This window comes from Actinoplanes sp. NPDC049668 (assembly GCF_044465445.1).
GTDB lineage: Bacteria > Actinomycetota > Actinomycetes > Mycobacteriales > Micromonosporaceae > Actinoplanes.
The window spans coordinates 55,820-111,951 of the sequence record NZ_JBITLR010000011.1 but is presented as its reverse complement, the minus strand read 5'-3'; the positions used below and the strand labels follow the sequence as shown (position 1 = coordinate 111,951).

The window sequence follows — 56,132 nt, the reverse complement described above, 5'->3', positions numbered from 1 at the left end:
GGAGCCGTGCCGGTCGTTGAACTCGGCGAGGAGCTCGAGGGCCTGGCGGTAGTGGGCTTCGGCCTCTTCGAACTGTCCCTGGTCCTGCTTGGCGACGCCGAGCTGGTGGTAGCCGGTCGCGGCGCTGCGCCGGTCGTTGAACTCCGTGAGGAGCTCGAGGGCCTGGCGGTTGCGGGCTTCGGCCTCTTCGAATCGCCGCTGCAGACGCGCGGCGATGCCGAGCTGGCCGTAGAGGTTGGCGAGGCTGCGCCGATCGTCGAACTCCAGGTGGATGTCGATGGCTTGCAGGTAGTGCGCCTCGGCCTGTTCGAACCGGCGCGAATCCTGAGCGGCCCTGCCCGCCAGGTTGTGTAGTTGCGCGAGTTCCCGCCGCAGATCGTCGCGGCCGGATCCACGGTCGGCGGCGATGGCGGTGTCGAGAAGCCGCCGGCGGCTCTCCTGTTGATTCGTCTGGTCCAGGTACTCCTCCAGCGCGCTCATGATCTGGGTGATGGGCTGCATGGTGCGCAATCCGTGATCAAGAGCCGTCGTCAGGTTCGCGTACTCGGTGCGTGCCGCCAGGTGCCCGACCGCGCGTTCTTGCGGGTCGGTCGACGTGAGCATCAACCGGATCTGGCGTCCGAGAGACACGTACAGCAGGTAGTGCGCCTGCTGCGCGAGCTCCTGCAGCGCGGGGTGCTGGTGGATGCGGTTGCGCAGGAAGTACGGCAGCACCGGCAGGATCTGCACCCAGTCGCTCAGCTGGGCCTGCGGCGCGGCCAGTCCGACCCGGACGACTTCGGCGACCGCCGCGCGAAGATCGATCGCACCGAGCCGGCCGACCGCCTCGTGGCCGGCGAGGTACTGCCGGCATTCGTCGAGGGCGAAGGTGGGGATGCTGGCGGTGAACGGGGCCAGCAGCAGCAGGGAGTTCTGGGTGGCCGGGTCGAGCTTGCCGTGGCTGTACTCGATGGCCCGGCCGACCGACCCGATCGGCTCGACGTCGCCGTCGCCCTGCCGGAGCTCGGCGAGGATCTCCGCCGGGGTGTGGGTGCGCAGGGCGGGCAGGACCACCGTCAGCGGCAGCGGATATCCGCCGAGCAGCGTCGTCAGCTCGTCCAGGGCCTTGCGCTGGTCCGCGTCGGTGAAATGGCGGGTGCCGCCGTGCCGGGTGAGGATCGCCTCGATCAACGTGGACGCGGCCTGGTCGTCCAGGCCCGGCAGCGGGTACAGGTTGTCGGCGAAGGTGCGCGGGCCGATCCACTCCTCGTCCTCGCGCGAGCCGAACAGCACCAGGGTCCGCCCGCCCCGCAGCCGGGCCAGGAACGTGGCGAGGCGTTCGCGTTCCGGCTCGGGCAGGGCGTGCGGGATCGCCGCCGGGGTCGCGGTGATCGACTCGGTGTTGTCCAGGATCAGCAGGTAGCGGCGGGCCCGCAGCAGCTGCGCCAGCCGTTCCGGCTGGGCGGCGGCGGGCAGCATCTCCAGCTTCGCCTGCTCCACCCGGTCCAGCAGGGCCGCGGCGATGTCGTGGATCATCTGGTCGAGGGTCCAGGCCCGGTCCTCGTAGCTGAACCGGAACACCATCTCCACCAGGCCGGTGCGCTGCCACCACCAGCCCAGGTGCTCGAGCAGCGTCGACTTCCCGGCGCCGGCCATGCCCTTGACCAGCAGCATGTTGCGGTCCTCGCGGACCAGCAGCCGCCGCTCGATCGCCTGGATGTCCAGGTCGCGGCCGACGAACCCGTACTCGGTGCCGGGCTCGTCGCCGACCAGCGCCTCGCGCTCGAAGTAGCGGGCCTGCTGCTCCAGCGACATCTCCGTGAGCTGCAGCCGGACCTCGCGCTGGGCGAACACCACCGGCAGGACCCAGTCCTCGAGGTTCAGGCTCTGGTCGAAGTACGCCCGGCGGGCCTTGTCGTCGAACAGGCTCCGCCGCGCGGTCTGCATCGCCGTGACCGGGTCGTCGCCGCGGGCCAGGCCGGTGTACAGCAGCGGCATCGCCTTCTCCGCGGCCGAGACCGTCACCGAGTACGCCATGCCGACCGTCACCGGCACGCCGGCGGCGACGAGCCGCTGCGCGAGGCTGGCCTCGCTGGCCGGTTCCTTCGCCGACTGGCAGGCGTTCAGCACCGCGACCGGCACCCGGTGCTCCGCCAGCAGGTCGGCCACCTGCTGCGCCGACACCGGTTCCGACTTGCCGTCGGCCGCTGTCTCGAAGAACAGGAACGCCCGCTCGCCCTCGAACGCGGCCGGGTGCCCGGAGCCGAACAGGTACCGCTCGGCGGCGCGGCCGGCCTCCAGCTCGGCGAACCCGGCGACCGCGCCGTGCGCGTCGAAGTGGATCACCTGGTAGTAGCCGGAGCCGTGCCGCTTCGTCGCGGCCCGCAGCTGTCGCTCCACCGCCTGCCAGGTGCCCGGGCGCACGAGGTCGACCACCACCGGCCGGTCCGCGGTGCGCAGCCCGTCGAGCAGCGGCCGGGAGATGGTGCGGTAGCCGACGTCGGCCCGGCCGGCCGGGCGGGCGGTGACGACCAGGATGTTCAGCGTGGAGCGCTCGGGCGGCAGCTCGAAACCGGGCGGGGCCAGGTCGACGCGGCGGGTCACCGGCAGCCGCAGCACCGCGGGTACCGGCAGCTGCGGGTCGAACAGGGCCTCCCAGTGCAGCCGGTGGAACGCCGCCGTGCCGCGCACCTCCAGGCGGCAGCCGTCGAAGCCGCGCTGTGCCAGCGCCCGGTAGCCGCCGGCGGCGGCGCCGCCGAAGACCTGTTCGAACAGCCGCTGCCCGTACGCCCGCAGCCGGCGCACCGCGTCGTCGTCCCAGTCCTGGTCCAGGAACGGGAACCGCAGATGCTCCTCGAAGTACCAGGCCAGCCGGTCCTCGTCGCCGTCGACCGCGGGGTCGGCGACGACCACCTCATGCTCGGCCGAGTCGGGAAAGGACACCCGCACGAGGTACGAGCCGTCCGCCCGGCGTGATCGCTCCGAGACGCCGATGACCGCGGTCACCCGATGCTCCGCCGGACCCGGACGACCACCACCCGATCGTCGCCCGACACGGTCTCGGTCAGCTCCAGCTCCGTCACGTCCACCGCCGGGCGCTGCTGGGCGACCAGCCGGCGGATCAGGTCGTACAGCACGCTGCTGGCCAGGTTCACCGCGAGCGGGACCCAGATCAGCTCCGCCAGGCCGGGCAGGAAGCTGCCGGGCGCGGGGGCCCGCACCGAGGCGGCGCCCAGCGCGGCGGCCTCCTCGTCGCCGTCCCAAGCCTTCGCCAGCGCCGCGGGCTCCACACCCACCGCCGGATCCACCGCCACCAACAGCCGGGTCATCCCCACCCCCAGATCACTTGAGCGCAACGTGGTCCCACGATGACACAGCGATCAATGTGGCGACATGGGACGAACACGTGAGGGTGATCGGGACGGGCGGCTACCGGGTCTGCGCCGCCCGGCCGATGATGCGTGCAACGTTTTCCGGCGCGAAGAACTCGGCGGGCGAGGTGGCGCCGGAGTTGACCCGTGCGAACGCGTCCATCGCCGACTGATCGCCCCGCATGGCCGTGACCAGCTGGATCATCTGGGCGTCCGGCGGCTCCAGCGCGGCGATCTGCGCCGTCATCTCGTACATCGGCAGCGCCCGGTCGTCGCGGACCCGCTGGTACGCCGCCATCGCCTCGTCGTACGGGCGCCCGCCGCCGAGCGCCTCGTCGAGCGCGCCGGCGCACGACTCGGCGTCGAGGAAGGCGTCGGTGATGCCCTGCGCGGTGATGAAGTCGCGGTTGTAGCCGGCGTCGCCGACCAGCGCCCAGCCCGGACCGTACGGCGTGCGGAAGTAGTTCGGCACCGACGCGCCGGCGAACCGCGACTCGCGGGTGGCGCCGCGCAGCCGCTCGGCGAACTCGGGCGCATGCGCGAAGGTCCGGTTCAGGGCGCCCTCGATGTCGTCGCGGTGCTCGGCCAGCTCCGCGTAGGGCCAGCCGCCGATGACCATCGTGAGGCCGTCGTTGGTCGGGCAGGCCGCCCAGCCGCGACCCGGCCGGCTGTAGATCTCGAAGGTGCCGTCCAGCGGAAGGTCGCTCCAGTACGCGTAGTACCCGCAGGTCAGCGGCGGTCGCTCGTGGTACCGGCCCGGCCGGACGGCCTTGGCGACCACCGAGTTGCGCCCGTCGGCGCCGACGACGACCCGCGCCCGCTCCACCACCGGCGCCCCGCCGGGGTCCCGGCCGTGCACTTCGCTCAGCTCGCCGGTGCCGGCCCGGACCTCATCGACGGTGAACGCCTCGCGGACCTCCGCGCCCGCCTCGGCGGCCCCGTCGACCAGGATCTTGTCGAGCACCGTACGCCTGGGCGCGTACGCGAAAGGGGAGTCCGGGGTGCCGGGCGCACCGCCGAGGGTGAGCGGCCCGAAGTCGAAGGTGTAGCGCCCGATCGGCGGGCAGCCGGTCGCCGTGACCCGGTCGAGCAGGCCCCACCGCTTGAGCGCGGCGGCGCCCGGCGGATGGATCAGGTGGGTCGACACCGTGTCGCTGGGGAACGTCGCCCGGTCCAGCAGCAACACCCGGTGTCCCCGGCGCGCCAGCAGCATCGCCAGCGGCGACCCGGCGCAGCGCGCACCGACCACGATGACGTCGTAAGCGTGACCCATCCCTAGGTCCTATCACGACTGAGCGACGTAGCTCAGCTCTGCCACTGTCGAGTACCGGTCGACGGCGTTGATGGTCCGCACCCCGAACCTGTGCGTGCCGGCCGGGGGAGCCGGCACGATGATCCAGCCGTCGCCGGTCTGGCCGACGGTGGCCCCGTCCAGGGAGACCTCGTAGCCGGCGACCGGGGGAATGGAGATCTGCGACGACGCGGGCGGGCCGGTCCACGAGAGCCGCAGCAGGCCGGCGGCCGGCGTGTCCACCCGCAGCCCGCTCGGCGCGGCCGGGATCTCGTCGCCGCGCCAGATCTGCCCGAGCGAGCGGTACGAGTACGGCGAGTGGTTGCCCGCCGCGTCGACCGCGCGGACGGCGAAGACGTAGATCCGGGGCGGCAGGGCCGGCCCGTTCGAGTAGACGTACCGGGTGCCGGCGACCGTGGCGAGCAGCCGGCCGCTCTCGTGCACCTCGTAGGCGACCGCGCCGCTGTCGTCGGCCGACGGCGCCCAGGTGAGCGTGAGCCCGGCGCTGATGTCGAAGGCGAGCGGCCCGGTGCGGGCCGGCGGGGTGTGGTCCGCGGGCACCCCGGCGCAGTCGACGCCGTTGAGCTTGCAACCCGTCGGCGTGCCCTGCCCCTCCGCGACCCAGCCGAACGTCTCCGACGCTCCCGGCGCGATGGTGCCGTTCCAGCTCTCGTTGCGGACCGTGTAGTGGTCGCCGGCGCGGGTGAACACGCCGCTGTACGAGCTGGTCACCCGGGTGCCGGCGGCGAGGTCGAACTCGACCCGCCAGCCGTCGATCGCGGCCGCGGTGTCGTTGCGGACGGTGATGTTGCCGACGTATCCGGAGGGCCACTGCGAGACGCGGGTGAAGACGGCGACCGGCGCGGTCGCGGCGGCGGCGGGTGCCGCGGGTACGAGGGCGGCGGCGCTGAGGGCGAGCGCCACGGCGATCCGGGCCGAGAACTTCATATCGACAACCGTATATCGAACGCCGGGCGCCCGGTGCCCCCTAGTACCCGTATCGGTTCTTCAGGTGGCGCCACCAGTCGCGCAGCATCCACTTGTCGAACTCGGTGATCTGCGTGGCGCTGCCCGCCTTCATCAGGAAGCCACCGACGTCCGGGCTCCAGTCGTAGAAGTCGTCCAGGCCGAACGTGTGGCCGACCTCGTGCAGGAAGATGTGGATGTTCTCCTGGCCGACCGCGCCGAGGAAGTACTCGCTGCCGACCCGCTGTCCCCAGTCGCCGCCCGCGCCGCCGCCGAACCCCGCGGTCAGCCACAGTGACTGGTCGTAGTGCCGCGCCGCGCCGCCCGGGCAGTTCGGGTAGGTGCCGGACTGGTTGAAGAAGCGGCCGCACGGCGCGGCGCACTGCGGCGCGTTCTCGCGGATGTCGTTGACGTAGATGTCGACCGAGTTGTCCGTCCACTCGAGCTGTGCGCGGTCACGCACCGCCCACCCGACGATGTTGACCGGGACCTCCTGGTACGGCCAGCCGTTGTGCCCGGCCATCACGTCCATCCACTTCTTCACCTGGCGCTTGAGGGCGGCGTGGATGGCGTCGCGCTGTGCGGTGCTCACCCGGGCCGACGAGTCCCACCGTACGCAGTAGTTCAGGTAACCACGGTTGGCCATGACCTGGTCCCAGCCGTAGTTACGGAAGCCGTACAGGTTGGAGTAGGTGCTCTCCTGGTGCTGCCACACCTGGTTGAGGCCGGTGACGAGGTTGGCCGGCGGGTTCCAGCCGCTCGCGGGCGGCGCGGTCGTCGGCGCGGTGGTCGGTGGCGTGGTCGGCGGGGCGGTGGTCGGCGCGGTGGTCGGCACTGGCGCGCCCGTGCAGGTGGTGCCGTTGAGGGCGAAGGACGCCGGCGGGGTGTGCGTGCCGGTGACGCTCGCCTGGAAGCCGAAGCTCGTCGCCGCCCCGGTCGCAAGCGACCCGTTGTACGCCGCGTTGACGGCGGTGACCTGGGTGCCCGACTGGGTGACCGTCGCGTTCCAGCCCTGCGCGACCCGCTCGTCGCGGCCGAACGCGAAGGTGAGCCGCCACGACGTGACCGGGTCGCCGAGGTTGGTGATCGCGACGTTGGTGGTGAAGCCGCCGCCCCACTGGCTGGCGACGGTGTAGTCGACCCGGCACCCGGCCGCCGCGGCGTCCGCCACCGCGACCGTCGCGCCGACCGCCGTTGCGCTCGTCAGCAGGACGGCCAGCAGGCGCCCGCCCGCACTTCGCCTCATCGATCACTCCCTCCATCATGCTCCCGAGTGAACGTTCACAACGTCACAAGGTGTGCAGACTTTGTTCGAATTGGCGCCATTATAGGCACGGATCGACAAGCATGGATAAAAGCCGGCGCCGGCACCCACGAGGGGGCCGGCGCCGGAGGGGGCGGTTCGGGACTACCGGACCGGGACGTCCAGGTAGGACCCGGCCGCGATGGTGACGGAGCCACCGGCGGCGTTCTCGTCGTAGTAGAGCGGGTCGACGGTGTCGACGACCAGGGTGAGCGAGTGCCCGGCCGGCAGGTCGTACGCGGTCGCCGACAGGTCCAGGTCGATGGTCCGGTTGCCGGTGCTCGTACCGAGCCAGGTGGCGGGCGCGTGGGTGATCAGCTTGGCGGTGCCGATCAGGTTGAGGTCGTAGAGGTACGCGACGACGGTGCCCTTGGCCGCCGTGCCGGTCAGCTCCAGGTGCAGCTTCGGTATGCCCCGGATCCGCTGCGGGGAGCTTGGCCGCTCCGACGCCCACACCCCGGCCCGGTTCCGGTTCACGGTGGGCAGCCAGATGGACGGCTGCTCGCCGGTCAGGGCGGCGATGCCGTTGGTGAGCAGGACGACGCCGCCGTCGGCGTTGGTGTTGAGGTCCGTCGGGATGGTCTTGTGCCAGCCCGTCTCCCGCGCGCCGCCGAGCAGGCCGGTGTCGTCCCAGTCGCGGATGTGGCCGAGCTCGTACCGGCTGGTCGACGGCGCGAGGGCGGCCCAGTCCGCGTACCGCTCGGTGCCGGCGTTGTAGGGCTTCACCTGGACGGCGGGCTCGGCGGCGATGCCGGTATCGATCCCGGCCAGGTGCTGGTCGAACCAGCGGTAGACGCTGTTCCACACGTCGTTGTCCAATCCGAGGATGCCGGTGAGCTCGGCGATCGCGTGGTCGCCCGGGCGCAGCTCGAGGCGCTTCGGTCCGGTGTACCGCCCGTAGAAGTCGACCAGCTGGTTCGGCGGGAAGATGGAGTCGCCCCAGCCGTTCGCGATCATCACCGCGGGCCGGTTGGCGTTGAGGGCGTCGAGATAGGTCTCCGCGGAGCGGACCTGCGACCAGGCGAGGATCTGGTCGGCGTTGCGGTTGGCGGCGAAGTCGTCGAGCTTGCCGGTCAGCTCCGGGCCCGGGTTGCCGAGCAGGTCGGCGGCGATCTTGAGCAGCGCGGCCGACTGCCGGTGCCGGGTCGAGTCCGCGTAGAGCGAGTAGGGCAGGTCGGTCCAGCCGCTCAGCACCGCGACCGTGCGGATCCGCCGGTCGAAGGCCGCGCCGAGCAGGCTGAGCCCGCCGCCGTACGAGATGCCCGCGGTGCCGAAGCGCGCCGGATCGGCCGGAGTGTTGGCGATCGCCCAGTCGATCACCTTGGACAGGTCGCTCATGTCCTTCGGCCCGGCCGTGTCGATCTCCCCGCCGGAGCTCCACCAGCCCCGCGGCGTGTACGAGACGACGACGTAGCCCCGCCCGGCGAGGACTTTCGCCTGGGCGAGGTATTCGAGGTCGTTGAGGCCCCAGCTGGCCGGGAAGACGATGGCCGGGTATCGGCCCGCGGCGGACGGCGCCACGTAGTTGGCCTTGAGGGTCACCCCGGCGCCGGGTATGTCGACGAACCGGACGGGTGTCGTCGCCACGGCCGCCGCGGCCCGGGTCACGGGCGCCGGTGCGGCGGTCGCGGGGGTCGCGGGGACGGACAGGGCGACGGCGGCGAGCACCGACAGCAGGGCGGCGAGCGGAGTCGAGCGGCCTGGCACCATGCGCACTCCTCGGGTGACGGTGCGCTGTTTCCGCCGGGTAACGGCTGCTGCAGCGCTGGTGGTGGCGGCAGCGTAGGAACCGGTACCGAGAAATTGAAGACGGTGACATTCTCGTTACCGGCCGGTAACGTAGGGGGTCCGCCCGGAGGGAGCGTGGCCTTTGATGTACGGAGTCCAGACGTCGCGTCGCCGGGACGCGCAACGCAACCGGGCCGCGATCATCGCGGCCGCGAGCGAGGTTCTGAGCGGTCCCGAGCCGCCGGCGCTGATGCCCGAGGTCGCCCGCCGCGCGGGCGTCGGCCAGGCCACCCTGTACCGGCACTTCCCGGACCGGCACGCGCTGACGGTCGCCGTCATCGGCCATCACCTGCAGGGGCTGGAGGTGGCCGCCGCGGCCAGCGTCGAGCGGCCGGCTCTGTTCCGGGCCCTGCTGCGCGAGCTGCTGCGCACGCTGATCACGATGCGCCCGCTGGTGCTGCTGGCGCAGCGCCTCGAACCCGGCGCCCGCAACCGGTACGTCCGGCGGGCCATCGCGGCCCTCTCGCCGCCGCTGCGCAGCGCGCAGGAGAGCGGGTACGTCCGCCACGACCTCGTGCCCGACGACCTGATCCTGCTGGTCACCATGGTGCGTGGCGCGACGGAGTCCACCGGCGACGCGGTGAGCGGCGTCGTCGCCGGCGAACGGTCGATCGACCTGGTGCTGGACGGCGTCTTCCTCTGACCGGCGGTTCCCGCGGCGGGCGGCCCCGGCGCCCGGCGGGTACGGTTGGCGCGACGTCCGTGCCGGACCGGGCGGGCGCGGGGCCCGAGGAGGCGCAAGTGGTCGTGCCCGGCCACGGGTCCTTCGATCATCGGGGTCTGCTCTACCGCGACCCCGGCGAGTACCTGTCCGGCGCCACCGCCTTCGTGCACTCCGCCCTCGAGGCCGGCGACCCCGTGCTGGTCGCCGTGCCCGATCCGGGCCTGGACCTGCTGCGCGGCGCACTCGCCGAGGCCGCGGGAGAGGTCAGCTTCGCCGACATGTCGGTGGTCGGCCGCAACCCCGGCCGGATCATCCCCGGCGTCCTGCTCGCGTTCGCGGCCGCCCATCCCGGACGGCGTGCCTGGATCGTCGGCGAACCGATCTGGCCCGGCCGCACCGAGCTCGAGTACCCGGCCTGCGCCGCGCACGAGGCGCTGGTCAACGCCGTGTTCGCCGGCCGGGACGCCGCCATCCTGTGCCCGTACGACGTCACCGGGCTTCCCGCGACCGCCGTGCGGGACGCCTGGCGCACCCACCCGGTCATGCTCGACGGCGGCGCCCGCCGGCCGAGCGGGGCGTACGCCGATCCGCTCGCGACCGCCGCCGGCTTCAACCTGCCGCTACCGCCGGTGCCGCCCGGCGCCGCGTCCATGGAGTACGACGGCGGGCTGCTCCTCGCGGCGGTGCGCCGGTTCGTGCTCGGTCACGCCGCCGGCGTGCTCGGCGCCGACCGCGCGCACGACCTGGTGCTGGCCGCCAACGAGCTGACGGCCAACACGGTCGAGCACGCCGGCGGCGGCGGCCGGATCGCGGTGTGGACCGAGCCGGGCCGGCTGGTCTGCCAGATCGACGACGGCGGGCGCCTGCTCGATCCGCTCGCGGGCCGCATCGTGCCGCTGCCGCGGACCGAGGGCGGCCGGGGCCTGGTCCTGGCCAACGAGCTCTGCGACCTCGTGCGGGTGCACACGACGCCGGCGGGTACCAGCATCCGCCTGCACATGGCGAGCTGACCGCCGCGCCCGGTCAGACCGGCGGCAGCCGCCGCACCGCAAGCAGGGCGACGTCGTCCGTCGGCTGCTCCGTGCCGATGCTCGCCATGATGGTGGAGCAGACCGTCTCGGCGTCGTCGGTCCGGACCGCGGCGGTCAGGCGCTCGATACCCACGTCGATGACCTCTCCGCGGTGCTCGACCAGCCCGTCGGTGTAGCAGACCAGGACGGCGCCGGGCGGAAAATCGATGACCGTGGTCGAGCGGCTCGCCGCCGGCGGGCCGATGCCCAGCGGCGGACCGACGGCCAGCTTCGGTATGTACGCCGGGCGGCCGGGCGCGGCGAGCACCGGCGGCAGGTGCCCGGCCGTCGAAAGATGGATCTCGGTGCGGTCCGGGGAGATCATGCCGTAGAGCGCCGTGGTGAGGTTGCCGGTCTCGAAGTGGTGGACCTTGCGGTCCAGCAGCGTCAGCGCGGCGGCCGGGTCGTCGCAGACCAGCGCGTACGCCCGCAGCGCGCTGCGCACCCGGCCCATCACGACGGCCGAGCCCAGGCCGTGGCCGGACACGTCGCCGATGACCACGCCCAGCCAGCCCGACGGCAGGCCGAAGACGTCGTACCAGTCGCCGCCGATGCCGAAGTCGTGCCCGGGCACGTAGCGGGCCGCCATGTCGACGCCCGGCACGCCCGGCAGCTGCGCCGGCAGCAGGCTGCGCTGCAGGGCCAGCGCGGCCGCCTGGTCGAGCTTGCTCGAGCGCATCTGCCCGGCGATGCTCGCGCGGTCGGCGACCAGCCGCAGCAGGTGCACGTCGTCGGGGGTGAAATCCCGGTGGGTGAGGCTGCCGATGTGCAGGACGCCGACGAGTTCGTCGCCGGCGAACATGGGCACGCCCAGCAGTGACCGGATGCCCTTGTCCAGCAGCACCGGGTTGACCACGTCGTCCGGGGTGACGTCGCTGATGGCCAGCGGCTGCCGGGTCTGCGCGATCCGGCCGGCGAAGCCGCGGCCGACCGAGACCCGGAAGCCGCGCCGGACCTCCTCCTCGAGGCCCTTGGCCGCGGTCGCGACGAGCTGCCGGGCGTGCACGTCCATCAGCAGGATCGCCGCGGTGTCGACGTCGAGCAGGTCCCGCACCCGGTCGAGGAGCTCGTCCAGCAGGTCGGCGACGGCGAGCCTGGACAGGGCCATGTCGGTGACGGCCTCGAGCTGGCGCAGCCGCTCGTCGGCCCTGATCCCTTCGGCCTCCGGCACGTCAGCAGCCTAGTACCTGGACCATCGGCCGGCGGGCCGGGTCAGGAACCCTCCGAGGAGTGCCCGGGGAAGAGGTGTGCCGCCGGGTCGATGGCGACGGCGGCGTTGTTGACCGCGGTGGCCGCCTCGCCGAAGCCGGTCGCGATCAGCCGGACCTTGCCGGGGTAGTCGGCGATGTCGCCGGCGGCGAACACCCGCGGGAGGTTGGTGGCCATCGTGCTGGTCACCACGATGTGCCGCCGGTCGAGCCGCAGGCCCCAGCCGGCGAGCGGGCCGAGGTCGGCGGTGAAGCCGAGCGCGGCGACCACGGTGTCCGCCGGGGCCCGGTGCGTCGAACCCTGGTTGTCGGCGATGTCGGCGGCGGTCACCCGTCCGTCGCCGTGCAGGGCGGTGACCTGGGCGTTCACCAGGATGCGCACGGGCAGCGCCCGGACCCGCTCGACGGTCGCCTCGTGCGCCCGGAATCGGTCGCGGCGGTGCACGAGGGTGACCGACTTCGCCAGCGGGTGCAGCGCGAGCGCCCAGTCGAAGGCCGAGTCGCCGCCGCCGACGATGACCACGTGGTGGCCGGCGAGCGCGTCCAGCCGCGGCACGAAGTAGACCACGCCGGCGCCCTGGTATCCGTCCGCTGCCGGCAGCGGCCGTGGGGTGAATCCGCCCAGCCCACCGGTGATGATGACGGCGCCGGCGGCGACCCGCGAGCCGTCCGCAAGGCCCAGCACCGGCGCGCCGTCGGGATGGGACAGCGTCTCCGCGCGCACTCCGAGCAGGTAGTGCGGCGCGAACGGCTCGGCCTGCGCGACGAGGTTGGCGACCAGGTCGCGTCCCTTGATCGTCGGGAAGCCCGCGACGTCGAGGATCTCCTTCTCCGGGTACAGGGCGGTGATCTGCCCGCCCGGCTCGGGCAGCGTGTCGATGACGGCGACGCGCAGGCCCCGGAAGCCGGCGTAGTAGGCCGCGAACAGCCCAGACGGCCCGGCGCCGATGATGGCGACGTCCACCTCGAGCATGCCGCCATCGCCGCCTTCCCTCGGTAGGCCGATCGTACCCCCGGCGCGCGCCGCGTCAGGCGTGCCAGCCGTCCTCGGCCCGCCGCCATTCGGTCTCCGACCGGGTCTCGAAACGGCCGTCGCGCCAGTGCCGCACGCGCACGCACAGCCGCTCGCCGGACAGCTCGAGAACCGTGTACGACTGGCTCTCGCCGGCCCGGACCCGACGGGAGCAGGCCGTGCCGCTCATCACGCCGATCATGTGCCGCCCGAGGCCCGGCCGGGTCAGGGACAGGTCGGCCTGCGCCGACACGTGGTCGTGCCCGCAGATCACCACGTCGACCCCGGCCCGGGCCGCCGCCCGCAGGGCCCGGTCCGCGCCGTGCAACAGCGTCAGCCCCGGGCGCTGCGCGGACCGGAACACCGGGTGGTGCACCATCAGCACCCGCAGCCGGGCCGCCGCGGTGAACGCGCCGCCGATCCGGGCCACCTGCCCGGCGTCCACCCGCCCGTTCTTCCACAGGTACGGCCGCGCGGTGCTCAGCCCCAGCACCTGCAGGCCGTCGGCGTGCAGCATCGGCTGCGGCTGGGCGTCGACGAACCGCCGGTAGCCGGCGAGCGGGCGTACCGCCCGGGTCAGCACCCGGTCCAGCGGCAGGTCGTGGTTGCCCGGCACGCTGGTCCACGGCCGGCCGATCGACTCCAGCAGCGCCCGCGCCGCGCGGAACTGCCCGGTGCGCGCCCGCATCGTCAGGTCACCGCTCACCAGCACCCGGTCGATGTCCTGCGCGGCCAGGTCCGCGCGCAGGCCGGCCACGACGCCGGGGTCCTCGGCGCCGAAGTGCAGATCGGTGACATGGACCAGCCGCATGCGAGCGAGCCTAATACCATCCGCTGCGGGCTATCGGATCTTTCCGGCCGGGTGCCGCCGATGCCGTAGCCTGAGCGTCTGTCGCAGGGCCCGGCGACCGGAGGGCGGCGTGATGCGGGTGTTGATGGTCGCGCCACCGGGCGCGGGCAAGGGTACGCAGGGCGCGGTGATCGCAGCGCACTTCGACGTCGCGCACATCGCCACCGGCGACCTGCTCCGGGACCATGTGGCCCGGCGGACCGAGCTCGGCCTCGCGGTCCGCGAGCACCTGGACAACGGCGACCTGGTGCCCGACGAGATCGTCCTGGACATGGTCCGCGACGCGATGGTCACGGCCAAGCACAGCGGCGGCGGGTACGTCCTGGACGGCATGCCCCGCAACATCACGCAGGCCCGCGAGCTGTACAAGACGGCGCAGACCCTCGGCATGACGGCGAGCGTCGCGCTGCACCTCAAGGCCGACGACGACGAACTCCTGCGGCGGCTGCTCGCCCGCGCGGCCCTGGAGCACCGCGCCGACGACACCGAGCCGGTGATCCGCCGGCGGCTCGCGCTGTACCACGAGACGACCCATCCGATCGTCACCTGGTACGCAGAGCGCGGCATCCTGGTCTCCGTCGACGCCATGCAGCCCGTCGAGATCGTCGCTCGGCAGATCCTCACCGCGCTGGAGGCGATGCGCCCGCTGATCGAGCACGTACCGGAGCACGCCCGGCGCCCGGTCGACCTCACCGGGCTCGGCGCCGCGTTCGGCGTCGGCGGCTGACCCGCGTCAGTCCACACCCAACGCCGCGGGGAATCGCGACGCCGCCGGGGCCGCCGCGAACTTGGTGAGCGCGTCGATCACGCTCGTCAGGTGCGCGCGCATGACCCGCTCGGCCGCCTCGGGGTCCCGCCCGCAGACCGCCTCGACGATGGCCAGGTGCTCCGGAAGCGACACCGACGGGCGCCCGGGCACCAGCGAGAGCCGGAACTGGTGGCGCACCAGCTGCCCGTTGAGCTGGTCGATGATCTTCGTGGCGGAGGCGTGCTGCGCGATGGCCCGGACCCGGGCGTGCAGCTGCGCGTTGAGCTCGGAGTAGCGCAGCATGTCCGCGCTCTCCACCGCCGCGGTCATCCGGCCGCCCAGCTCGCGCAGCTCGGCGATCTCGGCGTCGGTGATCCGCTCCGCGGCGCGGGCCGCCACCAGCCCCTCGACGGCGCGCCGGATCTCGGTTATCTCGATCGCCTCGTCGAGGGAGATCTCGCGTACCCGGGCGCCGCGGTTCGGCTGGAGCTCGACCAGGCCCTCGTTCGCCAGCCGGGTGAGCGCGTTGCGCAGCACGAACCTGCTGGTGGCGTACCGCTCGACCAGCTCGGTCTCGATGAGCCGCTGGCGTGGCGCGTACTCGCCGCGCAGGATGGCCGCCCGGAGCTCGTTCAGCACGTCCATCGGGTCGGTACTCCTCCTCGGTGTCGCCGTGTAGTTCGGTCGGTCATCGCAGGTTACGCGGTGTCCGGCCGGTGACCCTGCTTCGCCAGTTGTATCAGCCCGTACACGTGACTCCGCAGCTCGGCGAAGCGCGGCGCCGAGCGGGTCGCCAGCTGATCGCGGTCGTCGGGCAGGTCGATGCGGACGTCCTCCAGGACCACCGTAGGCCGGTTGGACAGGACCAGGACCCGCTCGCCGAGGTAGACCGCCTCGTCGATGTCGTGCGTGACGAACAGGACGGTGACGCCGAGCCGGCGCCAGAGCCGGCGCACCAGGTCCTCGAGGTCGGCTCGGGTCTGCGCGTCGACGGCGGCGAACGGCTCGTCCATCAGCAGCACGCTCGGCTCGTACGCGACCGCGCGGGCGATGGCGACGCGCTGCTGCATCCCGCCGGACAGCTGCCAGGGATGGGCGTCGGCGCTGTCGCGCAGGCCGACCGAGTCGAGGGCGGCGTCGACCTTGGCGGTGCGCTCGGCGCGGGACAGCCCCTTCTCCCTGAGGGGCAGCTCGACGTTGCGGCGGACGGTGAGCCACGGGAACAGGCTGCGGCCGTACTCCTGGAAGACCACCGCCATGCCGGCCGGCGGGCCGGTCACCGGGGCGCCGTCGAGGCTGATCCGGCCGCCGGTGGTCTCGAGCAGCCCCGCCACGCAGCGCAGCAGGGTGGTCTTGCCGGCGCCCGACGGGCCGACGATGCAGACCAGCTCGCCCTTGTCGAGCCGGAAGGTCAGGTCGCGCACGGCTTCGACCGGCTCGCCGTGGCCCGCGTAGGTCTTGGCGAGCCCGGCCACGTCGAGGGCGGCGGTTGGGGTCACGTTGTCACACTCCTCGTTCTGCCTGGCGCAGCCCGCGGTACCAGGCCAGGTATCGGTGTTCGACCAGGCGGAACAGCCCGGACAGGGTCACGCCGAGCAGCCCGAGCAGGACGATGCCGGTCCACATCTGCGGGATGGCGAAGCCGCGCTGGAACTGCACGATCGCCGCGCCCAGCCCTCGGTTCGCCCCGAAGAGCTCGCTGACGACCATGAGGATGACGCCGATGGACAGCGCCTGGCGGGCGCCGGTGGCGATCAGCGGGCTGGATCCGCGCAGCACCACGTGCCGCAGGGTCGCCGACCGGCCCAGCCGGTAGGAGCGGGCCGTGTCGCGCAGCACCTCGTCGAGGGAGCGGACACCCTCCACGGTGTTCAGCAGGATCGGCCACACGCAGCCCAGGGCGATCGCGATCACCTTGGCGGTCCAGCCGGTGTAGCCGGCGAACAGGGCGATGACCGGGATCAGGACCGGCGGGGGCACGGCCCGCAGGAACTCCAGCGCCGGCTCGGCCAGGGACCGCAGGGTGCGCGACGAGCCGATCGCCGTGCCCGCGGCGACGCCGGCGACCAGGGCCGTCAGGTAGCCGGCGGCGAGCCGGGCGAGGCTGGGCAGCACGTCGTTCCGGATCGGATCGGCGGTCCAGGTCCGCGGGAACGCCGCCACGATGTCGGACAGCGGCGGCCAGAAGAAGCTGGTGCTGTTCGCGGACAGGAGCCACCACAGCACGATCAGCACGGCCGGCAGTCCGAGGGCGACCAGCGCCCGGCGTATCACAGGTCCCTCCTCACCGAGGTGTGCCAGCGCAGGGCGCGCCGCTCGACGGACCGGGCGGACGCGTTGACGGCGACGCCGACGAGCCCGACGACGATCACGAGCGCGTAGGTCTGCGCCACGGCGCCGGAGCTCTGCGCCACGCCGATCGACCGGCCCAGCCCCGGGACGCCGATGATCAGCTCGGCGGTGATCTCCAGGATCAGGGCGACCGCGGCGGCCAGCCGGAAGCCCGTCACGACGTACGGCATCGCGGTCGGCCAGACGACAGTGCGCACCACCGCCCAGCGGGAGAAGCGGTACGACCGGGCGGTGTCGCGGATGACGGGGTCGACGTCCGCGACGCCGTAGAGCACCTGGACGAGCACCTGCCAGAACGCCGCGTAGACGACCAGGACCAGCGCCGACTGCGGCCTGCTGCCGTAGACGAGGACCACCAGCGGGATGAGGGCGACCGACGGGATCGGGCGCAGGAACTCGATGGTGGAGGCGGTGACGGCGCGCAGCGCCGGCACGCTGCCGATCACCACGCCCGCCGCGATCCCGGCGAGCATGGCGATGGCCAGCCCGAGCGCCCACCCGCGCAGCGTCTGTCCCAGCGCGGTCCAGAACTCCGCGACGGCGAGCTGCCCTTTCAGGGCCCGGGCCATCGTGCTGAACGGCGGCAGGAACCGCTCGTCCACGATGGCCAGCCGGGGCAGGGCCTCCACGACGGCGCCGAGCAGCCCGAGCGCCGGCCGGCGCCACCGCCCCGCGCCGGGCGCGGCGGTGAGTGCCGGTGCCGTGGTCATCAGGGCAACAGGGTCTCGAGGTCGGGCTGCTCGGTGATCAGGCCGTCCTGCTCGGCCAGGTCCGCCAGCAGCTGCACCGAGTCGCGGTCGACGGCGGCCGGCCACCGCGGCAGGATCAGCGCCTGCTGCACCTTCGGATCGATCTTCGTGTACGTGGTCAGCGCGGCCCGCGCCTCGTCGGGGTGCGCCGTCGCGTACTCCATCGACCTGGCCATCGCCGCGGTGAAGCCGGCGACCGCCTCGGGGTTCTGCTTGGCGTAGCTCTGCGAGGTGAAGTACATCGCCACGGTGAGGTCGGGGTCGGTGCCCGCGTAGTTGGAGACCACCTGGCGGTCGCCCTGCCCCGTCGCGATGGTCAGGAAGGGCTCGACCAGCTGGCCGGCGTCGACGTCGCCCTTGGCGATGGCCGGGACGATGTCGGGGAACGCCAGCTCGACGTACTTGATGGTGGTGGGGTCGGCGCCGGCGTCCCGGACCACCTTGTTGATCGTCGTGGTGTTGATGTTCTTGAGGGTGTTGACGGCCACCCGCTTGCCGGCGAGGTCGGCGGCGCTCTTGATCGGGCTGTCGGCCTTGACGACGACACCGCCGAAGTCCTTGCCGGGCGTGCCGGTGGAGGCGACGCCGGAGGAGACCGCCTTCAGCGGCAGGCCCTTGGACTCGGCCAGCAGCAGCGACGTGGTGTTGCTGAAGCCGAACTGGTACTGGCCGCTGACGACGCCGGGCACGATGGCCGCGCCGCCCTGCGCCGTCTCGAGGGTGACGTCCAGGCCCTCCGACGTGAAGAAGCCCTTCTCGAGGCCGAGATAGATGGGTGCGACGTCGACGATCGGGATGACACCGATCTTCACCTTGGCGTTGCCCGACGAGGTCGATCCGTCGCCCGATCCACCCGAGCCGCAGGCGCCGGCGAGCAGGACCGCCGAGACGGCGATGACGAGGGTGCGTATGCGTGTCCGTGACATGGGCCGGGACGTTACAGATATTGTCAACAATTGTGAAGGCAATAGTGGTAACGTTCGGCGGCATGACGCACTACGTCGTACGGGCCGTGGACCGGGCCGATCCGGCGACCATCGCCGCCCTGCGCGGCGCGGGGGTCGCCGCCGGCCACGAGGCGGCGGGCCGGACCGGCCTGCTGGGCGCCGCGGTCCGGGCCCGCCAGTCCGGCGCGGTGATCGCCGGCTCGGCGATCACCGTCAGCTGCCCGCCGGGGGACAACCTGATGATCCACGCGGCGGTCGAGGTGTGCCGGCCGGGCGACGTCCTGGTCGTGACCACCACCTCGCCGTCGACCGACGGGATGTTCGGCGACCTGCTCGCGACCTCGCTGATGGCGCACGGGGTGGTCGGCCTCGTGATCGACGCCGGGGTCCGTGACCTCGCCGCCCTGCGCGAGATGGGATTCCCGGTCTGGTCGCGGGCCGTGCACGCGCAGGGCACGGTGAAGGCGAGCCCCGGTTCGGTGAACGTCCCCGTCGTCGCGGACGGCGCGCTGGTCCGGCCCGGCGACATCGTGGTCGCCGACGACGACGGCGTCCTCGCCCTGCCGGCGGCCCGGGGCAAGGAGGTCGCCGCCGCCGCGGCGCGGCGCCTGGCGGGCGAGGCCGCCAAGCGCGAGCGGCTCGCCGCCGGCACGCTCGGCCTCGACATGTACGACCTGCGTCCGCTGCTCGCCGGGCTCGGCGTGGAGTATGTGGACCGCCTGCCCGGCGACGGTGCGCGTTGAGCATGGACGGGGTGCGCTGCATGCAGCTGCGCGGCGGCAGCTCCAAGGGCGCGTACTTCCTCGCCGACGACCTGCCGGCGGACCCGGGCGAGCGCGACGACCTGCTGCTGCGCATCCTCGGCTCACCCGACGAGCGGCAGATCGACGGCATCGGCGGCGGGCACCCGCTCACCAGCAAGGTGGCGGTGATCCGGCGCTCGCGCGACGCCCGCGCCGACGTCGACTACGTCTTCCTGCAGGTGGTGCCCGGCCGGCCGATCGTGACCGACGCGCAGACCTGCGGCAACCTGCTCGCCGGGGTCGGGCCGTTCGCGATCGAGCGGGGGCTGGTCGCGGCCCGCGACGGGACCACCGGCGTGCGCATCCGGATCATGAATCCGACGGTCGGCTTCGCCGAGGCCCGCGTCAGCACGCCCGGCGGACGCGTGCGGTACGACGGCGACACCCTCATGGCCGGCACCCCGTTCCCCGCCGCGGGGATCCGCCTCGAGTTCCCCGGCGGCGACGCGCCGCTCTTTCCCACCGGACGCCTCGTCGAGGAGCTCGCCGGCGTCGAGGTCACCTGCGTGAACGCCGGCATGCCGGTGGTCCTGGTTCGCGCCGCCGACCTCGGCATCGACGGCGACGAACCGCCGGAGACGCTCGAGGGCGACCGCGGCCTGCGGTCCGCGATCGAGGCCATCCGGCTCGCGGCGGGCCCGGCGATGGGCCACGGCGACGTCCGCGACTCGACCGTCCCGAAGATCACCATCGTGTCGCCGCCGCGGCGGGGCGGCACGGTGACCACCCGGACGTTCATCCCGCACCGGGTGCACGCCGCGATCGGCGTGCTCGGCGGCGTCTCCGTCGCGGCCGGGGTGCTCTCGCCCGGCACCGTCGCGAGCGCGCCGCCGACGGCGGCGCTCTCGGCCGGCACCGTCGTGGGCGAGCCGCCGCCCGCCGGCAGCCTGGTCCGCATCGAGCACCCGAGCGGCGTCTTCGACGTGCACCTGTACCTCGACGGCGGCGGCGCCGAGACCCGGCTGCGCCGCAGCGCCGTCGTGCGCACCGCCCGCAAGTTGTCCGACGGCCTCGTCTGGCCGCGCAGTGGAAAGGCGATCGGATGAGCCTCACGCATGATCCGGACCGGAGCCGCGACATCGCGCACGTCGGGCCGATCGAGCTGTACACCCCCGTGCTGGAGGAGTCGCGGGACTTCTTCGTCGACGTGCTGGCGCTGCGCGAGGTGCACCGCGACGACACCTCGGTCTACCTGCACACCTGGGACGACTACCAGTCCTGGACGATCCGGCTGGTGCGGCGCGGCGCCGCCGGCATCGGGCGTACCTACCTGCGCGCCGCCGGTCCGGGCGCCCGCGACCGGCTCGCCGCGCGGATCGAGGCGACCGGCCTCGGCCGCGGCGTCGTCGCCGACGTGCACCACCTCGGCGAGGTCTACCTCTTCGCCGATCCCGACGGCCACGAGTTCGGCCTCTACTGGGACGTCGAGTGGTACCGGCCGGACGCGAGCGACACCCCGGCGCTGAAGAACCAGGCGGCGGCCTACCCCGGCCGGGGCGCGAATCTGCGCCGGCTCGACCACGTCAACTACCTGACCGCCGACGTTCCGGCCACCTCGGCGTTCCTGCGCGACGTGCTGGGCGCGCGCTGCACCGAGCAGATCGTCAAGGACGACGGCGCGCCCCAGGCCGTCTGGTACTCGCTCGGCAACAAGACCTACGACCTGGTCTACACCGAGGACTGGACCGGCACCCGCGGGCGCCTGCACCACCTCGCGTTCGCCACCGACACCCGCGAGGAGATCCTCCGCGCGGCCGACGTCTGCCTCGACGCCGGCGTGCACATCGAGACCGGCCCGCACAAACACGCCATTCAACAGACCTTCTTCCTGTACGTGTGGGAGCCCGGCGGCAACCGCGTCGAGATCTGCAACGCCGGTGCCCGGCTCATCCTGGCGCCCGACTGGAAGACGATCAGCTGGAACCGCGAGGAGCGGGCGAAGGGCCAGGCCTGGGGCCTGAAGACCATCGACACCTTCCACACGCACGGCACCCCCGTGGTGCCGCCCGCGCCGTGACGGTCCGCATCGCCCTGCTGGGGCTCGGCGAGGCCGGCCGGGAGATCGGCCGCGACCTGGTCGCCGCCGGCGCGGACGTGCGCGGCTTCGACCCCCGCGCCGACCCGCCGGCCGGGGTGCTGCCCCGCTGCGACGACGCCGACGCCGTCCGCGACGCGGACCTGGTGCTGAGCGTCAACAGCGCGCACGACGCCCTGCCCGCGCTGGAGAGCTCGCTGCCCGCGCTCGCCCGCGGCGCCATCTGGGCCGACCTGAACACGGCGGCGCCGGCGCTGAAGGCCGAGCTGGCGCGGCGGCTCGCCGGCCGCGACGTCGCGGTCGCGGACGTCGCGCTCATGGCGCCGGTGCCCGGCCGGGGCCTGCGCACGCCCATGCTCGTCTCCGGCGAGGCCGCCGTCCGGTACGCCGGGATCCTCGCCGGCTACGGCGCCGAAGTCACCGTCCTGCCTGGCCCGGCCGGGGCGGCGATCTCCCGGAAGTTGCTGCGCAGCGTGTTCTACAAAGGCCTCGCCGCGGCGGTGGTCGAGGCACTGGCCGCGGCCGACGCGGCCGGCTGCGCGCAGTGGCTGCGCGACGACATCGCCGCCGAGCTGGCCGGCTTCGACGAGCGCACGATCGACCGGCTGGTCGACGGCACCCGCCGGCACGCCCGGCGCCGCGCCGACGAGATGACCGCGGCCGGCGAGCAGCTGGTCGCGCTCGGCGTGCCGCCGCGCGTCGCCGCCGCCGCCCGCGACCTGCTCATCGAGCTGCGAGACCAGGGGACACCGCAACCATGATCATCGACTGTCACGGTCACTACACGACCGCGCCGTCCGCGCACACCTCCTGGCGGGAGGCGCAGCAGGCGGCGCACCTGGCGGGGCGGCGCCCGCCGCCGTACCCGAGGATCTCCGATGACGAGCTCCGCGCGTCGGTCGAGGACAGCCAGCTGCGGCTCATGAACGAACGCGGCATCGACCTGACCGTCTTCTCGCCGCGCGCCTCCGCGATGGGCCACCACTTCGGCGACGAGGCGGTCAGCGACGCCTGGGCGCGGGCCTGCAACGACCTCGTCGCCCGGGTGACCGGGCTGTACCCGGACCGGTTCACCGGCGTCTGCCAGCTGCCGCAGTCGCCCGGCGTGCCCGTCGCCCGCTCGGTGGCCGAGCTGCGGCGCTGCGTTCTCGAGCTGGGCTTCGTCGGCTGCAACCTCAACCCCGACCCCAGCGGCGGCCACTGGACGTCGCCGCCGCTGACCGACCCCGCCTGGTACCCGCTGTACGAGGCGATGGTGGAGCTGGACGTGCCCGCCATGGTGCACGTGTCCGCGGTGACCAACCCGAGCTTCCACGCCACCGGGTCGCACTACCTCAACGCCGACACCACGGCGTTCATGCAGCTGCTCGACTCCGATCTCTTCGAGACCTTCCCCGGCCTGCGGTTGATCATTCCGCACGGCGGGGGAGCGGTGCCGTACCACTGGGGACGCTTCCGCGGGCTCGCCGACATGCTCGGCCGGAGGCCGCCCGGCGAGGCGGTGCTGGGCAACGTCCTCTTCGACACCTGCGTCTACCACCAGCCCGGCATCGACCTGCTCTTCGAGGTGATCGACGCCGACAACCTGCTCTTCGGCTCCGAGATGGTCGGCGCCGTACGCGGCATCGATCCGCGCACCGGCCACCACTTCGACGACACGAGGCGCTACATCGACGCGCTCGGGCTCCCCGCCGCCGACCGCGAGAAGGTCTACGAACGCAACGCCCGGCGGGTCTATCCGCGGCTGGACGCCGCGCTGCGATCGAAGGACGAGGTGGACACGTGCGACAGCTCCCCGCTCTGACCGCTCTTCTGCTGGCGACACTCGTCGCCGTTTCTCCCGCGGCCGCCGCCTCTCCCGCGGCCGCCTCGGGTGGCCTTGCCGACCTGCCCGCGGTCGCGCCCGTGATGGGCTGCGCCGACGTGCTCGGCCTCGACCTCGGCGGCGTCACGGACGCGCCGGTCACCCTGCGCTCGGCGGCCGTCGTGACCGCCGGCGCGCCGGCGCCCTACTGCGAGGTCCGGGGCACCGTCGCGCCCGCGAACACCATCGTCGTGCGCCTGCCCGTCGACGGCTGGACCCAGCGCTACGTGCAGACCGGCTGCGGCGGCCTCTGCGGCAACGCCAACATCAACTACGGGCAGGCGGCGGCCTGCCCGCCGGTCGCGGACGGCACGGTCGCGAGCGCCACCACCGACATGGGCCATCAGGGCCGGCCCGACGGCTCGTGGGCCGCCGGCAACCCGCAGGCGCAGCTCGACTTCGCCTACCGGGGCGTGCACGTGACGGCCGAGGCGGCCAAGGCGATCATCACGGCGTTCTACGGCCGCCCGCCGGCCTACTCCTACTTCACCGGCTGCTCCGACGGCGGCCGCGAGGGCCTCATGGCGGCGCAGCGCTTCCCCGGCGACTTCGACGGCATCGCCGCCGGCGCGCCCGCGAACAACATGGCCGTGCAGAACACCTTCCACCACGCGTGGAACGTACTGGCGAACCCCGGCTCCGTCCTGTTGGCCGGCCGGTTGCCCCTGATACACGCGGCGGTGCTCGCCGCGTGCGACACCCTGGACGGCCTCGGTGACGGCCGGCTCGACGACCCGCGGCTCTGCCGCTTCGATCCGGCCGTCCTGCGCTGCCGGGCGGGCCAGGACCCGGCGACGTGCCTGTCGGCGGCCGAGATCGCGGTCGTCCGGCGGCTGCACGACGGCGCCGTCGACGCGCGGGGCCGCCGGCTGGAGCCGGCCGTGTCGCACGAGTGGGGATCGGAGCTCGAGTGGACCCTGTTCGTGCCGGCGACACCGGGCCAGACGGTCGCCAGCGAGAACTTCGCGCTCTCCTACCTGCGCTACCTGGCCGATCCGAACGAGGCGCGGCCCGGCTACCAGCTGACGGACCTGTCGTTCACCGTCGAGTCGTTCTGGCGCACGGTGCTGCCCTCGTCGACCTACCTGGCCGCCATGGACCCCGACCTGAGCGCCTTCCGCCGCGGCGGCGGCAAGCTGCTGCTCTGGCACGGCTGGAACGACCAGCACATCGCGCCCCGGTCGACGCTGGCCTACTACGACGCCCTGCGCGCAACGATGGGCGCCGCAACGGTAGACCGCTTCGCCAAGCTCTACCTGTTCCCGGGGATGGCCCACTGCGGCGGCGGTGCGGGCCCGAACACCTTCGACATCCTCACCCCGGTGATGGCCTGGGTGGAGAGCGGCCGCCGCCCCGCCCGGATCGTCGCCGCGACGACCACCGGCGGCACCCGGCCGGTGTACCCCTACCCCACAGTGGCCCGGTACACCGGCACCGGCAGCACCGACGACGCGGCGAACTTCGTCGCCCACACGCCGCGCGTGCCGGTCCGCAACGACCTCGACTGGGTCGGCCGGTCGCTGTACTCGCACGGATACCAGACCTGGCCCCGGGTCGTGGACGGCCGCCTCGTCCTCAGGAACAATCCGCTGCACCGCTGACCGGCGCTCACCGAGCTGGACCCTGACCAGCTCGGCAGCCTCTACCGCGAGACCACCGACGAGGAGTCCGCCGCGGCCGTCGCCGGGGATCCGCTACCTCGACACCGCGCCGCCCTACGGCGTCGTGCTGTCCGAGCGGCGCCTCGGCGCGCCTTTCGCCGGCCGGCCACACAACGAGTTCGCCGTCTCCACCAAGGTCGGCCGCCTGCTCGTCGCCACCCCCGGCACCACCGGCCTCCGCGACGACCAGGGCGCCGTCCGCGATCGCCTCCGATTTCACACCCGCCGAGCGCGACGCCGTCGTCGGCGCGCCCGCGACTGCGTTCTACCGGTTCCGGAAGGCGGTGGCTGCGGCCGGGTTTGGGACGTGCTGTCCGCGGTTGTCTCCGCTTGCCCGCCCGCCGGGCGCGATGTCGTCCTCGGCGGCACTGCGACCGCGTCCTACCGGTTCGCGTTGGTGGCGGCTGCGGCTGCGGCCGGGTCTGGGGTGCGCTGTCCGCGATCGTCTTGGCCCTCGTGCCCGCCGGGTGCGATGTCGTCCTGGGTGGCGCTGCGACCGCGTTCTACCGGCTACCGTGCGACGGGTGGAGCTCGACTTCTCCGACCCCGACTTCCTGAGGGACCCGTACCCCGCGCTGGCCCGGCTTCGGGAGCGGGCACCGGTGAGCTGGCACGCCCCGACGGGCAGGTGGCTCGCGGCCGGCTACGCCGCGGCGAACGCCGTGCTTCGCGACCGCCGGCTGGGCCGCTTCTGGCGCGACCGGGAACCGGCCGAGCTCTACGAGCCGTTCAACCTGCTGCACCGGCACCAGATGATGGAGAACGAGCCGCCCGCGCATACCCGGCTCCGCTCGCTGGTGGCCAAGGCCTTCGCCCGCGGCCACGTCGAACGCCTGCGCCCGGCCGTCGCCGCCGAGGCCGCGGCGTTGCTGACCGCCGCCGGCCCGGACTTCGACCTCCTCGCCGACTTCGCCGAGCCGCTGGCCGTGACCGTCATCGCGGAGCTGCTGGGCGTGCCCGCCCCCGACCGGCACCGGCTGCGCCCCTGGTCGGCCGCGCTCGTACGCATGTATGAGGTGTCACCGACGGCGGAGGCCGAGGAGGCGGCCCTGACCGCCTGCCGCGAGTTCGCGGCCTACCTGCGCGACCTGGCCGACCGCCGCCGCGCCGACCCGCGCGACGACCTCGTCTCCCACCTGGTCGCCGTCCGCGACGGCACCGACCGCCTCTCCGCCGACGAACTGGTCGCCTCGGCGATCCTGCTGCTCAACGCCGGCCACGAGGCCTCGGTCAACACCCTCGGCGGCGGCGTGGTCGCCCTGCTCCGCCACCCCGCCCAACTCGCCCGCCTCCGCGCCGACCGCACCCTGCTACCGACCGCGGCCGAGGAGATGATCCGCTACGACGCACCCCTGCACCTGTTCGTCCGCACCGCCGCCGCCGACGTACCACTACCCGGCGCAACCATCCCGGCCGGCGCGGAGGTCGCCGCCCTGATCGGCGCGGCGAACCGCGACCCGGCCGCCTTCACCGACCCGGACACCTTCGACGTCGGCCGCGACCCGAACCCACACCTGGGCTTCGGCGCCGGCCTGCACTTCTGCCTCGGCGCACCCCTGGCCCGCATCGAGTTGCAGGCCGCCCTCGCCGCCCTGCTCGACCACGCACCCACCCTGTCCCTGACAGCCGACCCGGTCCGCCGCCCGACCTTCGTCCTACGCGCCTACAACACCATCCCGCTGACGACCCGCCTATCCTGACCACATCCCACCTGACCTGCACTTTCGTCTCGGCACACCCACCCGCTCGGCCCGCCGAGGCCCATGCCCGACGACGCGACCCCGACCGCGTCCGTGACGATGCCGGCGCCGCTGGATCATCCGCGCGGCCGGTCTCGCAACGGCCCCGTGGCCCAATCCGCGTCGCATTTCACCCAGTGGCATGTGCCGGACCCTCTGGGTCACCGCTCCTCGCTGGCGGCGCTGCACCCGGGCTGCTGCGTTACCGCTACCGTCCACGCCCCGCGGACCGCACAGAATTCGGGTCGTGTTGGTGATCAGTAGTTGGAGCGTCGACGACCGGCCGCAAAGCCGACTACACGTAGTCCTGGAACTGCTCACGGTCTGGGCCGTCCACCTACACCGATCCTTCCGCCTCATCCGAGGCGCCTGAACCCACCCGCCGCCGCCCGGCCGCCGGGATGTGTCACCCGGCTCGGACCGCCATCACTCGACGCCAGCATCAAATGCGCTGTCCGTGGCCTCTCTCATCCGCGATTGCCGTGCTCGTGAGGGTGCGCAGCATGTCATCCGCCCGCAGAGACCTCCGCGATATGACGGTGACGAATCAAATAGGTTCTGTGTCGGCGTGATTCCGTTAGGTTCGAGTTACGTCGCGTACCCGAGAAGTGAGCCAATCAGGATAGACGCGTTTGTAGATATCCTCCGAGTACCTTCGCGAAGGATTCGAAGTCGGGAGCCCAGGCTCGCAGGAAGAATTAGACGACCTTCTCGGCATCTGCGCCGTCCAGCGCCCTAATAATGATCGACATGTGACGACCTTGCCATGGCCGTCAATCGACTTTCGGATTGCATGTGGCGGCGCCGTTTGCCGGCCGGCCGAACGAACCTAGGGTCGCGTATCTCGGGGTGTGCCTTGGCCGGTTCCCTCCGGTCGGTGGCCTCGTCCAGCCGCGGTGTCTCGGAGGGTTCCGTCTGATTGGTGATGCTGGCCGGACGGTGCGCGTTGGCGGGCTCTGCTCGGGCTGTGGGTGCGGCGCGCTGCCGGCCGCGGCGCCGCGACGGATCGTGGCGGGTCGAGATGGTGGGATCCGGCGTCGGGTGTGGTGTCTGTTCCACCGAGTGGCGCCCGGCCGGCCGAGTCGGTTGCGGGCTCGTTGTGCGCGGCCCGGCCGGGGCTGGCGCGGCGGGTTCATCGTGTCGGTCGCGGAGCTGGCGCAGACGTCGGGCGTGGCGTTGTGTCAGGCCCCACTTGCGGTGTCGCTCGTGATCGCGGCGGAATCTGTCCCGTTCGGGGGAATAGTTGCGGGATGCGGTGCGGTCACGCATGGCGGCCAATTCGCCGCGACTGAAGAATTGGAGCTGTCCCATGTATTCATTATCCTGGACCGGCCGACGATTGTCCCTTCCCGATCAATGTCGATCATGCCAACTTGGCGATTAGAATTGAGTCTAATTAATGGAGGGCGGTCGCGGCTGTCGGTGAATGCCGTCAAGGGCTCGGATACCTAATGCCGGGCCAGACGTTGCTCAATTTCGAGTCGATTCAGCGCGCCGGAAATTTGTGAAATGAGGTGGGGTGGATCGCGCGGCGCGCGTTGAATCCTGGAGAGCCACGTGGCCGTGCTTCGGTCTTCCGGGATTCGCCGGTGCCCATGCGATGCGGGGCCGTCGCTCCATCGCTCGGCGCGCTGCCTGGCCTGATCGTCAGGGATGGAGTCAGGCGCGCTTCGCGGGTTGGTCGGTGAGGAGTGCGGCGAGGATGTCGTCGGCGTAGGCGGTGCGGGCCGGGCCGGGCTTCGGCAGCAGGTCGGGGGCGGTGCGCAGTAGTTGGAGCTGGCCCAGGTAGGCGCTGTAGGCCAGGAGTGCCCGGCGCCGGGCCCGGGCCGGGGGGAAGCCCAGCTCCCGGAAGAGCGCGGTGATGTAGCCCAGCCGCTGCTCGGTCACGTCGGCCAGGGCCGACGCCACGAGCGGGTGGTCGGCGTCCGCGAGCAGCGCCAGGTCGGCATCGGTACGGGCCTGCGGGGCGAACACCTGGGTGAAGAGCTGTCTCAGCCGCTCGGCGGCGGGCGCGTCGCCTGACTCCAGGCGTTCGATGATCGAGGTGGTGCTGGCCTGCCGCCACAGCTGCAACGCGGCCTGGACCAGTTCCTCCCGGCCGCCGAAGTGCCAGTAGAAGCTGCCCTTCGTGGTGCCGAGCCGGGTCGCCAGCGGCTCCACCGCAACCGCGGCCAGGCCGCCGCCGCTCAGTGCGTCCAGGGCGGCGGACGCCCATTGTTCCCGGCTCAGTCTCGACATGGTCCGTACGCTACCGTATGGTCCAACCATACGGCACCGTATGGATCGGAGGAGCGATGGGACAGCGACTGGATTCTGAGGTGGCGACATGAAACGGGGGGTCGCCGCCGGAGGCGGCGCGCTGTTCTTCGCGCTCGCGCCGGGCACGGTCGCGGGCCTGCTGCCCTGGGCTCTGACGGGGTGGCAGGCCGGGGCCACGCCGCACTGGGTCGTGCGTGGACTCGGCGTGCTCATGATCCTCGCCGGTCTCCTGGTGATCGTGCCGGCGTTCGTGCGGTTCGTAGTGGACGGCGCGGGCACCCCGGCCCCGGTCGCGCAGACCGACCGCCTGGTGGTCCGTGGCCCGTACCGTTTCGTGCGAAATCCCATGTATGTCGCGGTGCTCCTGGTCATCGTCGGCCAGGCCCTGATCCTCGGCCGCGCCGTGCTCGTGGTGTATACCCTGTTGGCGGGCGCAACGATGTACGGATTCGTGAAGCTGTACGAGGAGCCGCACCTGGCGCGCGTCTACGGACCCGAGTACGAGGCCTACCGCCGCGCGGTGCCGGGCTGGTGCCCGCGACTCCGGCGGTCCGGTAGCACGGCGGCAGACGCCACCGCGAGCGATCGCGACGCACCGGATCGCTCGAAGCGTGACACCGGGGACCGGTAAGCGTGGTCAAGTCGCTGGCCTGAATGGTCGGTGCGCCAGGGAAGGTGTGTTGGTACACCCGGTTGGCGGGTCGCGGTGGGCTCAATGGCCCGGCCTTCCGCCGGGTCGGCGTGGGTCGATTGCGCGCTCGGCTGGTGGTCCGGGGTGTGGTCGATAGCGTGTCTGGCCGGTGGGCCGTGGCAGCTACCAGCCCGATGGCCAGGGGCTCAACGGTTCGGCTGGCCGGTGGGTCATGGTGGTCGGCCGGTGGGCTGGCGTGTGGTCGATAGCGCGCCCGCCGGAGTGCTGTGGCGGGGTCGACAACCCGGCCGCACGGTCCCGTGGGCAAGGCCGGGAGCGCCGTAGTCCGGGAGGCCGTGACCGCAGGTGGCGGCGATCTTCGCGACCCATGTCAGGGCCCCTCGAGTCCGCCGCCGAACCCCCACACGCCTGTCGGGGCGGATGCAGAAGCGCGTTCCGAACGCTCCGGGATGGGCGCACCGCCGACGAGGTCGGGATCCGGCAGCCCCGGCTCGGGTGGCTGGTCCGGTGCCGCATCGGCTACGGTGGGATGCGTTGCAGTCGTATTGCAAAAGACTGGGGTCCCGATGCATCTGATCGAGCTGTCCGAGATAACCGCAGGCATGACGGCGCTGGTCGGTGGCAAGGCGGCCGGCCTGGCCGAGCTGATCCGGCAGGGCGAACAGGTGCCGCCGGGCTTCTGCGTCACCACCGAGGCGTACCGGATCGGGGTCCTGCCCGAGGCCGGGATCCTCGACGCGTACGCGCGGCTCGGCGCCGGGCCGGTGGCGGTGCGGTCGAGCGCGACCGCCGAGGATCTGCCCGACGCGAGCTTCGCCGGGCAGCACGACACCGTTCTCGGCGTCACCGGCGCCGACGAGCTGCTCGCCGCGGTCGCGAAGTGCTGGGAGTCGCTGCACAGTGCCCGCGCGGTCGCCTATCGCGACGCGCACGGCATCGAGCATGACGCGGTGCGGATGGCGGTCGTCGTGCAGCGGATGGTCGATGCCGGTACGGCGGGCGTGCTGTTCACCGCGAACCCGCTCACCGGCAGCCGCGCCGAGATGATGGTCGACGCCGCGCCGGGTCCCGGCACCCTCGTGGTCGAGGGGGCCGCCGGGGTGGATCACTATGTCCTCGGCGCGGGGGAGCCGGACGCCGGCGGGTGTGTGCCGCCGGGACGGCTGGCCGAGTTGAGGGCGGTGGGGGAGCGGCTGCAGGATCGGGCGGGCAGCCCGCAGGACGTGGAGTGGGCGATCGACGCCGACGGCACGCTCTGGCTGCTGCAGTCGCGGCCGATCACCACGCTGTTCCCGCTGCCGCCCGCCAGCGGCAAGCCGCAGCCGCGCGTCTACTTCGAGTTCGGGCACGTCCAGGGCATGTTGCAGCCGGTCACGCCGATGGGCATGTCGACCCTCAAGGTCCAGGTGGCGGGGATGCTCGCGGCTCTCGGCGTACGGGCGGAGATCGTCGACATCGGCGGGCGCCTCTACGGTGATCTCACCGACCTGGCGCGCCGCCCGGCCAGCCGGAAGCGGCTGGTCAGACTGATGGCGGTCGACTTCGGGCCGCGGGCGCAGGCGGCCATGGAGCATGTCCTGGCCGACCCGCGATTCGCGCCCGGCGGGGAAGCCGGGCCGAGCGGTCCGGGCGCGGCACCTTCCCCTCGTACGGCGGTGCGCGCCGTCAGCGGCATCGTGCGCAGCCTGGCCCGGCCGGACGCGGCGCGGGCGCGGGCGTTCCGGGCGGTCGAGCGGCTGCGGCTCGGGTCGGCCGCGCCCGGCGAGCTGCGCGGCGCCGCCGACCGGCTGGCGTTCGTTCAGGAGCGGGGCGCGGGGGACGGCGCCGACGACATCACCTGGCCGATCGTCGCCGGGATGATCGCCGCCGCGCTGCCCGAGCGGCTGCTGCGGGGGATCGCCGGGCCGGACGAGATCCACATTGTCATGGGCGGGATGCCGCACAATGTCACCATCGAGATGGACCTCGCGCTGTGGCGGCTCGCCGGGCGCGCGGGTGAGCACCGCGAGCTGCTGCTCGGCACGCCGCCGGAGGACCTGGCCACCCGCTACCGGGCCGGCACGCTCCCGGAGATCGGCCTGGCCGCGTTCCTTGAAGCGTACGGACACCGCGGCGTCGCCGAGGTCGACCTCGGGGTGCCGCGGTGGGACGAGGATCCCACGCCGGTCCTCGCCATGATCGCGAACTGTCTCCGGGTCACGGACCCGGACCAGGCCCCCGACCGGCGCTTCGAACGGGCCGCCGCGACCGCCGAGGCCGCCCTCGACGACCTGGTCGCGCGGGCCCGGCGCCGCCGGCCGGTGCGCGGCCGGATCGCCGGGTTCCTGCTGCGCCGGGCCCGCGCGCTCGCGGGCCTGCGGGAGGCGGGCAAGTTCGCGGGCCTCTATCCGCTGCGCGAGATGCGCCGGCAGCTCCTGCTCGTCGGCGCCGAGCTGGCCGCCGCCGGCCGGCTGGAACGGCCGGACGACATCATGTTCGTGACCCTCGACGAGGCGCACGACGCCGTGCACGCCGGCGCCGACCTGCGGGAGACCGTCGCCGACCGGCGCGCGGTGCACCGGCGGGAGCTGCGCCGCCGGGCGGTACCGGTGGCGCTGCTGTCGGACGGCACGGACGTCGAGGCGGTGCTGCCGGCCCCGGCCGATCCGGACGGCGCGCTGCGCGGCGTCGGCGCGTCGGCGGGCCGGGTGACCGGCCCGGCCCGGGTGGTGCACGACCCGGCCACCGCCCGCATCGAACCGGGCGACATCCTGGTCGCGGCGACCACGGATCCCGGCTGGACCCCGCTGTTCCTCACCGCCGCCGCGCTGGTGACGGAGACCGGCGCGGTCATGGCGCACGGGCCGACGGTCGCCCGCGAGTACGGCATCCCGGCGGTGATCTGCGTGCCCGGCGCCACCTGGAAGATCACCACGGGCCAACTCGTCACGGTGGACGGCGCGGCCGGAACCGTCACACCGGCGGCAGGCTGAGCGACTCCCGAGCATTCCTCGCCGCCGCCCCCGGCGTGCTGGTGGCGGCGGCGAGGCGGTCATTGCGCGCGGGTCGATGGTGGCCTGGAATTGCGGTATCCCGGTGGTGACCGGGCGACTCATCATGGTGGACAAAGCGTCGCCGGCGTCCTCAATGGCCGGATCGGATTTCGGCGGCGTGCACGACGTGGTGAGTTCGATTGGTCCGACCGGGAGGGCTCCGGCCTGGGATTACTTGCTGGCGCGCACCCGGAACTGTGCGATAGCATTAGCACCCTTTTGTAATAACATCACACGTTTTGATGGCGCGGACCGACGAGGGAGGCGCCGTCATTTCAGATCTCGAGAAGGAGACTGGAGAAGGGCTCTGTCCGCTATCGGCGCGACTGGGCCGAAAGCGGAGGCACGGTCCCGCACCGGCAGGCTTGCCCCCACTCGAGGAGGCCTCGTGAACGCTCGACCGCACACCGTGTGCGCGATCGTCGGCTATGACGGATCTCCGGCGGCGAGCGCCGTCATCGACGTCGGTGCGGCGCTGTTCCCGCAGGCCCGTGCCTGGATGACGCACATGTGGAGCCCGCCGTTCGCCAGCGAGACGCTGCGCCGGCGGCTGTGGGCCGGCACCGGGCACGTCGACGACTTCGTCGACGCCATCGAGCGGGAGGGTGAGCGGGAGGCCGCCCGGATCGCCGGCGTCGGGGTCACGCTCGCCAAGGCCGCCGGGTGGGACGCCGAGCCGCTGGTCCGGCGCATCTACGGCGGCGAGGGGCTGGAGTTCGCGCAGCTCGCCGAGAAGTTCGATCCGGACCTGGTGCTGCTCGGCTCCCGCGGGCTGGGCGGCACCGGCGCCGCGCTGGGCAGCGTCTCGGACGTGGCCGCGCACTATACGCCGCGACCGGTGCTGGTCGCGCCGCATCCGATGCTGCTCGCCGAGCAGGAGGCGCTCGCCGCCGGCCCGGTGCTGGTCGGCTGGGACGGATCCGCGGGCGCCGAGGCGGCGTACGAGGCCGCCGTGCGCCTCTTTCCCGGGCGGGAGGTGCTGCGGGTGCGGGTGGAGCAGGCCGGCGCGGAGGAGGTCGGCGGCGACTTCGTCACGGTGCGGGCCGGGCACCGGCACGGGCGCTCCGCGCACGCCGTCGCCGAGGCGCTGGCCGGCGCGGCCCGTTCGCGCGGGGCCGCGCTGTTGGTCGTCGGTTCGCAGGGCCATTCGATGGTCCGGGAGATGCTGCTCGGCAGCGTCACGATGGGCGCGCTGCACTTTGCTCACCGGCCGGTCATGGTCGTGCCCCGGCGCGAGCGCGCGTCCACATAGCCGCCAGGCGGGGGCCGGTGCGAAATGCGTATCGGCTGGTTACTCCCGGCGATCGTGAACCGGTTCAGGGTGCCGTCCGGCGATCACCCGAAATTCGGCGCCGATGGCATTAGCCGCGGCCGGTAACCCGGCCGCGTCGCGCGCCGCCTTGATCCGCAGTGTGGCCGGCGCCGGCAAAGACGCAGGTGGCCCGGGGAATGCGCACCGCGGAATGCCGTTAACCCGTCAGCGCTTACTGTGGAAGGCCTCGACGATCGAGCTCGGGATGCGACCCCGCTCGGACACGTCGTAGCCGTTCTTGGTGGCCCATTCCCGGATCGCCTGGTTCTGCTCGCGGTTCGTGCGGGCCGGCACGGCGGCCGCGCCGCGGGAGGGGATGCGGCCGCCGGCGCCGCTGCGGCCGACCCGGGAAGCGACCGCGAGGTACGGGTCCAGCGCCTTACGGAGCTTCCCGGTGTTCTTCTCGGAAAGGTCGATGGTGTAACTCACGCCGTCGAGGCCGAATTCGATGGTGCGGTCCGCTTCGCTGCCGTCGAGGTCATCGGTCAGCAGGGTGACGATCGTCTTTGCCATGGTGTGGTCGCTCCTGAAAGGCGCAAGTGAGGCATCCGGTGAATGCCTGCATTCGTACTACCATAGCGGCTCAGTTGAACGACCCGTCAGGCGCGGTGGAATGCGACGGGAAATCCGTCACCAAGGCATTGCATTAGGTGGCGCCGGAGGCGGTGGGTGCGCTGAGATGAGCGAATCGCCCGGTTCGATCGGTCCGTCGGAGCAATTCCGTACGGCGTCACGGCAGCAGCAGGTTCACGTCGCCGAACTCGTGCCACAGGTACCCGGCGTCGAGCGCCGCCGAATAGCAGCGCTCCAGCAGCGGCGTCCCGGCCACCGCCGCCAGCAGGTCCAGGTGCGAGGCCCGCGGCTCGTGGAACCCGGTCAGCAGCCCGTCGACCACCCGCGGGCCGCGCTCCGGGGTGACCACGAGCTCGGTCCAGCCGTGCGCCGGGCCGGCCCAGGCGCTCTCCAGCGCGCGCACCGCGGTCGTGCCCACCGCGATGACCCGGCCGCCGTCGGCCCGGGCCCGCGCGACGGCCCGCGCGGTCGCCGGCGGCACCGAGAACCTCTCCGGGTACGGCCGTTCGTGCGCCTCCGGCGAGGCCACCCCGGTGTGCAGCAGCACGGGTACGACGCCGACGCCCGCCAGCACGAGCCGGGTCACCATGGCGTGGGTGAACGGCCGGCCGGCGCTCGGCATCTCGGCGCTGCCGGGGTGGACGCCGAACACGGTCTGGTAGTACTCGAGTGGCCAGGCGCGCCGCACGTAGCCGTACCGGATCGGCCTGCCGTGCGCGCGCAGGAGGTCGGGCACGGACCCGGCGCCGGCGGTGTCGACGTCGGCGCGCCACAGGCGTCCGGCCGAGTACCGCTCGCGCAGCGTCACCGCGCCGCCGCCGGGCAGCGGATACCGTCCGCCCTCGGCGCCGTCCGGATAGGGCGCGGTGGCCTTGCCGCTGCGCCGGCGCAGCTCGACCAGCCACGATCCGTCGTCGCTCTCGGTGGAGAAGTGGACGGTCAGCGGGCCGCAGGTGACCGGGACCGCGGCCGGCAGGGTGGCCGAGGTGTTGACGACCAGCAGGTCGCCGGCGCGCAGCAGCGCCGGCAGGTCGGTGAACCGGTGATGCCGCACGGTGCCGCCGGCCCGCTCGCCGACCAGCAGGCGTACCCCGTCACGGGCCCGGCCCCGCGCCTCCGGCGGCTCGTGCGCCTCCAGCGCGGCGGGCAGCGCGAAGTCGAGTAGCGCCGTCACCGGCCGGCCCCGGTGAGCAGGTCGGCGAGCCGGACCCGGCCCGACGGCGGCTCGTCGGCGAGCAGGCGCAGCAACGCCGGCACCACGGTCCCGGGCAGCGGCCGGTCGCTGATGTCCGCGCCGGGGAAGGCCTCCTGGTGCATCCGGGTCCGCAGGTCGCCGGGGTCGGCCCACCACACCCGCACCGCCGGCTCCTCCGCGGCGAGGACCCGGCTCGCCTGCTCGATCGCCGCCTTCGCCGAGCCGTACCCGCCCCAGCCCGGGTACCCCTCGACGGCCGCGTCGGAGGTGACGTTGACGATCGCGCCGCGGCGGGCCCGCAGCCCCGGCAGCGCGAGCTGGATCAGCGCGAGCGGCGCGACCACGTTCACCTCGTACACCTCGCGCAGCGCGCCGAGCGGGTAGTCCGCCAGCGGCGGCTGCGGGCTGGGCCCGAGGATGCCGGCGTTGTTGACCAGCAGGTCGGCGCCGCCGAGCCGGTCGGCGGCGGCGATCAGGGCGTTCCGGTGTGCGCCGTCGGTGACGTCGCCGGGCACGGCGACGACCCGGTCCGGGTCGAACCGGGCCACCGCGGCGGCCAGCTCGCCGGCGCCCCGGGCGTCGACGACGAGCCGCCAGCCGGCTTCGGCCAGCCCGGCGGTGAGCGCGAGCCCGAGCCCTCGGGACGCGCCGGTGATGATCGCGACAGGCATCGCTGATCTCCTTTCCACGCCGTCGACGCTAGGTATCCGCGGACCGGTCGCCATCGGTCGTCGTACCCCGCCGTTGGACCTAGGTCCCGCGACCGATCCGGGTCCGGCGGCCGGTGGGTACGGTTCAGGGGTGACCGGCTGCGGCCGCGCCGAGCTGCGCGAGGTGAGTGAGGCGGTGCTGGCCGTCACCGCCCGCCTGTCCGTGCACGATGTACTGCAGACGATCGTCGCGTCCGCCCGGCGGCTGCTCGGCGCCCGATACGCGGCGCTGGGCCTGCCCGGCCCCGACGACACGTTCGGCGAGTTCATCACCGCCGGCATCAGCGACGAGCGGGCGCGGGCGATCGGCCCGATGCCCCGCCAGCACGGCCTGCTCGCCGCGATGCTGCGCGACCGGAACCCGGTCCGGCTCGCCGACGTGCGCTCCCATCCGAGCTTCGGCTGGTGGCCCGCCGCGCATCCGGAGCTCGCCGACTTCCTCGGCGTGCCGATCCTGCACGGCGAGGAGATCCTCGGCACCCTGTTCCTGGCCAACCGGCGCAAGCCGGGCGGCTTCAGCGCGGCCGACGAGGAGCTGCTCCGGCTGCTCGCGGCGCACGCCGCGATCGCGCTGGTCAACGCCCGCCTGTACGAGCGCAGCCGCGAGCTGTCCATCGTGGCCGAGCGCAACCGCATCGCCCGCGAGCTGCACGACGCGGTGACCCAGAAGCTGTTCAGCCTCCGGCTGACCGCCGACGCCGCGGCGATGCTGGTGTCCCGGGACGCCGTGCGGGCGGCGGCCGAGCTGGACACGGTGCGCCGCCTCGCCGCCGAGGCGGCCGAGGAGCTGCGGGCGATCGTGGTGGGCCTGCGCCCGGTCGACCTGTCCGGCGACGGCCTGGACACGGCGCTGCGCAAGCAGACGGACCTGCTCGACCGGGTGCACCGGCCCGCGGTGCGGTTCGCCGGCGGCCCGGTGCCGCGCCTGCCGGCCGTACGGGAGGAGGCGGCGTACCGGATCGCGCAGGAGGCGATGCACAACGCGCTGCGCCACGCCGAGCCGGGCCGGGTCACGGTCGCCGTGCGTACCGATGACGGCTCGGTCGTGCTGGAGGTGACCGACGACGGCCGGGGATTCGATCCGCTGACACCGACCCGCCAGTTCGGCCTGGCGTCGATGCGCGAGCGCGCCCGCGCCGCCGGCGGCCGGCTCGAGGTGCTCTCCCGGCCGGGCGCGGGCACGACCGTGCGGCTGGTGGTGCCGGCCGATGGCTGAGCCGATCCGGGTGCTCGTGGTGGACGACCATCCGGTGGTTCGGCAGGGGCTGCGCACGTTCCTCGACCTGCAGGACGATCTGAGCGTCGTCGGCGAGGCGGCCGACGGCGACGGCGCGGTGGCCGCCGCGGCGGAGCTGCGCCCCGACGTGGTGCTGCTGGACCTGCGGATGCCCGGCGCCGACGGCGTGGCGGCGCTGCGCGGCCTGCGGTCGTCGGGCAACGCCGCGCGGGTGCTGATCATCACGAGCTTCACCGAGCCCGCCGCGGTGCTGCCGGCGCTGCGGGCGGGCGCCGCCGGCTGCGTGTACAAGGACATCGATCCGCCGGCGCTCGCGGCCGCGATCCGTGCCGTGCACACCGGCCACGTCCTGCTGCACCCCGACGTCGCGCGGCTGCTCGCCGACGGCGAGACCCGGCGCGGCGGCACGCACCTGACCGGGCGGGAGCGCGAGGTGCTGGCGGCCATCGCGCTGGGCCGCGCGAACCGGGAGATCGCCCGGGAGCTCGGGCTGTCGGAGAAGACCGTGAAGACCCACGTCAGCGCGATCCTCGCCAAGCTCGGCGTCCAGGACCGCACCCAGGCGGCGCTGCACGCGGTCCGTGCCGGAATCGTCAGTAACTGACCCGGCTGAGACCGGAAACCGTTGACATGTGGAAAGTGAACGTTAACATCGTGAACACATAGACGGGCATCGTTACGTTGCGGCCCGACAGCCCGGGCGGTAGCGGACGCGGAGGACGCCACCTTCACGCCCGTCCACCGACCCATACGGAGTACCGATGAACCACACCGCGCACAGAGCCACCCGCCGATTGCGCCGCGCCGCGTTGCCGGCCGTCGCCGCGACGGTGGTCGCCGCCGCCGGGGTCGCGGTCGGCGGCACGCCGGCGTCCGCCGCCGCCTGCGGAGCGCTGTCGTACCAGGCCGAGGCGACGCTGTCCGGCAGCACCTGGACCGCTCGCCGCGGCGGCACGACGGTGTACACCGGCACCGACATGCGCGCCGCCGTCCAGGCCGCCGTCAGCAGCCTGCCCGCCCGCACCTCGAAGCAGAACGTGGTGGTCCGCGGCTCGGGCTCGATCAGCGCCAACTCCCGGATCTCGCTGCCCAGCTACACGCTGCTGGACGTCTGCGGCACCATCAACGTCACCGGCTCGGGCTCGGGCGACCAGGCGCCCGTCTACTCCCGCGGCACCCGCGACGTCGAGGTCGCCCACCTCAACGTCACCGGCGCGCCGCTGTACGGCATCTTCCTGCGCAGCGTGTCCAACGTCATCCTCGGCCAGATCGACATGCGGCTCTCCGGCGGCCTCGGCGTCCGCATCGACAACTACGGCGACACCAGCGTGATGTCGAAGAACATCCGCCTCGACAGCGCGTACGTCTCCGGCGCGAGCTCGCACGCCGTGGAGACCTACGGCGTCGACGGCCTCACCATCGGCACGGTCACGGCCCGCAACGTCGGCGAGTCCGGCCTGCTGCTCAACCAGACGATCAACGCGACCGTCGGCACGGTCGACGCGGAGAACGCCGGCACCGGCACCGGCTACGCGGCGTTCCGCATGGCCAACCGCAACGGCCGTGTCGGCAGCGGCTATCCCACCAACATCCGGGTGGGCACGGTCAAGGCGCGCGGCGGCGGCCGCGGCGTGTTCTGCGTCTCGGAGAGCGGCGGGGCGACCATCGCCAACGTGGACATCGCCAACACCGGCAACAACTCGGTGCTGGTGGAGAACTGCTACAACGTCGTCATCGCCGGCAGCTCCGGGACGATCAGCGGCGGCGGCGAGGTGCGTATCGCCTCGCGGACCGAGTTCGCCCCGTCGTCGGACATCCGCTTCCAGAATCTGCGGGTGAGCAACACCAACATCCGGTGGAGCCCGTGCACCGGCACGAACAACACCATCAGCAACGTCACCAGGACGAACTCGACGCTCACCTGGTGCTGACCCGAGCGGGCCGGTGCCCGTCGTGGGCGCCGGCCCCGCCGGCGACGCTTCAGGACGACGGGGCCACGCTGTCCAGGTCCTGCAGCTGCTGGGCCAGGTGGTTGTTCAGGGCGCCCTGGTAGCTCTCCGCGAGCTGGCCGAGGCGTTCGATCTCGTCCAGCAGGGCGGCGCGCTTGGCACCCAGGCTGTTCATGGCCTCGCTGTGGTTGCGCCGCGCGTCCGCCTCGATGGTGCCGGCCTTGAGCTGCGCGTCGCTGGTGATCTGCAGCGACTTGTCCTGAGCGTCGGCGAGCAGCGCCTCGGACTCCTTGCGGGCGTCGCGCATGTGGTCGTCGGCGGTGCGCTGGGCCATCATCAGGACCCGGGCGTTGCGCTCGTCGCCCTCGGGGGAGCCGGCCGGCCCCGGCCCGGCGTTGCGGGCCTGCTCGAGGCGGGCCTGCACGCTGCGAGCGTTCTGCTCGGCCCGGGCGCGGGCCTCCTGCAGCCGCTCGAGCTGCGCGCTGAGGTCGGAGAACTCGGCGTTGAGCGCCGACGCCGACGGGCCGGGGCCGGGGCCGGACGGGCCGCCGCGCTGCACCTGGTTGTGCAGGGCGTTGTTCTCCTCGAGGAGGCGGGTGAGCTCCTGCTCGAGCTCGTCCAGGAACGCGTCGACTTCCTCCTCGTCGTACCCGCGCTTGCCTATCGGGGGCTTCTTGAAGGCCATGTTGTGGATGTCGGCCGGCGTTAACGGCATCGTGCTCCTCGAATCAGCGGGCGTGCGGGCGTGCAGGCGTGCGGCCGGAATCCTACGCAACATCGCCGGGCGGTGGGCGGTGGTCCAGCCCCAGCGAGTCGTCAGGCGGTCCCGATCGGGGTCCAGTCGAGGTACTTGCCGGTCCGGTCGTCGCCGGACGAGCGGCCGCGCAGGCGCCGGTTCACCCAGGGCAGGACGTGTTCACGGTAGTAGCGGGCCTCGGCGAGCACTCGGCGCCCCTCGCGCGGCCCCGGCGCGACGACGTGCGCGGCGCGGGCGTGGCCCAGCGCGGTGAGCACCAGGCCCGCCACCCGTTGGTGCCCGGCGGCGTTGAGGTGCAGCCGGTCCGCCGACCAGTATGCGGCGCCGCGGATCTCGGCGTCGCGGAAGACGTCGACCATCTCGACGTCGTGACGCCGGACCAGCTCGACGGTCGCGGCGGTGAGCAGCTCACCCTTGCGGCGCATGGACCGCCCGAACGGCAGCCGGGCCGACGGGTCCGCGCCGCTGAGCACCACCAGCCGTACGCCGGCCTCGGCGCACCGCCGGATCGCCCGTTCGAGCAGCCCGACCAGGCGGTCGATGTCGGTGCCGGGCCGCATCATGTCGTTGCCGCCCCCGTTGATCGTGATGAGCGTCGGCGCGGGCGCCAGCGCGAGCGCCGCCTCCAGCTGCCCGTTCACGATCGGATCGAGCAGGCGGCCGCGGATCGCCAGGTTGGCGTAGCGCACCTCCCCGGTCAGCTCGGCGGCCAGCCCGGCGGCCACCAGGTCGGCCCAGCCGCGCACCGAACCGTCGGGCAGCTCGTCGCCCATGCCCTCGGTGAAGCTGTCGCCGATCGCCACGTACCGCATCGTGACACCCTCCCTCGCACCCGTCCCGGAGCCCTCAAGTTACCCGGGGGTACCCCGTTCGGGGTGCCCCAGCCTGGTCATTCACTGGGGATGAGGCACGAATCACGCCGGTCGGCGACGATCTCTACCCATGACCGAGACCGTGCACGGGCGGCGGCTGGCGATCCTGCTGGCCATGGCGATGTTCGTGCTGGTCGTCGACACGTCGCTGATGAACGTCTCGATCGCCGCCGTGGTGCGGGACCTGGACACGACCGTGAGCGGGGTGCAGGCGGCGATCGCGCTCGAGGCGCTGGTGTCCGCCGCGTTCATCCTGATCGGCGGCAAGGTCGGCGACCTCATCGGCCGCAAACGGGCGTACGTGCTGGGCCTGCTCGGCTATGCCGCCGGCGCGCTGGCGATGGCGCTTTCGCAGGATCTGTGGACGATCATCGTCTTCTGGGCGGTGCTGGGCGGCATCGGCGCCTCGCTCCTGCTGCCCAGCATGCAGTCGCTCATCCACGGCAACTTCTCCGGCGCGGCGCAGAAGAAGGTGTACGCCCTGGTCGGCGCCGCGGCCGCGATCGCCGCCGCGGTCGGCCCGCTGCTCGGCGGCTTCATCACCACCTATCTGTCCTGGCGCCTGGCGTTCCTGGGCGAGGTCGTCATCATCGCGGTGGTGCTGTCCGGCCTCGGCATCGTCCGCGACGTGCCCTACACCGGTCCCCGCACCATCGACGTCGCCGGTGCGTGCCTGTCCGTCGTGGGCATGGGCGGCATCGTGCTGGGCATCCTGGTGTGGCAGGAGGGCGGCGAGTCCGTCGTCGCGCTGCTGGCGGTCGGCGCCGCCGCGCTGGCCGCGCTGGTCTACTGGCTGCTGCGGCGCAAGCGTCTCGGGCGGCCGGCGCTGCTGGACCCGGACCTGTTCCGGTCCAAGGTCTTCCGGCTGGGCATCACCCAGCAGATGCTCCAGCAGATCGCCCTGGGCGGGACGATGATCGCGCTGCCGATCTACCTGCAGATGGTGCTCGAGTACAACGCCATGCAGGCCGGCCTCTCCCTCGCGCCGCTCTCGCTGAGCATGTTCGCGGTGGCGCTGCTCGCCGGCAAGAAGGCGGGCGACCGCCGCCCGAGCGCCATCGTCCGGTGGGGATTCCTCCTGCTCGTGGCGGGACTCCTGCTGCTCGTCCCGATCGTGCCCCGGGCCGAGTTCGGCTGGGCGCTGCTGCCGCCGCTGCTGATCGCCGGCTCGGGCCTGGGCCTGCTGGTCTCCCAGCTCAACAACTACACGCTCGCCCCGATCTCGCAGGAGCGGGTGAGCGAGGCGGCCGGCGCGAACTCGGCGGCCGGGTCGTTCGGGCTGTCCTTCGGGCTGGCGTTCGCCGGCGCCGTCATGCTGGCGACCCTGTCGCTCACCTTCACCGCGATGGCGCAGGCCAGCACCGTGCTCCCGCCCGGCGACCAGCAGCGGGTGGCACAGGTGCTGGAGGAGGACGCCCAGGTCATGTCCAACACCCAGCTCGCCGAGCTGCTCGCCGGCCAGCCGCAGCAGGTGCAGGACGAGATCATCCGCATCAACACGCAGGCGCGCCCGTTCGCCCTCCAGGTGGCCCTGCTCATCCCGATCCTCGCCGGGCTCGCCGGGCTGTTCAACTCGTTCCGCATGATGCGCCTGCCCGACCCCGTCGCGTCCGGCGCCGCCGAGGAAACCGTCATCGGCTGACGATCCGCCCACCGGAAGGGTCACGAGAAGGGGTGGCGATGCTGGCGAGGCGCCTCCTCGGGCCCGGCGAAGGTGGTGGTGACCACCTGGCCGGCGACGCGTTCCTGCTGGCGGCCCAGCAGCGCGAGCGCCCGGCGGTCGGCCGCGTTGGGGACGCTGCCGGTGAGGCTGCGCGGCGACAGCCGGCCCTCGAGGACGGACGAGAGCTCGACGCTGAGCACCAGCGTCTGGCTGATGAGGTACAGCAGCGTGAAGAGGCCCACCACGGTCGCGAAGCTGCCGTACACCGGCCCGGCCCGGGCCACCAGGGCGGGCAGGACCGAGGTCGCGGTCCTGAGCAGGGCGGTGACGACGACCGCGCCGACCGCGCCGCCCACCCAGATGTCGGCGACGCGCAGCGGCCGGCAGACCAGGACCTTGTGCGCACAGGTGAGCACGGCGAAGAGCGCGGCGACGGTGACGACGGCCGAGACGCCGCGCTCGACGGTCGGCAGCCGCAGGTAGGTGTCGGTGACCAGGGCCGACGCGGCGGCCAGCAGGGCGCAGACGAACGTCAGAAGCATCATGGCGAAAGCCCGCAGGTACTGGCGGGTCACGCCGAACCGGTCCCGCCACGGGACGCACCAGATCCGGTTCAGGGCGAAGTACACCGCGAGCACCCCGCCGAGGCCGGCCCAGAGCAGGCCGAGCACACCGACGACGAGCGGTACCCCGCTCGGCGGGAGTCGGGCCAGGGCCTGCTCTACCTCGGGCTGAAGCTCGGGCCGGACGAGGTGGTCCAGCAGCCGCTGTTGCAGCTCGGGGTGCGCCTGCAGGGTCGCGGTCACCGCGGCGGTGGCGAGCAGCAGAGCGGGGAACAGGCTGAGGAATCCGTAGTACGTGGTCAGGGCCGCCATGCGGGGGCCGTCGTCGTCGAGGTACTTGCGCACGACCGCAACGGTCAGGCCGAGGCACCGGCGCCGGCGCTGCAGGGCGTCCAGCCGCCGGACCAAGCCGGTGCCACCGCTCATGAGTTCTGCGGCCCTGCCTTCCCTGCCGGAAGATGTCGTGGTCGGATACGGCAACGCTGCCGACCGCCGAAAGCCGCCGCCTCATCCCGGCGGGATAAATGCCATCCCGGCTTTAGGAGACGTCGATGAACGGCGAGGGACCGAACCGGCCGGGGATCAAGGAGCGGCTCCTCCGGGTCGCCATGGAGCGCGGGTCGGGCCTGCTGTCGCGGGCCGAGTCCTCGCTGCCGCTGCGCTGCCTGCGGCGCTTCGCGTCCATCAACGGCCGGGACAGGTCGCTCGTGCTCGGCGGCCAGGCGTTCACCGCCCTCATCCCGCTGCTGATCGTGGTCGCCGCGGCGGCCTCCGGCCGCGGACCGACGGCGCTGGCCGACCGGCTGGCCACGCGGTTCCACGTCACCGGCTCCTCGGCACAGTCCATCCGTACGCTCTTCGAGCGCCCGCCCGGCGCCACCGGGGCGTTCACCGTGCTCGGCGTGGTCGTGCTCCTGTTCTCCCTGCTGAACCTGACCCGGTCGCTGCAGCGCACGTACGAGTCCGCCTGGCAGCTGCCGGCGATCGGCGTACGGGGGACGCTCAACGGGGTGACCGCCGTCGGGCTGCTGATCAGCTCGCTGCTGGTGCTGTCGCTGCTGGTCGGCCTGCTGCGTCAGGTGCCGGCCGGCACCGCGTTCGCCGTCGTCCTGCGGGTGGTCCTGTCCACCGGGATCTGGCTGCTGCTGCAGTACCTGCTGCTGTCCCGGCGGATCGCGCTGCGGCGGCTGCTGCCGGGTTCGGTGGTGGCCGGGATCGGCGGAGCGCTGCTGAATCTGTACTCGGCGGTGTGGATGCCCCGGGTGATCGAGAGCAACGCCGACCGCTACGGGATCATCGGAATCACGTTCGCCCTGTTGACCTGGCTGATTCTGGTCTGCGTCTGCGTGGTCGTCGCCGCGGTCATCGGTGCCGAGATGGGCGGCGCGCCCGAGCCCGCCGGCCATCGCTGGCCGGCGGTGCTGTTCGGCCGGGCCACCGGGGTACCCGGGCAGCCCGACGACGACGCGCTCTGACGGACGCACGGCGGCCGGCTGGCGCGGAGGCCGCACCAGCCGGCAGGTCGCACAAGGGCGGTCGTCAGCCCAGGATGCGCCGCTTCTGCACCTCGAACTCCGCCTCGGACAGCAGCCCCTGCGCCTTCAGCTCGCCGAGCTGCTTGAGCTGGGCGAGCTTGTCGTCCATCGAGTCGGCCGGCGCGGGCGCCGGCGGCGCGACGTAGACCTGCTGCGGCGGCGGGGCGGCATAGGCGGGCGGCGGGGCGGCGTAGGTCGGCTGCTGCTGCTGCTCCTTGGCGGCCCAGCGCCCGGCCTGGCGGCGCGAGACGCGGTTGGAGACGCTGGTGGCCGTCCCGGCGATGACGGCGGTGCGGGCGATCCCGCGAAGTAGACCTGGCATGGCGTCGTTCCTCTCGTACGGGGGATCAGGCGGGAATCTCGGACGCTTCCAGCGCGGCGAGGGCTTCCTGGACGGGTATCCGCCCGCTCGCGACCAGCCGCCCGCCGCCGTGGCGCAGCGCCGAGGCGAAGGGCCCGGCCCACCTGTTCTCGTAGACGAGGATCCCGGCGGAGCTGCCCGGTTCGAGAACGGAACCGGCGTGGTGCACGTCGTCGGCGCCGAGCAGGCCCGAGCTCGCACCCTCGAAGACGGCCAGGTCGAGCTCGCCGTCCTTGTCCAGGTCCGCGATCGCCAGCCCGGCCACCGAGCCGTCCAGGTCCTTGCGGATGAACAGCAGGTCGAGGATCCGGATGATGCCGCGATCGTGCAGATCGACCAGCAGCGGCAGACCCTTGCCGGTCATTCGGTTCCCGGGAAACTCGACCACTATGTAGTCGATCGGGCCCATCTCATCGAGATCGTCAGTCATTTCAGCCCTTCCGGTCAGCTTGGTTAACCAGACTCCACGCTGCCCGAGAGCGGCCCGGTGTCCTTCACCCGCAGCGGGTGAAAAGGCGGCTGGCCGGGCGTGGCCGGCAGGGCGCTCATCCCGGACGGATGACGACGGCGGGCCTGCGCGCGGGCGACGGTGGAAGCGAATGTCGCGCAGCATCCCGGCTGCGGACGAAAGGCCGCGACCCATGCCCAGGAGGCAGAACATGGCTGCTTTTACCAACACCGCCGGCACCAGCAGGTCGGGGGCGTATGTCGACCGGCGACTGGTGGGCGGCAGCGCGGCCCTCATGACGGTCGGCTTCGTGACCTACGCGGTCGGCGCCGCCCTCGGCGCGTACGCGATGTTCGGTGCGGCCCGGCGGTACATCGCGCAGCTCGAGGAGCCGCCGCAGGTGACGGTCCGCCGCCGCTGGGGCCAGGTCCGGACGGCCACCGGCGCCGGCGTCGGCGCCTGGCGCGACTACGACCGCGCGCTGTCCGACTCGGTCCGGTGAGGCCGGAGGGCTGAGAAGGCCGTCCCGATCGGGGCGTCGGGGGTGGCCCTCGGCGCCCCGTTCGCACGTGCGGGCGGTCGGCATGCCGCCATGATGATGCGGCAGGCCCGGCGGCGCGTCATCCGAGCGGGATGAGCGCGCCGGCGAAGGATCACTCGGGTATCTGGCCCGGAGGCTGCGCGGGGTCGCGCTGCGTCCGCCGCTCGCGCTCGTCGGCGACACGGTCGAGGCGGATCAGCTGTACGCCCACCCGTTCCACCCGCAGCAGCAGCGCACGGAACTCCTCAGTGGAGAACCAGCCCTCGATGACAGTCTGTCGCGGCACCACCTCCGACCGCATACCGGCCAGGGCGCCGAGCAGCACCGGTCCGAGCCGATCCGATACGCGGATCTCGTATCTCTCTGTCATCCGATCACCTCCGGGTGTTCCTCCCTGAACCATCGCCCGCGCGAGCCGGTTACGGATCGTCCGCAGGGGATGGCGGCGAGTGAGAAGCGGCGACTGGTGATCAATGCGACAGTTCCCCGGCGCGAGCACCGGATCCAGGTCAGTCGATCTTGGGTTACGCTCAGATCGACGAAGCGCCGCCATGCCTGTTTGACCAGGAAGCGCGGGATGTCTCATGGGAGATCGGGGCAGGAACACGCGGCTCGCGGGTGCGCCACCCCGCTCCGCCGGCCCGGCAGAGCTGCTCGCGGCCAAGCTGGCCGTGCCGCCGCTGCCACGTGCGTTCGTGCCGCGGCCGCGCCTCACGGACCGGCTCACCGAGGGCGCCGGTGGCGAGGCGACGCTGGTGTCCGGGGGACCGGGCACCGGCAAGACCCTGCTCGTCGCCGGCTGGGCGGAGGGTGGCGCGGCCGGCGTGCCGGTGGCCTGGCTCTCCCTCGACTCCTACGACAACGACCCCGCGTCCTTCTGGTTCTACGTGCTCGCCGCGATCCGGGGCACCGGCGCGGTGCCCGAGCGGAGTCCGCTGGCGCGGATGACCGCCGGCCAGCGCACCGACGAACCCTTCGTGCGCCGGCTCGCCGCCGGGATCGCCGGGCTCCCGTACCCGGTGGCGCTGGTCCTCGACGATCTGCACGAGATCGGCAATCCGCGGATCCTGCGGTCGCTGGCCTTTCTCCTGCGCCACCCCCTCGGCCGGCTGCGGCTGGTGATCACCACCCGGGCGGACCGGGTGCCGTCGCTGCACCGGCCCCGGATCCGGGCCGGGCTGACCGAGCTGCGCGCCGCGGAGCTGGACTTCACCCGCGAGGAGGCGAACGGGCTGCTGGCCGCGCACGACCTGCGGCTGCCGCCCGCCGAGCTCGGTGCGCTGCACGAACGCACCGAGGGCTGGGCCACCGGCCTGCGCCTGGCCGCCGAGTTCCTGGGCGCACCGGACCGGGCGCGGGGTGCCCGGGACTTCTCCGGAACCGAGCCGGCGGTCGCCGACTACCTGATGTCCGAGGTGCTGGGCGGCGAGCCGGCCGAGGTGCAGCGGTTCCTGGGGCACACCTCCATCGCGGAGCGGGTGTCCGGCGAACTGGCCGAGGCGCTCACCGGGCAGCCATGCGGGCAGCGGGTCCTCGAGCGCCTGGCGCGGTCGAACGCGCTGGTGACCAGGGCGGGCGACCAGCCGGAGTGGTTCCGGTACCACCGGCTCCTGCGGGACCTGCTGCGGTACCGACTGCGGCTCGAGACGCCCGAGCTCGCCGCGGACCTGAACCGCACGGCGGCACACTGGTTCGCCGGCGTCGACGACGGGCCGGCCGCGGTCGGGCACGCGGTCGCGGCGCGGGACTGGCCGCTCGTCGGCCGCCTGGTGATCACCGTCGTCGGCGCCCGGATCGACTCGGCGCAGCGGCGGCCCCTCGCGGACCAGTTGGCGCGGGTGCCGGCGAACCAGCTGGCGGCCACCGTGGGCCTCGCGCTCTGCGGCGCCCTGCTCGCCCATGAACGGGGCGAGTACGACGCCGTGCCGGCGCAGGTCGCCCGGGCCCGGGCGCTGAACGCCCTCGAGGACGCGGACCTGCGCCTGCCGGCCGAGATCCTGGCCCGCGCGCTCGACGCGGAGCTGGCCCGCGCGCGGGGCGACATGACGGCGCTGACCGACACGACCGCCGAGGCCCTGAACCTGCTCGCGGGCGTGTCGCCGGCGCAGCTGCCCGGCGCGCGGCACTACCGGGCGACCGCCTTCACCAACACCGGCGTCGGGCTGTTCTGGACCGGGCGCCTCGGCGCGGCGCACACCCGCCTGCGATCGGGGATGGCGGTGGCGCAGCACGCCGGCGCCGAGCTCACCCAGCTCGACGCGATGGCGCACCTCGCCCTGGTCGAGGCGGAGCGGGGCCTGCTGCGGGACTCCGCCGGGCACGCCCGCGGCGGCCTTGCCCTGGCGCAGGGCGCCTGGCGCTCGGCGCCACAGGCGGTGCCCGCCCACCTGGCGCTGGCCCTGGTCAATCTCGAACGGCACCACCTGGTCGAGGCCGCCGCGGCCCTGGAGAACGCCGCCGCGGCGCAGCGCCCGGAGCCGGAGCAGGTGCCGTACCTCGCCCTGCGGGCGTTGGAGGTCCGCGTCCTGCTTGCGCGCGGCGAGCTCGACGCGGCCCGGCTGGCGGCCCGGCGCCTCGAGGAGGAGGCCGACGCCGGCCGGACGCCCACCACCCTCGCCCGGTGGATCGCGCTCGCGGAGGCCGACCTCGCCCTCGCGGCGGGCGAGCCCGAGAAGCTGATCCGGCGGGTACGCCGGCCCGGCGCGGGCGCGCGGATGTTCCCCCGGCTGTGGACCCGCGTCGCGCGGGCACACCTGGCCCTCGACGCATACGAGGCCGTCGAGGCGGTGCTGGCCCCGATACACGTCTCCGCGCCCGACATCGGCTCGGCCGTCGAGGCGTGGCTGCTGACCGCCCTGGTGGCGGACGGGCTACGGCAGAACAGCCGCTCGGTCGACGCGTTCTCCCGTGCCGTCGCCCTGGCGGAGGCGCAGGAGATGAGCGGGCCGTTCGTCGACGTCGGCCTGCCGCGGCTCGCGGCGTTCCTCGAGCGCTACCAGTGGCTGACCCCGCACAATTCGCCCTTTGTCGCGGAGCTCCTGACCGACGCGATGGCCGAGCCGGCGCGGCCCGAATCGGCCTCGGCGCAGGACAGCGAAGAGCTCACGGAGCGCGAATTGGACGTGTTACGTTATCTACCAACAATGCTGAGAAATCAGGACATAGCCGGACAGATGTATGTCTCGGTGAATACAGTGAAGGCGCACCTCAGGTCGCTCTACCGTAAGCTTGGAGTTACGCAGCGTCGTGAAGCGGTTGATCGGGCAAGGGAATTGGGTCTCTTATAGGCCTTTGTCGTGATTTCGTGCCGACGATCGATCGATCACTCTTGGCGTTCTGTCAATCACCCCATGTGGACGATGCAAGGTCACCTCGACTGCCGAACGCTGAGGGCTGAAACTGATCGACTTCCTGAACCGACGCGACAACGGAGCCTGCTGACCGCGACCGCTAACGCATGCGAGGCAAAGCCGTGACGAGCGACGTGACGATTCGTGCCGATACCGCCATAGTTCCTACGGCTGCCCCAGCGCCGACTGCCGAGAGCGACCCATTGCTCGCCTCAAAGTTCGCCGTGCCCAAGACCCCGCCGTTCACGGTGGAGCGGGAACGACTGCACAGCCGCCTGTCCCGGGCGGTCGCCAACCCCATGACGGTGGTGACCGGCCCGCCCGGCAGCGGCAAGACGCAGCTGGTCGCCTCCTGGGTGTCCGCCGGGGGAGCGCCCGGACCGGTCATCTGGATCGCCCTCGAGGAGGGCGACGACGAGCCGGGGGTCTTCTGGTCCTACCTGGTCGAGGGCTTCCATCGCAGCGGCATCAAGCTGTCGCCGGCCATCGAGGAGGCGGCGCACCGCGGGACGATCGGCAGATCGTTGCTCGCCCGCCTGGCGGCCGACCTCGCCGCGCAGCACAGCTCCGTCGTGCTGGTGCTCGACAGCGTCTCCGTACTCGCCGGCCGGCGTCTCGGCGACGACCTCGACGCGCTGCTCCGGCACGCCGATCAGCACCTTCGGGTGGTCCTGGTCGGCCGCTGGGATCCGCCGCTGCCCCTGTACCGCTACCGGCTCGCCGGGACGCTCAGCGAGATCCGCGGCGACGACCTCGCGTTCACCGCCGTCGAGACCGCCGCGCTGCTGGCCGGCCACGGCGTGCACCTGCCGGACTGGGCGCTGCGCTCGCTCGTCGAGCGCACCGAGGGCTGGGCCGCCGGGATCCGGTTGTTCGCCATGGCCATGGAGCGGTCCGGTGACGCCGAGGACCTCGTCATCACCATCGCCGGCGACGACGCGAACATCGCCGAGTACTTCCTCGGCGAGGTGCTGTCCGCGCAGCCGCCCGAGATCCGGGACTTCGTCCTGCGCACCAGCATCGTCGACGACTTCACGCCGGAGCTGGCCGACGTGCTGACCGGACGCAACGACGCCCGGCAGATCCTGGCGGCGATGGAGCGGGCCAACGCGTTCGTGCAGCCGGTCGCCGAGCGCTCGACGGTGCACCGCTACCACCGCCTCTTCGCCGAACTGCTGCGGGCGCAGCTGACCTACGAGGAGCCCGAGCAGGTACCGCAGCTGCACCGTCGCGCCGCGGCCTGGTTCGTCGCGCACGGCCGCGCCGCCGAGGCGATCCGGCACACGGTCGCCGCCGGCGACTGGGAGCGCGCCTGCGCCCTGGTGGTGCAGGACCTGGGCATCGGCCGGCTGGTGGCCTGCGGTGACGCCGACCGCCTCGGCAAGCTGTTCCGGGACCTGCCGGCCGGGCTGGACGGGCCGGAGCCGGCCCTGGTGGCGGCCGCTCAGCGGCTCGCCGCCGCCGACCCGGAGGAGGCGGAGCGGCACCTCGCGCACGCCGCCGCCGACGGCGACGGCGAGGGGGAACGGGACGTGGCGCTGCGGCTCGCCGTTGCGATCCTCGAGGCCGGCGCGGCCGCCATGCGGCACGACGTGCCGCGGGCCCTGCGCGCCGGGGACGCGGCGGAGGCGCTCCTGGCGCAGGCGCCGCCGGAACGCGTCGAGGCACACCCGGAGCTGCGCACGATCCTGCGGTACTGGCGGGGCCTGGCCCAGATCTGGGCGGGCGCCCTCGACGACGCCGTCGTGACGCTGACCGACGCGGTCAAGACCGCGCCGCCGTCGGGGTGCGAGGGCGTACGGCTCGCCTGCCTGCAACAGCTCGCGCTGGCCGACGTCCACCGTGGACGCCTGCGGGACGCCTCCGACGCGGCCGGCCAGGCGGCCCAGCTCGTCGGCCGGTGCCACACGCCGTCTCCGCAGTCGCGCGCCACCTCCGTGGTGCTCGCCTGGGTGGCCGGCGAGCGGTGGGCGGTGCCGGTCGCCTGGCGCCACCTGCGGGACGCCGAGTCGGTTCCCGACACGGGCGAGGACGCCATGGCCACCGTCGCGGTCGCCCTCGTGCGGTCGCGCCTGCTCAGTGGCCGGGGCGAACTGCGGGCCGCGGCCCGGGTCCTCGGCGAGGTACCCGCCGGCGACGGTGGTTCCCTGCCGCCGTGGCTCGAGCGGGAGGTCGCCCTGAGCCGGGCGCACCTGGCCGTGGTCATGGACCGGCCGGACGAGGCCCTCGCAGCCGTCGGCGCCGTGGACGATCCGTCGTCCCCGCGCGCCGCCGTGGTGAGCGCCGCCGCGCTCGTGGCGCGTGGCGAGACGAGGGCGGGCGCCGAGCTGCTCACGCCGATCGTCGAGGCGGCCGCGGCGCCGGCGCCGACCCTGATCGAGGCCTGGCTGGTCAAGGCGATCGCGGCGAGCGAGCAGGGCGAGACGAACGTCGTCCGCGACTGCCTGCGGCAGGCGCTGGCGCTGGCCGCACCCGACGGCCACCGGCGGGTCTTCCACGAGGCCGGTCCGCGGCTGCGCCAGCTGCTGCGCAGCGACCCCGAGCTGGCGGCGGCCTACCAGTCGATCGGCTCGAGCACGCCGCCGCAGCCCCGCGCGCGGCCCAGCGCCGCGCCGGCGGCCGAGCAGAGCGCGCCGATCGTGGTCGACCCGCTCAGCGAGCGGGAGCTGGAGGTGCTCCGGCACCTCGCGGCGCTGCTGGGCACGGAGGAGATCGCCGAGGCGATGTACCTCTCCGTGAACACGGTCAAGACACACGTGCGCAGCATTCTCCGCAAGCTGGCCGCGTCGCGGCGCAACGAGGCCGTCCGCCGGGCCCGCGAGCTCGGGCTCGTCTGACGGCAGAACGGCTCCGGCCGCGCGGTACCGGTTTCCCGGGCCCGCGCGGCCGGTCCATCGCTCAGGTGCCCGGGAGGACGACCTCCCGCGGCACGGCCGTCGCGCCCGGCTCGGGGTCCGGCGCGGGCGGCAGGTCGGTGCCCCGGCGCAGCAGCTCGATGACGGCGAGCAGCCCGAGCAGCGCCAGCGTCAGCCAGATGACGACGGAACTGGTCGGCCGGGTCCAGACCACGTACACGATGATGATCAGCGCGAGGGCGGCGGCGCGCAGCACGGCGACGTGGTCGGCGACCCAGCGGTCGACCACGTTGGGCCGCCAGCCCAGCCGGCGTCCGCCGACCCGGGCGGCGATGAGCAGCCGGGTCGCACCGGTGCGCAGCCCGCGGGCCAGCTCGCCGGGCCCGACCACCCAGGCGCCGAGCGCGATCACCACGCCGACCAGCACGACGGTCTGCAGCCGGACCTCGAACTGCGCCGTGAGGGTGTCCCAGACGACGGCGGCCGCGTCGGTCGGCAGGGTGTTCTGCGGCAGGTTGGTGAGGTAGTACTCGCGGCCCGCGGCGAGCCCGCCGAGGAGCAGCAGCAGCGACAGCGCGATGCCGAGGCCGGCGATGGACAGCATCCGCCGGCGGCCCGGTGCCAGCCAGACCGCGGCCGCGAGCAGCAGGAACGCGAACAGCACCAGCGGCCAGGCGAGCCGGTCCAGCAGCGCGGCGGCGCGCTGGATCTTGGGAATCTCGTCGGAGTGCACGAGCGGGAAGGACAGGTTCACCGCGGGTATCCGGTCGGCGAACGGCACGCCGGCCTCGACCAGCCTGGGCTTGATGGTCTGGATGAACAGCCCGAGGTTGACCGAGACGTTGCCGTTCTCCACCTCGATCGCGCCGCCCTGCTCGCCCCGGAGCGCGGCGACCAGGCCGGCGTGTGCCGCCCGGTTGGCCTGCTCCCAGGCCTGCGCGAACAGGTCCGAGCTGACCGCGTTGTGCACCTGCGTGCGGGCGAACGAGCGCACGCCGTTGACCATCGGCTGCTGGAGCATGGTGAGCTCGGCGGGCGCGCCCTGCTTGACCACGGCGTCGATCGCCCGGCGGGTGAACCCCTCGATGTCGAGCGCGGCGAACACCTCGGCGGTGATCCGGTCGGCCACCGCGTTGCGTACGGCGGGATCCTCGGCCAGCGGCGCGACGGTCTCGACGTACCGGTCGGTGTCGAAGACGACCGTCCGGGCGAACACCGCCACCGCGCCGACCGGCAGCAGCAGGCAGCCGATCAGCAGGCAGAGGGTCGCCGCGGTCCATCGCCCGACCCGGCGGCGCCGGCGCGGCGCGCCGTCCGGCGGAGCTTGGCTCTCCACCAGCGCGCGCAGCCGTTCGTTCTCGGCGCGCAGCTGCGCGAGTTCCTGCTCGGTATCCGGTGGTACTTCAGGCTCGGTCATGTGGGTTGGCTCCACTTCTGCCGGGAGCTGTGCTGAGCCTGCACCGTACGTCCGGCCGGTGCCGCCGCAGGTCCCCCTACGCGGATGGGAGGCGGGGCGGACGCTGCCGGGGGAGGCGCGGCGCCTCATCCGCGGAAGACGATGCCGACGGTCGCCGCGGCGCAGAAAATCGGTACACGAACCCGGCCATTGGCCGGGTCCGCGGCGCGACCCCTATGTCACCTGACCGGCGCGACACGCCGCGGTCACCAGACAGGAAGTAGGTGCGACATGGCGACGTTCGACAAATCCGCCCAGACCCGGACCGCCTGGCTCGGCTGGGTGTACTTCGCCGGCATCATGATGATCACGCTCGGCTTCTTCCAGGCGATATCCGGCCTGGTCGCCCTGTTCGACGACGGGTATTACCTCGTGGGGCAGTCCGGGCTGGTCGTGTCCGTCGACTACACCGCATGGGGCTTCGTGCACCTGCTCATCGGCCTGACCGCCTTCGCCGCCGGCTTCGCTGTGTTGACCGGCAAGACCTGGGGGCGCACGGTCGGCATCATCCTCGCCGTCGTGAGCGCGATCGTGAACATGGCCTTCATCGCGGCGTATCCCCTGTGGTCGATTCTGATCATCGCGATGGACGTGATCATCATCTACGCGCTCGCGGTGCACGGCCGCGAAGCCGCCGAGTAACGCCCGGCGTGCGCCGCGGCGGCATCCCGCGACCGGGCCGCCGCCGCGGAGCTCCCCGCCGCGGCCCGCCGTGGGCCGCGACAGCCGGGCCGGGATCCGCGACGCGGAAGGGCGGCGACGATGTCCGTAGCGAACGTTCGTAACGGCCGGCGTCCCGGCCCGGGTGAGCGGCCGGACCGCTACGGGATGATGTTCGTGCTCCTGCTGGCGAGTTTCATCGTCGCCGGGGTGCTGGACGGCCGCCTGGCGCGCCTGGTCACCCTCCTGCTCTACGTCGTCGCGCTGATCCTCGCCCTGCGGTTCGCGCGGCTGCCCGCCTCGACGGCGCGGTTGCTGCGGCACCTGCTGGTGGCCGGATCGGCGCTCGTCGCCGTCCTGGTGATAGCGGTGCACGGCCCGGTGATCGAGGGCATCGCCGCCATCTGGACGGCGGCATTCCTGTTGCTGACCGTCTTCGTGGTGGTCGGCCGGGTACTGCGCCACCGGGTGGTCACGATGCAGACCATCTTCGGCGCGCTCTCGGCCTACCTGCTGGTGGGATTCTTCTTCGTCGCCCTGTTCACCGCGGCCGCCCGGCTGGCGCCCGGGCCGTTCTTCGCCGGGGGCGAGCCGGCCGACGGCGACGCGATCCAGTACTTCGCCTTCATCACCCTGACCACCACCGGGTACGGCGACCTGACCCCGGCCAGTGCGCCGGGCCGCAGCCTGGCGGTGCTGGACGCGCTCTGTGGCCAGATCTTCCTCGTGACGCTGGTGGCCCGGCTCGTCTCGGTGTTCGGCACCGAGCGGCGCCGGCCGAGCGACGACGTCGCGCCCGCGGACGGCTGAGCCGCGCCCGGGGAGTTCATCCGCTCGTGGTGATTCGCCCGCCGCGGCACGGTGCCACTGTTGATCTCACCGTCGACTCCCAGGAGGGGCGCATGTCAGCCTCGGTCCCCTACCAGTCCGAACCCTTCACATCGGAGGCCGCACCGGCCGATGCCACGAGGTCCTTCGCCAAAGCCGTCTGGTGGCTGGCCCTCGGCGCGTCCGTATTCAGCGTCGTGCTCGGCGTCGTCATGCTGGTCTGGCCGGAGGCGACCCTGAAGGTCGTCGCCGCGCTCTTCGGCGTCTGGCTGCTGCTGCACGGCATCGTCCGGATCGTGCAGGCGATCACCGCCACCGCGCGCGACGGCGCCGAGCGTGCCCTACTCGGCGTCATCGGGGTGTTCTTCGTGGTCGCCGGCGTCATCGCGCTGCGCAACCTGCTCGTGACGCTGACCCTGCTGGTCACGCTGGTCGGGCTCATGTGGCTGATCGGCGGCATCCTGGAACTGATCTCCGCCTTCGGCGGGTCCGACCGCCAGTACCGGGGCTGGGGTATCGCCCTCGGCGTGATCAGCATCGTCGCCGCCCTGGTCGTGCTCCTCTGGCCCGACATCTCGGTGGTGGCGTTCGTCTACCTCACCGGCGCGTGGCTGATCTTCATCGGCCTGATCCAGGTCGGCATGGTGTTCTGGGCCCGCCGCGCGATCACCGCCTGACGCACGGGCCGGCCCGGGGCGACCGGGCCGGCCGGTTCAGTGCTGCAGCGAGGCCTTGAGCACGATGATCACCGAGCCGAGTAAGAGGTTGACCACGGCGGTCAGCAGGATCAGCGAACGGCTCGCACCCGCCTGGCGGGCGGCGACCATGCCCCAGCCGACCTGACCGGCGATCGCCACCAGCAGCGCGGCCCAGCCGGCCGCCCGGTCGGATTCGCCGAGGAGGCCCACCACGACGGCCGCGGCC

At 73.0% G+C, this 56,132-nt stretch carries 50 protein-coding genes (2 of these 50 running past the window's edge); 24 read left to right on the top strand and 26 right to left on the bottom strand.

From position 1 onward, the window contains the following. From ACIBSW_RS38005 to ACIBSW_RS37980, 6 genes are all read right to left on the bottom strand, one after another. Positions 1–2,985, bottom strand: the 5' portion of a protein-coding gene (locus ACIBSW_RS38005) for a tetratricopeptide repeat protein (protein WP_354720313.1). Its footprint begins 624 nt before the window's first position; the window shows 2,985 of its 3,609 coding nt (coding positions 1–2,985); the start codon lies at positions 2,983–2,985; its stop codon lies off the left edge, out of view. Then, a complete protein-coding gene (locus ACIBSW_RS38000; protein WP_354720311.1) occupies positions 2,982–3,308 on the bottom strand; it encodes a hypothetical protein in 327 nt (108 codons plus the stop codon). The genes ACIBSW_RS38005 and ACIBSW_RS38000 overlap by 4 nt, the downstream gene beginning before the upstream one ends. 100 nt (positions 3,309–3,408) lie before the next feature. Further along, positions 3,409–4,623, bottom strand: coding sequence for an NAD(P)/FAD-dependent oxidoreductase (locus ACIBSW_RS37995; RefSeq protein WP_354720309.1), 1,215 nt, complete (start codon positions 4,621–4,623; stop codon positions 3,409–3,411). 12 nt (positions 4,624–4,635) lie between these two features. Then, the gene (locus ACIBSW_RS37990; protein ID WP_354720307.1) at positions 4,636–5,589 is read right to left on the bottom strand and encodes a cellulose-binding domain-containing protein; all 954 of its coding nucleotides are present in this window, start codon (positions 5,587–5,589) and stop codon (positions 4,636–4,638) included. Positions 5,590–5,629: 40 nt separating this feature from the next. Then, positions 5,630–6,853 carry a cellulose binding domain-containing protein gene (locus tag ACIBSW_RS37985; RefSeq protein WP_354720306.1) on the bottom strand — a complete coding sequence of 408 codons (1,224 nt, stop codon included), beginning with the start codon at positions 6,851–6,853 and terminating at the stop codon, positions 5,630–5,632. 162 nt (positions 6,854–7,015) lie between these two features. Beyond that, positions 7,016–8,620 carry a CocE/NonD family hydrolase gene (locus tag ACIBSW_RS37980; RefSeq protein WP_354720304.1) on the bottom strand — a complete coding sequence of 535 codons (1,605 nt, stop codon included), beginning with the start codon at positions 8,618–8,620 and terminating at the stop codon, positions 7,016–7,018. Between the two features lie 163 nt (positions 8,621–8,783). Here ACIBSW_RS37980 and ACIBSW_RS37975 point away from each other — a divergent pair, with 163 nt between their 5' ends. Next, positions 8,784–9,341 (top strand): helix-turn-helix domain-containing protein, encoded by a 558-nt coding sequence (locus tag ACIBSW_RS37975; protein ID WP_354720302.1) that lies wholly within the window; start codon positions 8,784–8,786, stop codon positions 9,339–9,341. 98 nt (positions 9,342–9,439) lie between these two features. Continuing rightward, entirely contained in the window at positions 9,440–10,372 is a 933-nt protein-coding gene (locus ACIBSW_RS37970; RefSeq protein WP_354720300.1) for an anti-sigma factor RsbA family regulatory protein, read from the top strand. 13 nt (positions 10,373–10,385) lie between these two features. Here ACIBSW_RS37970 and ACIBSW_RS37965 read toward each other — a convergent pair whose 3' ends face one another. From ACIBSW_RS37965 to ACIBSW_RS37955, 3 genes are read right to left on the bottom strand one after another with little or no spacing between them, the layout of a single operon-like run. Next, the gene (locus ACIBSW_RS37965) at positions 10,386–11,603 is read right to left on the bottom strand and encodes a GAF domain-containing SpoIIE family protein phosphatase (RefSeq protein WP_354720298.1); all 1,218 of its coding nucleotides are present in this window, start codon (positions 11,601–11,603) and stop codon (positions 10,386–10,388) included. A 41-nt stretch (positions 11,604–11,644) separates the two neighbouring features. Beyond that, positions 11,645–12,613 carry an NAD(P)/FAD-dependent oxidoreductase gene (locus ACIBSW_RS37960; RefSeq protein ID WP_354720297.1) on the bottom strand — a complete coding sequence of 323 codons (969 nt, stop codon included), beginning with the start codon at positions 12,611–12,613 and terminating at the stop codon, positions 11,645–11,647. A 55-nt stretch (positions 12,614–12,668) separates the two neighbouring features. Then, positions 12,669–13,463 carry a metallophosphoesterase gene (locus tag ACIBSW_RS37955; protein ID WP_354720295.1) on the bottom strand — a complete coding sequence of 265 codons (795 nt, stop codon included), beginning with the start codon at positions 13,461–13,463 and terminating at the stop codon, positions 12,669–12,671. Between the two features lie 112 nt (positions 13,464–13,575). Between ACIBSW_RS37955 and ACIBSW_RS37950 the strand changes: the two genes are divergently transcribed. After that, positions 13,576–14,229 (top strand): adenylate kinase, encoded by a 654-nt coding sequence (locus ACIBSW_RS37950; RefSeq protein ID WP_354720337.1) that lies wholly within the window; start codon positions 13,576–13,578, stop codon positions 14,227–14,229. Positions 14,230–14,235: 6 nt separating this feature from the next. Here ACIBSW_RS37950 and ACIBSW_RS37945 read toward each other — a convergent pair whose 3' ends face one another. The 5 genes from ACIBSW_RS37945 to ACIBSW_RS37925 are packed head-to-tail and all read right to left on the bottom strand — an operon-like array spanning position 14,236 to position 18,277. Continuing rightward, the gene (locus ACIBSW_RS37945; RefSeq protein ID WP_354720293.1) at positions 14,236–14,895 is read right to left on the bottom strand and encodes a GntR family transcriptional regulator; all 660 of its coding nucleotides are present in this window, start codon (positions 14,893–14,895) and stop codon (positions 14,236–14,238) included. A 53-nt stretch (positions 14,896–14,948) separates the two neighbouring features. After that, complete coding sequence (locus ACIBSW_RS37940) at positions 14,949–15,749, bottom strand: ABC transporter ATP-binding protein (RefSeq protein WP_354720291.1); 801 nt, start codon at positions 15,747–15,749, stop codon at positions 14,949–14,951. Positions 15,750–15,753: 4 nt separating this feature from the next. Beyond that, complete coding sequence (locus ACIBSW_RS37935) at positions 15,754–16,524, bottom strand: ABC transporter permease (protein WP_354720290.1); 771 nt, start codon at positions 16,522–16,524, stop codon at positions 15,754–15,756. Then, a complete protein-coding gene (locus tag ACIBSW_RS37930; protein ID WP_354720288.1) occupies positions 16,521–17,312 on the bottom strand; it encodes an ABC transporter permease in 792 nt (263 codons plus the stop codon). Before ACIBSW_RS37930 ends, ACIBSW_RS37935 begins: the two co-directional genes overlap by 4 nt. Continuing rightward, positions 17,312–18,277: an ABC transporter substrate-binding protein gene (locus ACIBSW_RS37925; protein WP_354720286.1), complete on the bottom strand. Its 966-nt coding sequence runs from the start codon at positions 18,275–18,277 to the stop codon at positions 17,312–17,314. Before ACIBSW_RS37925 ends, ACIBSW_RS37930 begins: the two co-directional genes overlap by 1 nt. Before the next feature lie 62 nt (positions 18,278–18,339). On the opposite strand from ACIBSW_RS37925, the gene ACIBSW_RS37920 reads away from it, so the two are divergent. From ACIBSW_RS37920 to ACIBSW_RS37890, 7 genes are all read left to right on the top strand, one after another. After that, entirely contained in the window at positions 18,340–19,041 is a 702-nt protein-coding gene (locus tag ACIBSW_RS37920) for a 4-carboxy-4-hydroxy-2-oxoadipate aldolase/oxaloacetate decarboxylase (RefSeq protein WP_354720284.1), read from the top strand. A 20-nt stretch (positions 19,042–19,061) separates the two neighbouring features. Further along, positions 19,062–20,147: a PrpF domain-containing protein gene (locus tag ACIBSW_RS37915; protein ID WP_354720282.1), complete on the top strand. Its 1,086-nt coding sequence runs from the start codon at positions 19,062–19,064 to the stop codon at positions 20,145–20,147. Next, entirely contained in the window at positions 20,144–21,118 is a 975-nt protein-coding gene (locus ACIBSW_RS37910) for a VOC family protein (RefSeq protein ID WP_354720280.1), read from the top strand. Before ACIBSW_RS37915 ends, ACIBSW_RS37910 begins: the two co-directional genes overlap by 4 nt. Continuing rightward, positions 21,115–21,897 carry a DUF1932 domain-containing protein gene (locus ACIBSW_RS37905; protein WP_354720278.1) on the top strand — a complete coding sequence of 261 codons (783 nt, stop codon included), beginning with the start codon at positions 21,115–21,117 and terminating at the stop codon, positions 21,895–21,897. Before ACIBSW_RS37910 ends, ACIBSW_RS37905 begins: the two co-directional genes overlap by 4 nt. Beyond that, positions 21,894–22,940: an amidohydrolase family protein gene (locus ACIBSW_RS37900; protein WP_354720276.1), complete on the top strand. Its 1,047-nt coding sequence runs from the start codon at positions 21,894–21,896 to the stop codon at positions 22,938–22,940. The genes ACIBSW_RS37905 and ACIBSW_RS37900 overlap by 4 nt, the downstream gene beginning before the upstream one ends. Next, positions 22,919–24,601, top strand: a complete 1,683-nt coding sequence (locus tag ACIBSW_RS37895) for a tannase/feruloyl esterase family alpha/beta hydrolase (RefSeq protein WP_354720274.1) — start codon at positions 22,919–22,921, stop codon at positions 24,599–24,601. Before ACIBSW_RS37900 ends, ACIBSW_RS37895 begins: the two co-directional genes overlap by 22 nt. Positions 24,602–25,185: 584 nt before the next feature. Next, the gene (locus ACIBSW_RS37890; protein WP_354720272.1) at positions 25,186–26,361 is read left to right on the top strand and encodes a cytochrome P450; all 1,176 of its coding nucleotides are present in this window, start codon (positions 25,186–25,188) and stop codon (positions 26,359–26,361) included. Positions 26,362–28,059: 1,698 nt separating this feature from the next. On the opposite strand, the gene ACIBSW_RS37885 is transcribed toward ACIBSW_RS37890, so the two are convergent. After that, positions 28,060–28,638 (bottom strand): TetR/AcrR family transcriptional regulator, encoded by a 579-nt coding sequence (locus ACIBSW_RS37885; RefSeq protein ID WP_354720270.1) that lies wholly within the window; start codon positions 28,636–28,638, stop codon positions 28,060–28,062. A gap of 88 nt (positions 28,639–28,726) precedes the next feature. Between ACIBSW_RS37885 and ACIBSW_RS37880 the strand changes: the two genes are divergently transcribed. The 3 genes from ACIBSW_RS37880 (at position 28,727) to ACIBSW_RS37870 (ending at position 33,595) form a co-directional block, all read left to right on the top strand. Beyond that, entirely contained in the window at positions 28,727–29,290 is a 564-nt protein-coding gene (locus ACIBSW_RS37880; protein WP_354720268.1) for an isoprenylcysteine carboxylmethyltransferase family protein, read from the top strand. Positions 29,291–29,877: 587 nt separating this feature from the next. Beyond that, positions 29,878–32,283, top strand: a complete 2,406-nt coding sequence (locus tag ACIBSW_RS37875) for a PEP/pyruvate-binding domain-containing protein (protein ID WP_354720267.1) — start codon at positions 29,878–29,880, stop codon at positions 32,281–32,283. A gap of 448 nt (positions 32,284–32,731) precedes the next feature. After that, complete coding sequence (locus tag ACIBSW_RS37870; RefSeq protein WP_354720265.1) at positions 32,732–33,595, top strand: universal stress protein; 864 nt, start codon at positions 32,732–32,734, stop codon at positions 33,593–33,595. 225 nt (positions 33,596–33,820) lie between these two features. Here ACIBSW_RS37870 and ACIBSW_RS37865 read toward each other — a convergent pair whose 3' ends face one another. The 3 genes from ACIBSW_RS37865 to ACIBSW_RS37855 form a co-directional block, all read right to left on the bottom strand. Next, positions 33,821–34,168 (bottom strand): Lsr2 family protein, encoded by a 348-nt coding sequence (locus tag ACIBSW_RS37865; protein WP_354720263.1) that lies wholly within the window; start codon positions 34,166–34,168, stop codon positions 33,821–33,823. Positions 34,169–34,385: 217 nt separating this feature from the next. Further along, positions 34,386–35,402: an S-adenosylmethionine:tRNA ribosyltransferase-isomerase gene (locus tag ACIBSW_RS37860; protein ID WP_354720261.1), complete on the bottom strand. Its 1,017-nt coding sequence runs from the start codon at positions 35,400–35,402 to the stop codon at positions 34,386–34,388. Beyond that, the gene (locus ACIBSW_RS37855; protein WP_354720259.1) at positions 35,399–36,094 is read right to left on the bottom strand and encodes an SDR family oxidoreductase; all 696 of its coding nucleotides are present in this window, start codon (positions 36,092–36,094) and stop codon (positions 35,399–35,401) included. The genes ACIBSW_RS37860 and ACIBSW_RS37855 overlap by 4 nt, the downstream gene beginning before the upstream one ends. A 130-nt stretch (positions 36,095–36,224) precedes the next feature. On the opposite strand from ACIBSW_RS37855, the gene ACIBSW_RS37850 reads away from it, so the two are divergent. The 3 genes from ACIBSW_RS37850 to ACIBSW_RS37840 all read left to right on the top strand — a co-directional run bounded on the left by ACIBSW_RS37850 (position 36,225) and on the right by ACIBSW_RS37840 (position 39,301). Beyond that, positions 36,225–37,349 carry a GAF domain-containing sensor histidine kinase gene (locus ACIBSW_RS37850; RefSeq protein WP_354720258.1) on the top strand — a complete coding sequence of 375 codons (1,125 nt, stop codon included), beginning with the start codon at positions 36,225–36,227 and terminating at the stop codon, positions 37,347–37,349. Beyond that, positions 37,342–37,974: a response regulator transcription factor gene (locus tag ACIBSW_RS37845; protein ID WP_354720257.1), complete on the top strand. Its 633-nt coding sequence runs from the start codon at positions 37,342–37,344 to the stop codon at positions 37,972–37,974. Before ACIBSW_RS37850 ends, ACIBSW_RS37845 begins: the two co-directional genes overlap by 8 nt. Before the next feature lie 157 nt (positions 37,975–38,131). Then, positions 38,132–39,301: a hypothetical protein gene (locus tag ACIBSW_RS37840; RefSeq protein WP_354720255.1), complete on the top strand. Its 1,170-nt coding sequence runs from the start codon at positions 38,132–38,134 to the stop codon at positions 39,299–39,301. 49 nt (positions 39,302–39,350) lie between these two features. Here ACIBSW_RS37840 and ACIBSW_RS37835 read toward each other — a convergent pair whose 3' ends face one another. Both ACIBSW_RS37835 and ACIBSW_RS37830 read right to left on the bottom strand, forming a co-directional pair. Then, a complete protein-coding gene (locus tag ACIBSW_RS37835; RefSeq protein ID WP_354720253.1) occupies positions 39,351–40,034 on the bottom strand; it encodes a DivIVA domain-containing protein in 684 nt (227 codons plus the stop codon). A gap of 101 nt (positions 40,035–40,135) precedes the next feature. After that, positions 40,136–40,888: an SGNH/GDSL hydrolase family protein gene (locus tag ACIBSW_RS37830; RefSeq protein WP_354720251.1), complete on the bottom strand. Its 753-nt coding sequence runs from the start codon at positions 40,886–40,888 to the stop codon at positions 40,136–40,138. 130 nt (positions 40,889–41,018) lie between these two features. Here ACIBSW_RS37830 and ACIBSW_RS37825 point away from each other — a divergent pair, with 130 nt between their 5' ends. After that, positions 41,019–42,590: an MFS transporter gene (locus ACIBSW_RS37825; RefSeq protein WP_354720250.1), complete on the top strand. Its 1,572-nt coding sequence runs from the start codon at positions 41,019–41,021 to the stop codon at positions 42,588–42,590. A gap of 20 nt (positions 42,591–42,610) precedes the next feature. Here ACIBSW_RS37825 and ACIBSW_RS37820 read toward each other — a convergent pair whose 3' ends face one another. After that, on the bottom strand, positions 42,611–43,600 hold the full coding sequence (locus ACIBSW_RS37820; protein ID WP_354720248.1) for a YhjD/YihY/BrkB family envelope integrity protein: 990 nt from the start codon (positions 43,598–43,600) through the stop codon (positions 42,611–42,613). A 125-nt stretch (positions 43,601–43,725) separates the two neighbouring features. On the opposite strand from ACIBSW_RS37820, the gene ACIBSW_RS37815 reads away from it, so the two are divergent. Then, complete coding sequence (locus tag ACIBSW_RS37815) at positions 43,726–44,649, top strand: YhjD/YihY/BrkB family envelope integrity protein (protein ID WP_354720246.1); 924 nt, start codon at positions 43,726–43,728, stop codon at positions 44,647–44,649. A 64-nt stretch (positions 44,650–44,713) separates the two neighbouring features. On the opposite strand, the gene ACIBSW_RS37810 is transcribed toward ACIBSW_RS37815, so the two are convergent. Together ACIBSW_RS37810 and ACIBSW_RS37805 are read right to left on the bottom strand one after the other, a co-directional pair. Next, positions 44,714–45,031: an SHOCT domain-containing protein gene (locus tag ACIBSW_RS37810; RefSeq protein WP_354720244.1), complete on the bottom strand. Its 318-nt coding sequence runs from the start codon at positions 45,029–45,031 to the stop codon at positions 44,714–44,716. A gap of 25 nt (positions 45,032–45,056) precedes the next feature. Beyond that, on the bottom strand, positions 45,057–45,500 hold the full coding sequence (locus tag ACIBSW_RS37805; protein WP_354720242.1) for a DUF6325 family protein: 444 nt from the start codon (positions 45,498–45,500) through the stop codon (positions 45,057–45,059). 229 nt (positions 45,501–45,729) lie between these two features. Between ACIBSW_RS37805 and ACIBSW_RS37800 the strand changes: the two genes are divergently transcribed. Further along, positions 45,730–46,020, top strand: a complete 291-nt coding sequence (locus ACIBSW_RS37800) for a hypothetical protein (RefSeq protein ID WP_354720241.1) — start codon at positions 45,730–45,732, stop codon at positions 46,018–46,020. A 151-nt stretch (positions 46,021–46,171) separates the two neighbouring features. On the opposite strand, the gene ACIBSW_RS37795 is transcribed toward ACIBSW_RS37800, so the two are convergent. After that, a complete protein-coding gene (locus ACIBSW_RS37795; protein ID WP_354720239.1) occupies positions 46,172–46,429 on the bottom strand; it encodes a hypothetical protein in 258 nt (85 codons plus the stop codon). A 214-nt stretch (positions 46,430–46,643) separates the two neighbouring features. On the opposite strand from ACIBSW_RS37795, the gene ACIBSW_RS37790 reads away from it, so the two are divergent. After that, complete coding sequence (locus ACIBSW_RS37790; protein WP_354720237.1) at positions 46,644–49,346, top strand: LuxR C-terminal-related transcriptional regulator; 2,703 nt, start codon at positions 46,644–46,646, stop codon at positions 49,344–49,346. Positions 49,347–49,612: 266 nt separating this feature from the next. Then, positions 49,613–52,246: a LuxR C-terminal-related transcriptional regulator gene (locus ACIBSW_RS37785; protein WP_404799583.1), complete on the top strand. Its 2,634-nt coding sequence runs from the start codon at positions 49,613–49,615 to the stop codon at positions 52,244–52,246. A gap of 61 nt (positions 52,247–52,307) precedes the next feature. On the opposite strand, the gene ACIBSW_RS37780 is transcribed toward ACIBSW_RS37785, so the two are convergent. Beyond that, positions 52,308–53,681 (bottom strand): hypothetical protein, encoded by a 1,374-nt coding sequence (locus tag ACIBSW_RS37780; RefSeq protein WP_354720233.1) that lies wholly within the window; start codon positions 53,679–53,681, stop codon positions 52,308–52,310. A 270-nt stretch (positions 53,682–53,951) separates the two neighbouring features. Here ACIBSW_RS37780 and ACIBSW_RS37775 point away from each other — a divergent pair, with 270 nt between their 5' ends. From ACIBSW_RS37775 to ACIBSW_RS37765, 3 genes are all read left to right on the top strand, one after another. After that, positions 53,952–54,362, top strand: a complete 411-nt coding sequence (locus ACIBSW_RS37775; protein ID WP_354720231.1) for a hypothetical protein — start codon at positions 53,952–53,954, stop codon at positions 54,360–54,362. A gap of 120 nt (positions 54,363–54,482) precedes the next feature. Further along, positions 54,483–55,190 carry a potassium channel family protein gene (locus tag ACIBSW_RS37770; RefSeq protein ID WP_354720230.1) on the top strand — a complete coding sequence of 236 codons (708 nt, stop codon included), beginning with the start codon at positions 54,483–54,485 and terminating at the stop codon, positions 55,188–55,190. A 92-nt stretch (positions 55,191–55,282) separates the two neighbouring features. After that, positions 55,283–55,885, top strand: a complete 603-nt coding sequence (locus ACIBSW_RS37765; protein WP_354720228.1) for a DUF308 domain-containing protein — start codon at positions 55,283–55,285, stop codon at positions 55,883–55,885. Positions 55,886–55,921: 36 nt separating this feature from the next. Here ACIBSW_RS37765 and ACIBSW_RS37760 read toward each other — a convergent pair whose 3' ends face one another. Beyond that, positions 55,922–56,132, bottom strand: partial view of a hypothetical protein gene (locus tag ACIBSW_RS37760; protein WP_354720226.1) — the end only. It continues 311 nt past the right edge of the window; only the last 211 of its 522 coding nucleotides appear in the window; its start codon lies beyond the right edge, outside the window; its stop codon occupies positions 55,922–55,924.

Excerpts from the sequence above, each read along its gene's own strand:
- ACIBSW_RS38000 (WP_354720311.1), bottom strand. The coding sequence starts at position 3,308 with ATGACCCGGCTGTTGGTGGCGGTGGATCCGGCGGTGGGTGTGGAGCCC.
- ACIBSW_RS37995 (WP_354720309.1), bottom strand. The coding sequence starts at position 4,623 with ATGGGTCACGCTTACGACGTCATCGTGGTCGGTGCGCGCTGCGCCGGG.
- ACIBSW_RS37990 (WP_354720307.1), bottom strand. The coding sequence starts at position 5,589 with ATGAAGTTCTCGGCCCGGATCGCCGTGGCGCTCGCCCTCAGCGCCGCC.
- ACIBSW_RS37985 (WP_354720306.1), bottom strand. The coding sequence starts at position 6,853 with ATGAGGCGAAGTGCGGGCGGGCGCCTGCTGGCCGTCCTGCTGACGAGC.
- ACIBSW_RS37980 (WP_354720304.1), bottom strand. The coding sequence starts at position 8,620 with ATGGTGCCAGGCCGCTCGACTCCGCTCGCCGCCCTGCTGTCGGTGCTC.
- ACIBSW_RS37975 (WP_354720302.1), top strand. The coding sequence starts at position 8,784 with ATGTACGGAGTCCAGACGTCGCGTCGCCGGGACGCGCAACGCAACCGG.
- ACIBSW_RS37960 (WP_354720297.1), bottom strand. The coding sequence starts at position 12,613 with ATGCTCGAGGTGGACGTCGCCATCATCGGCGCCGGGCCGTCTGGGCTG.
- ACIBSW_RS37955 (WP_354720295.1), bottom strand. The coding sequence starts at position 13,463 with ATGCGGCTGGTCCATGTCACCGATCTGCACTTCGGCGCCGAGGACCCC.
- ACIBSW_RS37950 (WP_354720337.1), top strand. The coding sequence starts at position 13,576 with ATGCGGGTGTTGATGGTCGCGCCACCGGGCGCGGGCAAGGGTACGCAG.
- ACIBSW_RS37945 (WP_354720293.1), bottom strand. The coding sequence starts at position 14,895 with ATGGACGTGCTGAACGAGCTCCGGGCGGCCATCCTGCGCGGCGAGTAC.
- ACIBSW_RS37930 (WP_354720288.1), bottom strand. The coding sequence starts at position 17,312 with ATGACCACGGCACCGGCACTCACCGCCGCGCCCGGCGCGGGGCGGTGG.
- ACIBSW_RS37925 (WP_354720286.1), bottom strand. The coding sequence starts at position 18,277 with ATGTCACGGACACGCATACGCACCCTCGTCATCGCCGTCTCGGCGGTC.
- ACIBSW_RS37920 (WP_354720284.1), top strand. The coding sequence starts at position 18,340 with ATGACGCACTACGTCGTACGGGCCGTGGACCGGGCCGATCCGGCGACC.
- ACIBSW_RS37915 (WP_354720282.1), top strand. The coding sequence starts at position 19,062 with ATGCAGCTGCGCGGCGGCAGCTCCAAGGGCGCGTACTTCCTCGCCGAC.
- ACIBSW_RS37910 (WP_354720280.1), top strand. The coding sequence starts at position 20,144 with ATGAGCCTCACGCATGATCCGGACCGGAGCCGCGACATCGCGCACGTC.
- ACIBSW_RS37900 (WP_354720276.1), top strand. The coding sequence starts at position 21,894 with ATGATCATCGACTGTCACGGTCACTACACGACCGCGCCGTCCGCGCAC.
- ACIBSW_RS37885 (WP_354720270.1), bottom strand. The coding sequence starts at position 28,638 with ATGTCGAGACTGAGCCGGGAACAATGGGCGTCCGCCGCCCTGGACGCA.
- ACIBSW_RS37880 (WP_354720268.1), top strand. The coding sequence starts at position 28,727 with ATGAAACGGGGGGTCGCCGCCGGAGGCGGCGCGCTGTTCTTCGCGCTC.
- ACIBSW_RS37875 (WP_354720267.1), top strand. The coding sequence starts at position 29,878 with ATGCATCTGATCGAGCTGTCCGAGATAACCGCAGGCATGACGGCGCTG.
- ACIBSW_RS37865 (WP_354720263.1), bottom strand. The coding sequence starts at position 34,168 with ATGGCAAAGACGATCGTCACCCTGCTGACCGATGACCTCGACGGCAGC.
- ACIBSW_RS37855 (WP_354720259.1), bottom strand. The coding sequence starts at position 36,094 with ATGCCTGTCGCGATCATCACCGGCGCGTCCCGAGGGCTCGGGCTCGCG.
- ACIBSW_RS37845 (WP_354720257.1), top strand. The coding sequence starts at position 37,342 with ATGGCTGAGCCGATCCGGGTGCTCGTGGTGGACGACCATCCGGTGGTT.
- ACIBSW_RS37840 (WP_354720255.1), top strand. The coding sequence starts at position 38,132 with ATGAACCACACCGCGCACAGAGCCACCCGCCGATTGCGCCGCGCCGCG.
- ACIBSW_RS37835 (WP_354720253.1), bottom strand. The coding sequence starts at position 40,034 with ATGCCGTTAACGCCGGCCGACATCCACAACATGGCCTTCAAGAAGCCC.
- ACIBSW_RS37830 (WP_354720251.1), bottom strand. The coding sequence starts at position 40,888 with ATGCGGTACGTGGCGATCGGCGACAGCTTCACCGAGGGCATGGGCGAC.
- ACIBSW_RS37825 (WP_354720250.1), top strand. The coding sequence starts at position 41,019 with ATGACCGAGACCGTGCACGGGCGGCGGCTGGCGATCCTGCTGGCCATG.
- ACIBSW_RS37820 (WP_354720248.1), bottom strand. The coding sequence starts at position 43,600 with ATGAGCGGTGGCACCGGCTTGGTCCGGCGGCTGGACGCCCTGCAGCGC.
- ACIBSW_RS37815 (WP_354720246.1), top strand. The coding sequence starts at position 43,726 with ATGAACGGCGAGGGACCGAACCGGCCGGGGATCAAGGAGCGGCTCCTC.
- ACIBSW_RS37810 (WP_354720244.1), bottom strand. The coding sequence starts at position 45,031 with ATGCCAGGTCTACTTCGCGGGATCGCCCGCACCGCCGTCATCGCCGGG.
- ACIBSW_RS37805 (WP_354720242.1), bottom strand. The coding sequence starts at position 45,500 with ATGACTGACGATCTCGATGAGATGGGCCCGATCGACTACATAGTGGTC.
- ACIBSW_RS37800 (WP_354720241.1), top strand. The coding sequence starts at position 45,730 with ATGGCTGCTTTTACCAACACCGCCGGCACCAGCAGGTCGGGGGCGTAT.
- ACIBSW_RS37795 (WP_354720239.1), bottom strand. The coding sequence starts at position 46,429 with ATGACAGAGAGATACGAGATCCGCGTATCGGATCGGCTCGGACCGGTG.
- ACIBSW_RS37790 (WP_354720237.1), top strand. The coding sequence starts at position 46,644 with ATGGGAGATCGGGGCAGGAACACGCGGCTCGCGGGTGCGCCACCCCGC.
- ACIBSW_RS37780 (WP_354720233.1), bottom strand. The coding sequence starts at position 53,681 with ATGACCGAGCCTGAAGTACCACCGGATACCGAGCAGGAACTCGCGCAG.
- ACIBSW_RS37775 (WP_354720231.1), top strand. The coding sequence starts at position 53,952 with ATGGCGACGTTCGACAAATCCGCCCAGACCCGGACCGCCTGGCTCGGC.
- ACIBSW_RS37770 (WP_354720230.1), top strand. The coding sequence starts at position 54,483 with ATGTCCGTAGCGAACGTTCGTAACGGCCGGCGTCCCGGCCCGGGTGAG.
- ACIBSW_RS37765 (WP_354720228.1), top strand. The coding sequence starts at position 55,283 with ATGTCAGCCTCGGTCCCCTACCAGTCCGAACCCTTCACATCGGAGGCC.